At 76.4% G+C, this 45,679-nt stretch carries 42 protein-coding genes; 24 read left to right on the top strand and 18 right to left on the bottom strand.

All coding sequences use genetic code 11. From position 1 onward, the window contains the following. Nucleotides 1-303 precede the first annotated feature (303 nt). Entirely contained in the window at nucleotides 304-1,278 is a 975-nt protein-coding gene (locus ACRYR9_RS09330) for an ABC transporter ATP-binding protein (RefSeq protein ID WP_432490968.1), read from the bottom strand. 131 nt (nucleotides 1,279-1,409) lie between these two features. On the opposite strand from ACRYR9_RS09330, the gene ACRYR9_RS09325 reads away from it, so the two are divergent. Next, nucleotides 1,410-2,204, top strand: a complete 795-nt coding sequence (locus ACRYR9_RS09325) for an SGNH/GDSL hydrolase family protein (RefSeq protein WP_432490970.1) — start codon at nucleotides 1,410-1,412, stop codon at nucleotides 2,202-2,204. A 28-nt stretch (nucleotides 2,205-2,232) separates the two neighbouring features. Here the strand turns inward: ACRYR9_RS09325 and ACRYR9_RS09320 are convergent, their stop codons facing one another. Both ACRYR9_RS09320 and ACRYR9_RS09315 read right to left on the bottom strand, forming a co-directional pair. Beyond that, nucleotides 2,233-3,162 carry a DNA/RNA non-specific endonuclease gene (locus ACRYR9_RS09320; protein WP_432490972.1) on the bottom strand — a complete coding sequence of 310 codons (930 nt, stop codon included), beginning with the start codon at nucleotides 3,160-3,162 and terminating at the stop codon, nucleotides 2,233-2,235. A gap of 127 nt (nucleotides 3,163-3,289) precedes the next feature. Further along, entirely contained in the window at nucleotides 3,290-4,024 is a 735-nt protein-coding gene (locus ACRYR9_RS09315; protein WP_432490973.1) for a MerR family transcriptional regulator, read from the bottom strand. Between the two features lie 208 nt (nucleotides 4,025-4,232). On the opposite strand from ACRYR9_RS09315, the gene ACRYR9_RS09310 reads away from it, so the two are divergent. Continuing rightward, complete coding sequence (locus ACRYR9_RS09310; protein ID WP_432490975.1) at nucleotides 4,233-4,826, top strand: hypothetical protein; 594 nt, start codon at nucleotides 4,233-4,235, stop codon at nucleotides 4,824-4,826. On the opposite strand, the gene ACRYR9_RS09305 is transcribed toward ACRYR9_RS09310, so the two are convergent. From ACRYR9_RS09305 to ACRYR9_RS09285, 5 genes are all read right to left on the bottom strand, one after another. Continuing rightward, entirely contained in the window at nucleotides 4,808-5,491 is a 684-nt protein-coding gene (locus ACRYR9_RS09305; RefSeq protein ID WP_432490977.1) for a PadR family transcriptional regulator, read from the bottom strand. The two genes, ACRYR9_RS09310 and ACRYR9_RS09305, sit on opposite strands and share 19 nt — an antisense overlap. A 46-nt stretch (nucleotides 5,492-5,537) precedes the next feature. Continuing rightward, on the bottom strand, nucleotides 5,538-6,833 hold the full coding sequence (locus ACRYR9_RS09300) for an FAD-dependent oxidoreductase (protein WP_432490979.1): 1,296 nt from the start codon (nucleotides 6,831-6,833) through the stop codon (nucleotides 5,538-5,540). A gap of 88 nt (nucleotides 6,834-6,921) precedes the next feature. Continuing rightward, the gene (locus ACRYR9_RS09295) at nucleotides 6,922-7,881 is read right to left on the bottom strand and encodes a YihY/virulence factor BrkB family protein (protein WP_432490981.1); all 960 of its coding nucleotides are present in this window, start codon (nucleotides 7,879-7,881) and stop codon (nucleotides 6,922-6,924) included. 69 nt (nucleotides 7,882-7,950) lie between these two features. Then, nucleotides 7,951-9,387: a putative bifunctional diguanylate cyclase/phosphodiesterase gene (locus tag ACRYR9_RS09290; RefSeq protein WP_432490983.1), complete on the bottom strand. Its 1,437-nt coding sequence runs from the start codon at nucleotides 9,385-9,387 to the stop codon at nucleotides 7,951-7,953. A gap of 59 nt (nucleotides 9,388-9,446) precedes the next feature. Then, nucleotides 9,447-10,061 carry a histidine phosphatase family protein gene (locus ACRYR9_RS09285; protein WP_432490985.1) on the bottom strand — a complete coding sequence of 205 codons (615 nt, stop codon included), beginning with the start codon at nucleotides 10,059-10,061 and terminating at the stop codon, nucleotides 9,447-9,449. A 59-nt stretch (nucleotides 10,062-10,120) separates the two neighbouring features. Here ACRYR9_RS09285 and ACRYR9_RS09280 point away from each other — a divergent pair, with 59 nt between their 5' ends. From ACRYR9_RS09280 to glpK (ACRYR9_RS09265), 4 genes are all read left to right on the top strand, one after another. Continuing rightward, a complete protein-coding gene (locus ACRYR9_RS09280) occupies nucleotides 10,121-10,690 on the top strand; it encodes a beta-class carbonic anhydrase (protein WP_432490987.1) in 570 nt (189 codons plus the stop codon). Between the two features lie 34 nt (nucleotides 10,691-10,724). Then, nucleotides 10,725-11,477: an IclR family transcriptional regulator gene (locus ACRYR9_RS09275; RefSeq protein ID WP_432490989.1), complete on the top strand. Its 753-nt coding sequence runs from the start codon at nucleotides 10,725-10,727 to the stop codon at nucleotides 11,475-11,477. 84 nt (nucleotides 11,478-11,561) lie between these two features. Continuing rightward, the gene (locus ACRYR9_RS09270; protein WP_432490991.1) at nucleotides 11,562-12,503 is read left to right on the top strand and encodes a DUF808 domain-containing protein; all 942 of its coding nucleotides are present in this window, start codon (nucleotides 11,562-11,564) and stop codon (nucleotides 12,501-12,503) included. 30 nt (nucleotides 12,504-12,533) lie between these two features. Beyond that, complete coding sequence (gene glpK, locus ACRYR9_RS09265) at nucleotides 12,534-14,105, top strand: glycerol kinase GlpK (protein ID WP_432490993.1); 1,572 nt, start codon at nucleotides 12,534-12,536, stop codon at nucleotides 14,103-14,105. Between the two features lie 48 nt (nucleotides 14,106-14,153). Here the strand turns inward: glpK (ACRYR9_RS09265) and ACRYR9_RS09260 are convergent, their stop codons facing one another. Continuing rightward, complete coding sequence (locus tag ACRYR9_RS09260; protein WP_432490995.1) at nucleotides 14,154-15,092, bottom strand: DUF368 domain-containing protein; 939 nt, start codon at nucleotides 15,090-15,092, stop codon at nucleotides 14,154-14,156. Between the two features lie 70 nt (nucleotides 15,093-15,162). Between ACRYR9_RS09260 and ACRYR9_RS09255 the strand changes: the two genes are divergently transcribed. Together ACRYR9_RS09255 and ACRYR9_RS09250 are read left to right on the top strand one after the other, a co-directional pair. Beyond that, on the top strand, nucleotides 15,163-15,930 hold the full coding sequence (locus tag ACRYR9_RS09255; protein ID WP_432490997.1) for a glucose 1-dehydrogenase: 768 nt from the start codon (nucleotides 15,163-15,165) through the stop codon (nucleotides 15,928-15,930). Between the two features lie 16 nt (nucleotides 15,931-15,946). Next, on the top strand, nucleotides 15,947-16,957 hold the full coding sequence (locus ACRYR9_RS09250) for an L-idonate 5-dehydrogenase (protein ID WP_432490999.1): 1,011 nt from the start codon (nucleotides 15,947-15,949) through the stop codon (nucleotides 16,955-16,957). Here the strand turns inward: ACRYR9_RS09250 and ACRYR9_RS09245 are convergent. Together ACRYR9_RS09245 and ACRYR9_RS09240 are read right to left on the bottom strand one after the other, a co-directional pair. Continuing rightward, nucleotides 16,925-17,962 (bottom strand): hypothetical protein, encoded by a 1,038-nt coding sequence (locus ACRYR9_RS09245; protein ID WP_432491001.1) that lies wholly within the window; start codon nucleotides 17,960-17,962, stop codon nucleotides 16,925-16,927. The genes ACRYR9_RS09250 and ACRYR9_RS09245 overlap by 33 nt on opposite strands. Continuing rightward, a complete protein-coding gene (locus tag ACRYR9_RS09240) occupies nucleotides 17,959-18,345 on the bottom strand; it encodes a PadR family transcriptional regulator (RefSeq protein ID WP_432491003.1) in 387 nt (128 codons plus the stop codon). Before ACRYR9_RS09240 ends, ACRYR9_RS09245 begins: the two co-directional genes overlap by 4 nt. A gap of 231 nt (nucleotides 18,346-18,576) precedes the next feature. Between ACRYR9_RS09240 and ACRYR9_RS09235 the strand changes: the two genes are divergently transcribed. Further along, nucleotides 18,577-20,976 carry a glycoside hydrolase family 9 protein gene (locus ACRYR9_RS09235; RefSeq protein ID WP_432491180.1) on the top strand — a complete coding sequence of 800 codons (2,400 nt, stop codon included), beginning with the start codon at nucleotides 18,577-18,579 and terminating at the stop codon, nucleotides 20,974-20,976. Nucleotides 20,977-21,039: 63 nt separating this feature from the next. On the opposite strand, the gene ACRYR9_RS09230 is transcribed toward ACRYR9_RS09235, so the two are convergent. Beyond that, nucleotides 21,040-21,501, bottom strand: coding sequence for a MarR family winged helix-turn-helix transcriptional regulator (locus ACRYR9_RS09230; protein WP_432491005.1), 462 nt, complete (start codon nucleotides 21,499-21,501; stop codon nucleotides 21,040-21,042). A 75-nt stretch (nucleotides 21,502-21,576) separates the two neighbouring features. Between ACRYR9_RS09230 and ACRYR9_RS09225 the strand changes: the two genes are divergently transcribed. Further along, a complete protein-coding gene (locus tag ACRYR9_RS09225; RefSeq protein WP_432491007.1) occupies nucleotides 21,577-21,945 on the top strand; it encodes a VOC family protein in 369 nt (122 codons plus the stop codon). A gap of 30 nt (nucleotides 21,946-21,975) precedes the next feature. Here the strand turns inward: ACRYR9_RS09225 and ACRYR9_RS09220 are convergent, their stop codons facing one another. Continuing rightward, complete coding sequence (locus ACRYR9_RS09220) at nucleotides 21,976-22,512, bottom strand: CGNR zinc finger domain-containing protein (protein ID WP_432491009.1); 537 nt, start codon at nucleotides 22,510-22,512, stop codon at nucleotides 21,976-21,978. Between the two features lie 39 nt (nucleotides 22,513-22,551). Here ACRYR9_RS09220 and ACRYR9_RS09215 point away from each other — a divergent pair, with 39 nt between their 5' ends. The 7 genes from ACRYR9_RS09215 (at nucleotide 22,552) to ACRYR9_RS09185 (ending at nucleotide 28,426) form a co-directional block, all read left to right on the top strand. Next, on the top strand, nucleotides 22,552-23,586 hold the full coding sequence (locus ACRYR9_RS09215; protein WP_432491011.1) for an EamA family transporter: 1,035 nt from the start codon (nucleotides 22,552-22,554) through the stop codon (nucleotides 23,584-23,586). Continuing rightward, nucleotides 23,583-24,215: a dihydrofolate reductase family protein gene (locus tag ACRYR9_RS09210; protein ID WP_432491013.1), complete on the top strand. Its 633-nt coding sequence runs from the start codon at nucleotides 23,583-23,585 to the stop codon at nucleotides 24,213-24,215. The genes ACRYR9_RS09215 and ACRYR9_RS09210 overlap by 4 nt, the downstream gene beginning before the upstream one ends. Nucleotides 24,216-24,377: 162 nt before the next feature. Further along, nucleotides 24,378-25,292 carry an ABC transporter ATP-binding protein gene (locus tag ACRYR9_RS09205; RefSeq protein ID WP_432491015.1) on the top strand — a complete coding sequence of 305 codons (915 nt, stop codon included), beginning with the start codon at nucleotides 24,378-24,380 and terminating at the stop codon, nucleotides 25,290-25,292. Next, the gene (locus tag ACRYR9_RS09200) at nucleotides 25,289-26,026 is read left to right on the top strand and encodes an ABC transporter permease (RefSeq protein ID WP_432491017.1); all 738 of its coding nucleotides are present in this window, start codon (nucleotides 25,289-25,291) and stop codon (nucleotides 26,024-26,026) included. Before ACRYR9_RS09205 ends, ACRYR9_RS09200 begins: the two co-directional genes overlap by 4 nt. Nucleotides 26,027-26,035: 9 nt before the next feature. Further along, the gene (locus ACRYR9_RS09195; RefSeq protein ID WP_432491019.1) at nucleotides 26,036-27,298 is read left to right on the top strand and encodes a sensor histidine kinase; all 1,263 of its coding nucleotides are present in this window, start codon (nucleotides 26,036-26,038) and stop codon (nucleotides 27,296-27,298) included. Then, entirely contained in the window at nucleotides 27,295-27,924 is a 630-nt protein-coding gene (locus ACRYR9_RS09190; protein WP_432491021.1) for a response regulator, read from the top strand. Before ACRYR9_RS09195 ends, ACRYR9_RS09190 begins: the two co-directional genes overlap by 4 nt. A gap of 82 nt (nucleotides 27,925-28,006) precedes the next feature. Next, complete coding sequence (locus tag ACRYR9_RS09185) at nucleotides 28,007-28,426, top strand: hypothetical protein (protein ID WP_432491023.1); 420 nt, start codon at nucleotides 28,007-28,009, stop codon at nucleotides 28,424-28,426. A 6-nt stretch (nucleotides 28,427-28,432) separates the two neighbouring features. Here ACRYR9_RS09185 and ACRYR9_RS09180 read toward each other — a convergent pair whose 3' ends face one another. Beyond that, a complete protein-coding gene (locus ACRYR9_RS09180) occupies nucleotides 28,433-31,291 on the bottom strand; it encodes a family 78 glycoside hydrolase catalytic domain (protein ID WP_432491025.1) in 2,859 nt (952 codons plus the stop codon). Beyond that, nucleotides 31,288-33,048: an ABC transporter ATP-binding protein gene (locus ACRYR9_RS09175; protein WP_432491027.1), complete on the bottom strand. Its 1,761-nt coding sequence runs from the start codon at nucleotides 33,046-33,048 to the stop codon at nucleotides 31,288-31,290. The genes ACRYR9_RS09180 and ACRYR9_RS09175 overlap by 4 nt, the downstream gene beginning before the upstream one ends. A gap of 90 nt (nucleotides 33,049-33,138) precedes the next feature. Here ACRYR9_RS09175 and ACRYR9_RS09170 point away from each other — a divergent pair, with 90 nt between their 5' ends. The 5 genes from ACRYR9_RS09170 (at nucleotide 33,139) to ACRYR9_RS09150 (ending at nucleotide 39,454) form a co-directional block, all read left to right on the top strand. Beyond that, the gene (locus tag ACRYR9_RS09170; RefSeq protein ID WP_432491029.1) at nucleotides 33,139-36,201 is read left to right on the top strand and encodes a DEAD/DEAH box helicase; all 3,063 of its coding nucleotides are present in this window, start codon (nucleotides 33,139-33,141) and stop codon (nucleotides 36,199-36,201) included. A 4-nt stretch (nucleotides 36,202-36,205) separates the two neighbouring features. Further along, a complete protein-coding gene (locus tag ACRYR9_RS09165) occupies nucleotides 36,206-37,072 on the top strand; it encodes an SWIM zinc finger family protein (RefSeq protein ID WP_432491031.1) in 867 nt (288 codons plus the stop codon). An 85-nt stretch (nucleotides 37,073-37,157) separates the two neighbouring features. Continuing rightward, nucleotides 37,158-37,946, top strand: a complete 789-nt coding sequence (locus ACRYR9_RS09160; protein WP_432491033.1) for an amino acid ABC transporter substrate-binding protein — start codon at nucleotides 37,158-37,160, stop codon at nucleotides 37,944-37,946. Between the two features lie 30 nt (nucleotides 37,947-37,976). After that, entirely contained in the window at nucleotides 37,977-38,645 is a 669-nt protein-coding gene (locus tag ACRYR9_RS09155; protein WP_432491035.1) for an amino acid ABC transporter permease, read from the top strand. Nucleotides 38,646-38,650: 5 nt separating this feature from the next. Further along, a complete protein-coding gene (locus ACRYR9_RS09150; RefSeq protein WP_432491037.1) occupies nucleotides 38,651-39,454 on the top strand; it encodes an amino acid ABC transporter ATP-binding protein in 804 nt (267 codons plus the stop codon). A 52-nt stretch (nucleotides 39,455-39,506) separates the two neighbouring features. Here ACRYR9_RS09150 and ACRYR9_RS09145 read toward each other — a convergent pair whose 3' ends face one another. The 3 genes from ACRYR9_RS09145 to ACRYR9_RS09135 form a co-directional block, all read right to left on the bottom strand. After that, nucleotides 39,507-41,213, bottom strand: a complete 1,707-nt coding sequence (locus ACRYR9_RS09145; RefSeq protein ID WP_432491039.1) for a glycerol-3-phosphate dehydrogenase/oxidase — start codon at nucleotides 41,211-41,213, stop codon at nucleotides 39,507-39,509. 103 nt (nucleotides 41,214-41,316) lie between these two features. Beyond that, complete coding sequence (glpK, locus tag ACRYR9_RS09140; RefSeq protein ID WP_432491041.1) at nucleotides 41,317-42,849, bottom strand: glycerol kinase GlpK; 1,533 nt, start codon at nucleotides 42,847-42,849, stop codon at nucleotides 41,317-41,319. A gap of 50 nt (nucleotides 42,850-42,899) precedes the next feature. Continuing rightward, nucleotides 42,900-43,742 carry an MIP/aquaporin family protein gene (locus ACRYR9_RS09135; RefSeq protein ID WP_432491043.1) on the bottom strand — a complete coding sequence of 281 codons (843 nt, stop codon included), beginning with the start codon at nucleotides 43,740-43,742 and terminating at the stop codon, nucleotides 42,900-42,902. Nucleotides 43,743-43,907: 165 nt separating this feature from the next. On the opposite strand from ACRYR9_RS09135, the gene ACRYR9_RS09130 reads away from it, so the two are divergent. Next, nucleotides 43,908-44,405 (top strand): hypothetical protein, encoded by a 498-nt coding sequence (locus ACRYR9_RS09130; protein WP_432491045.1) that lies wholly within the window; start codon nucleotides 43,908-43,910, stop codon nucleotides 44,403-44,405. A 183-nt stretch (nucleotides 44,406-44,588) separates the two neighbouring features. Continuing rightward, on the top strand, nucleotides 44,589-45,679 hold a 1,091-nt coding region (locus ACRYR9_RS09125), incomplete at its 3' end, for an MFS transporter (RefSeq protein WP_432540187.1).

Genomic DNA, 45,679 nt, shown 5'->3' with positions numbered 1-45,679 from the left:
CCCCCCCCCCCCCCCCCCCCCCCCCCCCCCCCCCCCCCCCCCCCCCCCCCCCCCCCCCCCCCCCCCCCCCCCCCCCCCCCCCCCCCCCCCCCCCCCCGGAGAGCCGGTCGCCGCCGACGGAGGCCAGCAGCGCGATCACGCCGACGGGCAGCGCCACGGCGGTGAACAGAGCGGTGCGGTTGCGGCGCAGCAGGAGCAGTTCGACGCGCGCCAGGGACAGGGTGCGCCGCAGCGGCCCGGGGACGCCGGGGCGGGCGGGGGCGGCTGCGGGCAGGGTGGTGGCCGGTGCGGTGGTCGGGGTGCTCATCGGTTCTCCTCCGAGGTCTCGGTGCGGGCCAGGGCGAGGAAGGCGGTCTCCAGGGAGGCGGGCGTGGCGCGCAGCTCGGGCAGCTCCAGGCGCTGCGCGTCCGCCCACGCCAGCACGCCGGCCAGGGTGCGCTGCAGGGAGGCGGTGCGGACGACGACGTGGCGGCCGTCGAGGGCGACGGTGTCGCCGGGGGCCAGGGCGTCGGCGTCGGGGCGGCCGGCGTCGCGGTGCCAGCGCACCTCGGCGCGGTGGGTGGCCACGACGTCTGCGACGGTGCCCTCGGCGACGATCAGCCCGCGGTGCATCACGGCGAGGTGGTCGGCGAGGCGCTCGGCCTCCTCCAGGTGGTGGGTGGTCAGCAGCACGGCGGTGCCGCCGGCGGCGAGGTCGCGCACCAGGTCCCACACGGCCCGGCGGCTCTCGGCGTCCAGGCCGGTGGTGGGCTCGTCCAGCAGCAGCAGGTCCGGATCGCCCAGCAGGGCGACGGCCAGGTCCAGGCGGCGGCGCTCCCCGCCGGACAGGCTCTTGACGAGCGTGCCCGCCTTGCGGGTCAGGTCCAGGGCGGCGAGGACGTCGTCCACGGGGCGGGCGGCGCTCAGGGTGCCGGCCCACGTGGCGGTGGCCTCCGCGACGGTGAGGTCGCCGGGCAGGCCGCCCGACTGCAGGACCACGCCGGTGCGCGGGCGCACGCGGCGGCGTTCGCGGACCGGGTCGTGGCCCAGCACGCGCACGGTGCCGGAGGTGGGCGCGGCGAGGCCCGCGACGACCTCGGTGGTGGAGGTCTTGCCGGCGCCGTTGGTGCCCAGCAGGCCGAACACCTGCCCGGGTCGCACGGTGAAGCTGATGCCGCGCACGGCCTCGGCGCCCGAGGCGTAGGTGCGCCTCAGGTCGCGCACCTCGACGGCGGACGTGCTGTCCGTGGCCCTCGAGGGGGTGCGCCGCAACGGTTCCGCGGGGGTCTGCGTCGTCATGGCACCAGCCTGGCGCCGGGTCCGCGCCCCGGACCGTGCGTGCCGTCACGAGTTCGGCGCCGCGGTGCACGGGGCGGCCATGACGAACGTCACGGGTGCGCCGACGCGGTCCGGGGGGCGAGCATGGGCGGGTGGGCACCTACCGGTACGTGGCCCTCGGGGACTCCTTCACCGAGGGCATGGTCGACGAGCGCCCCGGCGGCGGGTACCGGGGCTGGGCGGACCGCCTGGCCGAGCACCTGGCCGCGGCGGGCGAGGAGGACGGGACGGTCGTGGAGTACGCCAACCTCGCGGTGCGCGGGCGGCTGCTGCCGCGCATCGCGGCCGAGCAGGTGCCGCGGGCGCTGGACCTGCGCCCGGACCTGGTCAGCCTGATCGGCGGCGGCAACGACCTGCTGCGCCCACGGGCGGACCCGGACGCGCTGGCGCAGGTGCTGGAGGACGCGGTGCGGCGGCTGCGGGCCGGCGGCGCCGCCGTCCTGCTCGCCACGGGCACCGACCCCGCGGCCGCTCCGCTGCTGCGGCGCACCCGCGGCGCCGTGGGGGTCCTCAACGCGCACGTGTGGTCGATCGCGCAGCGGCACGGGTGCGCGGTGCTGGACCTGTGGGGCCTGCGGGCGGTGGCGGACCGCCGCTGCTGGGGCGAGGACCGCATCCACATGACCGCCGAGGGGCACCGGCGCGCGGCGCTGGCGGCCCTGGACGCGCTGGGGCGGCCGGTGCCGGCCGGGCTGAGCGCCGCGGAGCGGGACTACCGCACCCCGCTGCCGGTCGCCGTGCCGGTCCCGCGGCGCGAGGCGCTGGCCGCGGACCTGCGCTGGAGCAGGGTGCACCTGCTGCCGTGGGTGCGGCGCCGGCTGCGGCGCACCTCCTCGGGGGCCGAGCGCACCGGCAAGCTGCCCGAGCCGGTGCCCGTGCCCCGCTGAGGCCCGGGCCCGCGCCGCGGCGGCGGGCTCAGAGCAGCAGTTCGCCCGGCGCGGTGACGGGCCGCCACATCGGCACGCCGTCGCCCTCGGCCGCGGCGGCGGGCACCAGGGCGGGCATGCGGTCGGCGGGCACGAGCGGCCCCAGGTCCAGGGCGGTCAGCTCGGCGACGTCGGCCACGGGCACCTGGAAGGTGCGGAACGCGCCCAGCTCCGGGACGTCCTGCGCGCGCGCCTCCGAGCGCAGCACCTCCTCCACCAGGGGCGTCTGGTCCAGGACGAAACCCGCCGAGGCCAGGGCCGGGCCGCCGGGGCCGTCGTCCAGCAGGTAGCCGGCGACCTTGAAGAAGCGCCGCGGCACCTGCACCCCCCGGTACCGCGGGTCGTCGGCGGCGAACACGGGGCCGGTGACGACCACGAGGCGGGCGTCGTGCTCGCGGGCGTGGGCCAGGACGTGGTCCTCCAGCCCCAGCCACAGCTCCAGCGACTGGTTGAACCCGGACGCCTGCGGAGCGGCGTTGGCGTAGCTGAAGGTGTCGGAGTTCGCCCGCCGCGCCTCGTCCGGCCCGCCCCACACGGGATCGCGCCGGCGCACGAGGTGGCCGCGGTCGAAGTCGTTGCGGGAGTAGAGCTCCGCGCCGGCCTGCGCATCGGGGCCGACGCGGGGGTCGAGGAACCAGCCCTGCCCGTCGCGGTCCACGTCGCGCAGCGCCGCCCCGTCGACGGCGACCACGGTGGCCGCCGCCAGGCGCCGGTCCGGGCGCAGCACCACCGAGAAGTGCGTGTACGGCAGCACGACGACCTCGGTGCCGTCCACGGGCAGCGGCACCGGCACGAGGGGACCGGGCACCAGGAAGGCCGGGTCGTAGCCGGCGCGGCCGGTCAGGTCGGCCGCTGCCGCGGTCCCTGCGACGATCCCGGTGGCGGTCCCGGGGACCTGCGCGGTGGGCGTCTCGCTCATGCCACCACCCTGCACCCGCCCCCCGACACGGCGGCCACGCGCAGGGCGACGCGGGGGGACGGGTTCGTGACGGGCGGGTGTCGCCCGGGTGGCACCGGCCGGGCCGGCGGCCACCCGGGCGGTGCGCTCAGGCGAGCTCGCGCCGCGCGAGCACCTCCGCCGCGTCGCGCAGCAGCACCGCGGTCCCCGGCCCGTACGCCTCGTACGTCGCGCGGAACCGCTCGTCGTCGACGTACGTCGCCGTCAGCTGCCGGTACGCCTCGGCCCCGGGCACCCAGAACGCCGACACCCACGCGTGGTGGCGGCGCGCGAGGTCCTGCACCGCCTCCCCGCCCGGCGCGGCGGCGCGCGCGGCCGCCGCGGCGAACCCCCGCCCGATCGCGTCGGCCTCGGCGCCGTGCGCGGCCCGGCCCGCCTCCCCCAGCTCCCGCCAGGTCCGCTGCGCGCGCTCGTGCGCGTCGCGCCCCCAGCGCTGCACCACCTCGTCCTCGTAGCGGCTCGCGTCGAAGCCCTCGAAGCTCGTCGTCACGTCCAGCTCCTCCCCCTGCTCGGTCCTGCGCACCGTCTCGCGCACCGCCCGGGCCAGGCGGGCGGACTCCTCCTCCAGGGAGTCGGCGTGGGCGCGCAGCGCGTCCACCTCGTCGGTGCGCTCATCGAGCACCCCGGCGATCGCGGCCAGGCCGAGCCCCAGCTCCCGCAGCAGCAGGATCCGCTGGTACCGGCGCAGGGCCGCGTCGTCGTAGTGGCGGTACCCGCCGGGCCCGACGCGGCTGGGCGCGAGCAGGCCGATGCGGTCGTAGTGCCGCAGCGTCCTGCTGGTCGTGCCCGTCGCCCTCGCGACCTGGTGGATCGTCCACTCCACGGCGTCCTCCCGAACTCCCGCTCCGACGCTAGGGGTTGACGCAGCGGCAGCGGCAAGAGCGCGACGGGCCCCGGGCCGGGCACCCGCCCCGGGCTCGCGCCACGCCCCGGCTTGCCCCCCGCGCCGGCACGCCGTAGACACGCGAGGAGGGACCGGGGAGCAGGGCACGTGGCGCCGGCCGGGCCCCACCGCCGGGGACGGGAGGCTCGTGCGCATCGAACGCGCGGTCGTGGTGCTGCCCGTGCTCGCCTGCGACCCGCCCCTGCTGGACGCCTGCCTGGAGCAGCTCGTGGCCGCCGCCGACGAGGCGTCGGCGGCGGGTGTGCCCACCGCCCTGGTCCCGGCGTGGGCGGCCGGGGCGGGGCGGGCGCTGGTGGAGCTGGTGGAGTCCTGGCGCCCGCTGGTGGCGCTGGTGGACGGGGTGGTGCTCGAACCCGAGCCCGTCCTCGCCGCGCACGCCGGCGACCCGGAGCGGTTGCTCGCCGCCGCCGCCGTGGCGGTGGCCCGGCGGCTGGAACGCCCGGCCGCGACGGTGCTGCTGACGACGGCGCCGGCGGTGGCCGTGGGCAGCCGGTGGATCACCGAGCACGTGCACCACCACGCCGCGGGTGCGGAGGCGAGCACCGGGCCGGTGCGGGGGGCGCTCGGCCCGCACCCGGTGCGGCTGAACCTGGCGCTGCGCGCGGACCTGCTGCGCCGCTGCGGGCCGGCGGCCCTGCACGGCGCGGGAGACCGCCCGCTGGTGCACGCGCTGACCCCGTCGGTGGGGTTGCTGACGGCGGGTCAGCCGGCGTCCTCCTGAGCCTCGCGCCCCTGGCGCGGGTCCTGGGCCAGCAGCGCCAGCAGCTCCTGGCGGCAGCGCTCCAGCGCGTCGCCGGCGCGGCGCAGGTCACCGGGACGGCCGGTGAACGCCACCTGCTGCAGCAGCCCGGCGACCTGCTGCACCTGCCGGCCGAGGTCGTGGAACTCCCCGCGCGAGGGCCGCTCCGCGACGCTCTCCCACGGCGGCGGGGCGTCGGCCAGCTCCTCGCGCACGAGGGTCCGGCCGGCCTCGGTGAGGGTGAACTGCTTGGGGTCGGCGGGGTCTGCGGTGATCAGCCCCTCGTCCTGCAACTGCTGCAGGGTCGGGTACACCGAGCCGGGGCTGGGCTTCCAGGCGCCGTCGCTGCGGCGCTCGACCTCGCCGATGATGCGGTAGCCGTTGCTGGGCCCCTCGGCCAGCAGCACGAGGACGGCGGCGCGCACGTCGCCCTTGGGGCGGCGGGGCCCGCCGCGCCCGCGGGGGCCGTGACCGCCGAAGGGCCAGCCGGGGCCGCCCGGCCCGCCCGGGCCGCCCGGGCCGAAACCGCCGAACGCGGCGCGGCCGTCGGGACCGGGCCCGAAGGGGCCGCGACCGCGGCCGGGGTGGTGACCCCGGTGCTCGCCGCGGTGCGGACCGTCGGGGAAGGGGAAGGAGAAGGGCTTCACGGGGACACCTCCGTCGCAGGTGCGGCACAGCACCGCACTCGATACGTCAACGATACATCGCTGACGTATCGAGTGCTACCTCTTCCGCGGGCGGGTGCTCGGGCAGCACCCCCAGCCCGATCGCCGCGGCCGGCAGCACCTGCAGCGCCGGCACCCGCTGCAGCAGCCGCAGCGCCAGCGGCGCGCGCACCGGGCGCTCCCCGGCCAGCGACGCCTCCAGCACCCGCCGGTGCGCCACCCGCTGGGCCAGCTGCGTCAGCGCGACCGGCAGCCACCGCCGCCGCTGCACCCGCGCCAGGTCCCGGGACGCGGGCGCCCCGCGCCGCAGCGGCGGCGCCAGCAGGCGGGCCGCGGCCACCGCGTCCTGCACGGCGAGGTTGACCCCCACCCCGCCGACCGGTGACATCGCGTGCGCGGCGTCGCCGATCACCAGCAGTCCGTCGCGGTACCAGCGGCGCAACCGGTCGATGCGCACCCGCAGCACGTGGACGTCGCCGAAACCCGCCAGCTCCCCCACCACCGGCGCCAGCCGCGGCACCAGCCGGGCCAGGTCGGCGCGGAACTCCCCGACCCCCCGCTCGCGCAGCCCGTCCAGCCCGCCGGAGGGCACGACGAACGCGCACTGCAGGTAGTCACCGCGGTCCAGCACCACGAGGAACCTGCCGGCCGACAGCCGCACGCCGGTCGAGGGCCCTGCTCCCCCCGGCGGGTCCGGCAACCGGAACCACAGCACGTCCACCCCCACCCCGAACGACCGCAGCGGCAGCCCGGCTGCCTCGCGCAGCACCGACCCGCGCCCGTCCGCCGCCACCGTCAGCGCCGCCCGCACCTCGCGCTCGGCCCCGTCGGCGCCCGACCGGTACCGCACGCCGGCCACCCGCTCCCCCTCGCGCAGCAGCCCCACGACCTGCGCGCCCGTGCGCAGCTCGAAACCGGGGTACCGGCGCGCGCGGGAGGCGAGCAGGTCCAGGAAGTCCCACTGCGGCACCAGCGCCAGGAACGGGAACCTCCCGGGCAGGCGGGAGAAGTCCGCCACGGCGAACGTGCCGTCGTCGGTGGTGGCCGTCGCGCGCCGCACCCGCGCGTGCGGCAGGTCCAGGAACTCCTCCGCCAGCCCGATCTCGTCGAGCAGCCGCAGCGTCGAGGGGTGCACGGTGTCGCCGCGGAAGTCGCGCAGGAAGTCCTCGTGCTTCTCCAGGACCAGCACCGGCACGCCGGCGCGCGCCAGGAGCAGGCCGAGGACCACGCCCGCCGGGCCGCCCCCGGCGACGACGCACCGCACGTCCTCGACGTCCGGGCCCCCTTCCGCCGCCCGGGCCGTGCCCTCGCCCGACCGCTGCACGGGAACCTCCCTCCCGGGCGGCCCGGCGCCGCGCCCGTGCGGCCATCGTGGCGCGCGGGAGCGGCCGGCGGAACCCCGCGCGGTGCGTTCAGGAACGGCGCGCGGCGTGCCACTCGGCGTTGAACACTCCGCCGAGCAGGACGACGACGCCGGCCAGCCAGCCCAGCAGCGCGGCCGCCAGGGCGGTGCCGAGGAACTGCCCGACGGCCCGCACCGCCGCGTCCCCGCCGTCCACGTCGGGTGCGCCCGGCCCGGCCACCGCGACGTAGGCCCGGAACCCCAGGGCGAGCGCCACCAGCCCGGCGGTGGCCAGGACGGCGCCCGGCAGCGCGTCGCGCCAGCGGGTGTCCGCGTTCTGCCCCACCTGGTACAGCCACGCCAGGAACGCGGCGACGACGACGGCCAGGACCGGCCAGCGCGCCAGCGCCCAGGAGCGCCGGAACGCCTCGCCCGCGCCCACGGCGTCGGCGACCTGCTGCCCGCCGCCCAGCAGCGGGCCCACGACGGCCAGCGCGAGGAACGCGGTCGTGACGACGACCGCCACGAGCGTGAACACCAGGGACAGCGCCCACAGCTGCAGGAAGCCCCGGCGTTCCCGCACCCGGTAGGCGTCGCCGAGGGTGCGCACCGCCGCGCGGAAGACCCTGCTGCCCAGCCACAGCGCGACCGCCACGCTCGTCAGCGCGACGCCCACCTGCTCCTCGCGCAGCAGCTGCCGGACGAAGGGGACCGCCACGTCACCGGCCAGCTCGGGGCTCAGCGTGGCCTCCACGGCACCGGTGACGCGCGCCTCCATCTGCTCCACGACCCGCGCACCCAGGACGTCGCGCAGCAGCCCCAGCCCGGCGCCGAGCATCGTCACCAGCGGCAGCAGGGACACCAGCAGGTAGTAGGCGATCTCGGCCGCCAGCCCCGGCACCCGCACCTCCAGGGCGCGGTGGGCGGCACGCACGACGACCAGGGCGGGGTTGCGCCCCCGCACGCGGGCGCTGCGCGCCGCAGCGCCGTCCTCCAGGCGCCGCCAGACCTCGTCGCCGTCGATCACCACGCGCCCCTCCCCTCGCGGCCGGCCCCCAGGATGGCGGCAGGAGGGCTGCGCGGGCTCCCCGGGGCGGGGTCAGGCCGGTTCGCCGGCGGGGTGCTCCACGGTGCCGGCCGCCTCCCGGCCGGTGCGCGCACCGAACTCCTCGCGCGCCCAGCGCAGCGCCTCCGCCGCCGGCAGCGGCCGGGCGAACAGGTACCCCTGCAGCTCGTCGCAGCCCATGGCGCGCAGGCGCTCGGCGGTCACGGGGTCCTCCACGCCCTCGGCGACGACGACGAGGCCGAGCCGGTGCGCCAGCGCGATGACCGAGGAGACGATGACCTCGTCCTCCGGGTGCGCCATCAGCTCGGTGACGAACTGGCGGTCCACCTTCAGCTCGTGCACCGCCAGGCCGCGCAGGTGCACCAGGCTCGTGGCACCGGCGCCGAAGTCGTCCACGGACACCCGCACGCCGCGATCGCGCAGGCGCTGCACGGCGCGGCGGGCGCCGTCGGGGTCGATCACGATGGCCGTCTCGGTGATCTCCAGGACCAGCTGCGGCGCCGGCCAGCGGGTCAGCGCCAGGGCCTCCTCCACCATGCCCAGCAGGCCCTCGTCGAGGGTCGCGGCGCTGATGTTCACCGAGATCGTCGTGTCCAGGCCCTGCGCGCGCCACGTCGCCGCCTGGCGCACCGCGGTCAGCAGCACCCAGCGGGTCAGGGGGTGGATGAGGCGGGTGCGCTCCACCAGCGGCAGGAACGCCGCCGGCGGCAGCAGCCCGCGGGTGGGGTGCTGCCAGCGCACCAGCGCCTCGAACCCCAGCAGCTGCCCGCCACCGCCGCCGGAGACCTTCGGCTGGTAGTGGACGACGAGCTCGTCCTCCTCCATGGCCCGGCGCAGCTGCCCCAGCACCTCCAGCGCGTTCGTGGAGTGCGGGTCGTGGGCGGGGTCGTAGCGCAGCACGCCCGCGCGGGCGTGCTTGGCCGCGTACATGGCGACGTCCGCGTGCTGCAGGAGCTCCTCGCCGGAGGAGCCGTCGGGACCGGCCAGCGCGATGCCGATGCTGCCCTGCACGTCCAGCGGGACCGGCCCGGAGGTGAACTGGCCCATGGACAGGCCGGCCAGCACCCGCTTGGCGAGCACCTCCAGGTCCTCCCCGCGCACGGGGCCGGGCACCAGGACGGCGAACTCGTCCCCGCCCAGGCGGGTGACCTGCCCGGTCCCGGCGACGGTGCGGTCCAGGACGCCGGCGACCTGGCGCAGCAGGGCGTCGCCGGCGCTGTGCCCGAGGGTGTCGTTGATCTCGCGGAAGCCGTCCAGGTCCAGCAGCAGCAGGCCCGGTTCGCCGCCACCGGCCAGCAGCCGACCGACGCGCTCGGCGAGGGCGTCGCGGTTGCCCAGGCCCGTCAGGGCGTCGGTGCGCGCCGCCCGGGCGCTGCTGCGGTCGCGGCGGCGCACCACGACGGCCAGGGCGATCGCGGCGGCCGCGGTCACCAGGACGACGGTCGTCCACGCGACCCAGGCAGTGTCCACGCGGTTCCATCGGCACGACGGGCACCCGGCCTGAACGGGCCGGTCGGGTGAGTGCGCGCTCAGCCCCCGGCGGGCACGTTCCAGCGGGTCAGCACCGGCCGGCCGTGCTCGTGGCCGAGCTCGCTCCACGTGCCGGCGTCCAGGGAGAACAGCGCACCGGCGGTCGGCGACAGGCCCAGCCAGCAGGCCGCCAGGACCCGCAGGAGGTGGCCGTGCGCGACGAGCACGACGTCGGCGCCGCCGTCACCACCCGCCTCGCGCACCGCGGCGGCGGCGCGGTCCAGCACGGCGCGGGCGCGCGCGGCCACCTGGTGGACCGTCTCGCCCGGGGTCTCGCCGGGCACCACGCCGTCGTGCCACACCGACCAGGGACGGCCCAGGTCCTCGGAGATCTGCGCGGTGGTGCGGCCCTCGTAGCCGCCGTAGTCCCACTCGACGAGGTCGTCGTCGAGCCGCAGGGGCGCGGCGTCCGCCAGGCCGGCGAGCTCGGCGGTGCGGCGGGCGCGGGAGCGGGGGCTGCTCAGGACCAGGCAGGTGCGGCGCGCGGCGAGGACCGGCGCCAGGGCCCGGGCCTGGGCCTCCCCCTCGGCGGTCAGCGGCACGTCGGTGGCACCGGTGTGCTGGCCGGACTGGCTCCAGGCGGTCTGCCCGTGACGGACGACGAGGATGGACACGTGCGGGACGGTACGCCGCCCGGTGCTGCGGCGCCGCCCGCGGTGGTGAGAATGTGCCCGTGACGCAGACTCCCGCTCCCCTGCCCGGTGACCCCTTCGGCGACGTGCTCAGCGCCAACGCCGTGTACGCGCAGACCTTCGTGGACCCCGGCCGCCCCGGCGTGGCCGGCTCCGGCCTGGCGGTCCTGACGTGCATGGACTCGCGCATCTCCCCGCTGGAGATGCTGGGCCTGGTGCCCGGCGACGCGAAGATCCTGCGCAACGCGGGCGCCCGCGTCACCGACGACGTGCTGCGCACCCTGGTGCTGGCGACGTACCTGCTGGGCGTCGAGCGCGTGCTGGTGCTGGCGCACACCGACTGCGGCATGACGAAGAGCACCGACGCCGACGTGCACGCGAAGGTCCTGGCGCAGGGCGTGGACACGCGCAGCATCGACTTCCGCACGATCGCCGACCAGGAGGCCACCCTCGTGCACGACGTGCAGCGCATCCGCTCCTGGCCGTTCCTGCCGCCGCGGATGCCCGTGGCCGGCGGCGTGTACGACGTGCGCTCGGGGCGCGTCCGGATGGTCGTGGACGCCGACGCAACCGCCGAGGAGCCGGCGGTCCCGGCGGCCCGAACCAGCTGAGCGCGGGCGGCCGGCGAGCGGGGCGGGGCCGGGCGTGCCGGGGCCGATCCAGTCCGTCGAGCGGGCCGCGGCGGTGCTGCGGCTGCTGTCGGGCGCCGGGCGGGGGCTGGGCGTGGTCGAGGTCGGCAACGCCCTGGGCCTGGCGAAGACCACCGCGCACGGCATCCTGCGCACCCTCGTGGACGTGGGGTTCGTCGTGCAGGACGAGGACGGCGACTACCGCGCCGCACCGGCCCTGGCGGACCTGGGCCGCCCGCGCACCGGCGCCGACGACCTGCGCGCGCACGCGGTGAACTGGGCGGACTCCCTGGCGGCGCGCACGGGCGAGTCGGTGCGCCTGGCGGTGCTGCACGAGGGGCGCGCGCTGGTGGTGCACCACGTCTTCCGCCCCGACGACAGCGCCCAGGAGCTGACCACCGGGGCCAGCCTGCCCGCGCACGCCTGCGCGCTGGGCAAGGTGCTGCTGGCGTCGGCGCCGGTGCGCCTGCGCGGGCGGCTGCCGGCGATGACCGCGCGCACCGTCACCGACGCGGCAGCGCTGCGGCGGGCGCTGACCGCGGTGCGCGAGCAGGGCTGGGCCCTGGAGGTGGAGGAGCTGACCACCGGGGTGGCGGGGGTGGCCGCCCCGGTGCGCGACCGCGGCGGGCTGGTGGTGGGGGCCATCGGCGTGGACGGTGCCGCCGAGCGACTGGTCGACACCCGCGGGCGGCCTCGTGCGGGCGTGGTGCCGGCGGTGCGGCAGGCCGCGCGGTCCATCTCCCGCGAGCTGGGCGCCCGGGTCGACTAGAGCTGCCCTGCGGATCGCACCCGGGTGTAGTTCACTGCTGACGGCCGGGGGACCCCCGGTGACGACAGGACGGAAGGACCTCCCGTGAGCGGTGGGCTCGTGGCTCTGCTGGACGACGTGGCGGTGCTGGCGCGCGCGGCCGCCGCCTCCGTCGACGACATCGGCGCCGCCGCCGCACGGGCCAGCGCGAAGGCCGCCGGCGTCGTCGTCGACGACACCGCCGTCACCCCGCAGTACGTGCGCGGCCTGGCGGCCGCGCGCGAGCTGCCGATCGTCCGGCGCATCGCGCTGGGCTCGCTGCGCAACAAGCTGCTGATCCTGCTGCCGGCGGTGCTGCTGCTGAGCCAGTTCCTGCCGTTCCTGCTCACCCCGATCCTCATGCTCGGCGGTGCGTACCTCTGCTTCGAGGGCGCGGAGAAGATCTGGCACAAGCTGCGCGGTCAGGGGCACGCCCACGACGGCGCCGGGGACGGTGAGCTGCCGGACGAGGACACCATCGTCTCCGGGGCCGTGCGCACCGACTTCATCCTGTCGGCGGAGATCATGGTCATCTCGCTGAACGAGGTGGCCGACGAGCCGTTCGTGACCCGGGCGGTGGTCCTCGCGGTCGTCGCGGTGGCCATCACCGTCCTGGTGTACGGGGTCGTCGGGCTGATCGTGAAGATGGACGACATCGGGCTGCGCCTGGCCCAGCTGCCCCGCGCGGGCGTGGCCGCCCTGGGCCGCGGGCTGGTCAAGGCGATGCCGCGCCTGCTCACCGTGCTGACCGTGGTGGGGACGGCCGCGATGCTGTGGGTCGGCGGCCACATCCTGCTGGTGGGCGCCGACGAGCTGGGCCTGCACGCCCCGTACGAGGTCGTGCACCACGTGGAGGAGGCGGCCCACGAGGCCGCCGGGGCCCTCGGCGGCGTCGTGGGCTGGCTGGTCAACACGCTGGCCAGCGCCGTGCTCGGGCTCGTCGTCGGCGCGGTGGTCGCGCTCGTGGTGGGTCTCGTCCTGCGCCGGCGCGGGGCCGGGGCGCACTAGCCCGGGGGCCGGTCCCGGGCGTCGGGCAGGATGGCGCGCGTGACGACGCGGGCGGCCACGGCGCTGGGCGGTGCGGACCAGCGCCCCGAGCACCGCGGGTACGTCGTCGCGATCGACCAGGGCACCACCTCCACGCGCTGCATCCTGTTCGACCACGCCGGCCGCCTGGTGGCCGTCGCCCAGCGCGAGCACCGCCCCCACTACCCGCGCCCGGGGTGGGTGGAGCACGACGCCGCGCAGATCTGGCGGGACGTGACCCGGCTGGTGCCGCGGGCGATGGCGCAGGTGGACGCCACGCCCGCCGACGTCGTCGCCGTGGGCATCGCCAACCAGCGCGAGACCGTCGTGGCCTGGGACAGGCGCACCGGCGACCCCGTCGGCCCGGCCGTGGTGTGGCAGGACACCCGCACCGCCGCGATCGTGGAGGAGATGGCCGCCGACGGCGGCGTGGACCGCTTCGCCGGGGTGTGCGGGCTGCCGCTGGCCACCTACTTCGCCGGCCCGCGGATGACGTGGCTGCTGCGCCACGACGAGTCGCTGCGCCGGCGCGCCGAGCGCGGCGACGTGCTGTTCGGCACGGTGGAGTCGTGGCTGGTGTGGAAGCTCACCGGCGGGCCCGACGGCGGCGAGCACGTCACCGACGTCACCAACGCCAGCCGCACCATGCTCATGGACCTGCGCACGCTGGACTGGTCGCCCGAGCTGCTGGCGGAGTTCGGCGTCCCCCGGGCGGCGCTGCCGCGGATCGTGCCCAGCTCGCAGGTGTACGGCACCGCCCGCACCGTGGTGCCCGGCGCGCGCATCGCCGCCGCCCTGGGCGACCAGCAGGCGGCGCTGTTCGGGCAGACGTGCTTCTCCCCCGGCGAGGCCAAGTGCACGTACGGCACCGGCGGGTTCCTGCTGATGAGCACCGGCACCGAGGTGCCGCGCTCCTCGCACGGGCTGCTGACGACGGTGGCGCACCGCATCGGCGACGAGCCCCCGGTGTACGCGCTGGAGGGCTCCATCGCCGTGACCGGTGCCCTGGTGCAGTGGCTGCGCGACAACCTGGGCCTGATCTCCACCGCCCCGGAGGTGGAGTCGCTGGCCCGCACCGTCGACGACAACGGCGGCTGCTACTTCGTGCCCGCCTTCAGCGGGCTGTTCGCCCCGCACTGGCGGGCGGAGGCGCGCGGGCTGCTCATCGGCCTGACCTCGTTCGTCACCAAGGGGCACGTGGCGCGCGCGGTGCTGGAGGCCACCGCCTGGCAGACCCGCGAGGTCGTGGAGGCCGTGGAGGCCGACTCCGGGCTGCGCCTGGCCTCGCTGCGGGTGGACGGCGGCATGACGTCGAACAACCTGCTGATGCAGACGATCGCGGACGTCCTGGACGTTCCAGTGGTGCGGCCCATGGTGTCCGAGACGGTCTCGCTGGGCGCGGCGTACGCGGCGGGCCTGGCGGTGGGTTTCTGGCCGGACACCGGGGCGCTGCGCCGCCGCTGGCACCGCGCCGGGCAGTGGTCGCCGGCGATGGCGCCGCAGCAGCGCGAGCGCGGCTGGGCGGACTGGCAGGAAGCGGTGCGGCGCACCTTCGGGTGGGTGCGGCACGAGGAGGCCCCCTGACCCCCCGGCGGGTTCCGCCAGGGGGTCAGGGGGCCGGGGGGCCGGGTGTCAGCGGACGGGCGTGCTCGCCGCGCCCGCGGCGCGGCGCTGCAGGCGCTCCTCGACGAGCAGCAGCACCACGACCAGCGCGGCGCCGGCCAGGACGAGCAGCACCACGGGCAGCACGTCGCCGGAGGGGCCGGCCAGCTCGCGGTCCTCGCCCTGCCACGGCCACAGCGCCCGCAGCGAACCGGCCATGAGCCCGGTCATCACGGCCAGGGTGACGGCGCGGTGGTTCTCCAGCAGGTGCTGCAGCACGCGCACGAAGGAGGCCAGGCCGATCACCGCACCCAGGGCGAAGGCGCCGACGTAGGCGAGGTCGCGGTCCGCCACCGCGCGCAGCGTCGGCTGGTACAGCCCCACCGTCAGCAGCAGGAACGAGCCGGAGACGCCCGGGAGCACGAGCGCGCAGATCGCGACGGCCGCCGCGACGACCACGACCAGCAGGGACGGCTCCTGCGCGGAGGCCGCCGGCAGGCCGGTGAGCAGGAAGGCCGCGACGGCCGCGACCACCGCCACGAGCACCAGGGGCGCCGACCAGCGCCCCACCATGCGCGCCGGCACGGCGAGCGAGGCGAGCACCAGGCCGAGGAACACCGCGCGCGAGCCCACGGGGTGCTCGGTGACGACGGGCTCGAGCACCGACGAGCCGACGACGACCGCCGCGGCCATGCCCACCAGGACGGGCAGCACCACCGACCAGCGGACCCGGGCCAGCTCCGCGCGCGCCTGCGCGCGGGGGCCGGTCACGGCGTACCGGGCGGCGGTGACGACGTGCCCGGCGCCGCCGATGAGCGTCTCGTACACCCCGGTGACCAGGGCGAGGGTGCCGCCGCTGACGCCGGGGACGACCTCGGCGCTGCCGATGAGGGCGCCGCGCACGACGTCGGCTGGCAGCCGGCGCCTGCTGGACGAGGACGGTGGCGAGGGCGGGGCGGTGGCGGTCACCCGGACACGGTAGGCGACGCGCGGCCGGGCCCCGGGCGCCCGCGACGGCCGGTGTGCCAGTGTTCACCGGGTGAGCTCCCTGTTCGACGTCACCGGCCGGCTGGCGCTGGTCACCGGGTCCTCGCGCGGTCTGGGCCGCGCCATGGCGGGCGGTCTGGCACGGGCCGGCGCCCGCGTCGTCCTGCACGGGCGCGACGCCGCGCAACTGCAGGCGGCCCGCGAGGAGATCGCGGCGGACACCGGCACGGCCCCGGCGGTGGTGAGCTTCGACGTCACCGACGCGCGGGCCGTGGCCGCGGCGGTGGAGGCGCTGGTCGCCGAGCACGGCGCCCCGGACGTCCTGGTGAACAACGCCGGCATCCAGCGGCGCGCGCCGTTCCAGGAGTTCGCCGCGGCCGACTGGGACGACCTGGTGGCCGCGAACCTCTCCAGCGTGTTCCACGTCTCGCGCGCGGTGGTGCCGCACATGGTGGCGCGCGGTTCCGGCAAGGTCGTCAACATCGCCTCGGTGCAGTCGGTGCTGGCACGGCGCACCATCGCCCCCTACACCGCCACCAAGGGCGCGGTCGCCTCGCTCACCAAGGGCATGGCCGCGGACCTCGCCCAGCACGGAATCCAGGTGAACGCCATCTCCCCGGGGTACTTCGCCACCGAGATGAACGCCGCGCTCGTCGCCGACGAGCAGTTCAACGCGTGGGTGGAGCAGCGCACCCCCGCGGGCCGCTGGGGCCGGGTGGAGGAACTGCTGGGGACGCTGCTGTACCTGTGCTCGGACGCCTCCAGCTACGTGTCCGGGCAGAACGTCGTCGTCGACGGCGGCATGACGTCGGTGCTGTGAGAGGGAGGCGGTCGAGGTGAGGACGATCCGGATCCACGGGGCGGGCGACCTGCGCGAGGAGGAGCTCCCGGCTCCCGAGCCGTCGCCGGGGCGGGTGCGGCTGCGGATGGCGTACGCGGGCATCTGCGGCTCGGACCTGCACTACTTCGCGCACGGCGCGAACGGCGAGTACGTGGTGCGCGAACCCCTCGTGCCGGGGCACGAGGTCTCCGGCACCGTCGACGCCGACCCGTCCGGGGAACTGGCGCCGGGCACCCCCGTCACGGTGCACCCGGCCGTGTTCGGCCCGCCCGCGGACGGCCTGGCGGACCTGCCGCACCTGCGCCCGGGCGGTTCCTACCTGGGCAGCGCCTCGACGTGGCCGCACACCCAGGGCGGGATGAGCGAGTTCCTGGTGGTGGACCGCGAGATGGTCCGCGTGCTGCCGCAGGGGTTGTCGCTGCGCGCCGCGGCGCTGGCGGAGCCGCTGGCGGTGGCGCTGCACGCGGTGACGATCGCCGGGGACGTGGCGGGCCGGCGGGTGCTGGTGTCCGGTTCCGGGCCGATCGGGCTGCTGGTGGCGGCCGCCGCGCTGGAGCGCGGCGCCGGCGAGGTCGTCGCCACGGACGTGCTGCCCGGCCCGCTCGAGCGGGCCCGCGCCCTGGGTGTGCACGGCACCGTCCGCATCGGCGAGCAGGAGGTGGAGCGCGAGGGTTTCGACGTGGTGCTGGAGTGCTCCGGTGTTCCCGTGGCGGTGAGCGCGGCGCTGCTGGCGGCGCGGCGCGCGGCGGTCGTCGTGCAGGTCGGCATGGTGCCGAACGAGCCGCGCCCGGTGAACCTGGCACCGCTGGTGTCCAAGGAGCTGCAGCTGCGCGGCACGTTCCGCTTCGCGGGCGAGATCGACGAGGCGGTGCGGGTGCTGGCCGCGAACCCGGCGCTGGAGCGGGTCGTCACCCACGAGTTCCCGCTGGAACGGGCCGCGGAGGCGTTCGCGGTGGCGGCGGACTCGGAGTTCTCAGGCAAGGTCCTGGTCTCGCTGGGGCGCTGAGCGGCGCCACGCCCCCACCGCCAGGCAGGTGACGACCGCCACCACGGCCGCCCGCCACAGCAGTTCACCGCCGAACCCCTCCTCCAGCGCGGTGCGGACGGCCGTGGCGGCGCAGAGCGCGGCCAGGGCGGTGCAGGACCACGCCTGCAGGCGCACTCGCCGGCGGCGGGGTTCGGGCGAGTCCTCCACCAGGTGCAGGGCGTGGACCTCGGGCGTGCCGAACTCGTCGCCCGGGTGGGCGCTGCCGCTGTCGCGCCAGTAGCCGCGGGCCTCCTCGACGCGGGCTCGCGCGTCGGCTCGGCTCAGGTGGTAGCGCCCGCGCAGGAGGCCGGCCAGGCGCGCGAACCACTCGTCCGGGTCACCGGCGGCGCCTGCGTCGAGGGTCGCGGGGCGCTGCGGCAGCTTCGCCCCCGCCACGACCAGCGCGAGGGAGACGAGCAGCACCAGCGGCACGGGCAGCTCCCCCAGCGCCGGGCGGTCCCGCAGCGCGTCGGCGGCGGCGACGCAGGCGACGAGCCCGGCGGCGCCCGCCGCGATCCACGCCCAGCCGCGACCCAGCCGTCCGGCGCGGCGCTCCAGCACGCCCCACGCCGCGCCCGCCAGCCCGACGGCGGTGGCGGCGAGCACGGCGAGCCCCGCGGGGGTGACGGCCGTCGTCCAGCCCTGCGCCACCAGCAGCGAGACGCCGCCGACGAGCCCGCCCGAGCCGGCACCCAGCAGCAGGGTCGCCCAGCGGTCCCGCGGGGAGGTGCCGTCGAGGTCGACGGCGGCGCGCCGCTCGACGGGCACGCGCTCGCGGGCGACCTCGGCGGCGTGCTCGTCCGCGGCGCCGAACAGCTCCTCGGCGGGGCGGCCGGACTCCCAGCAGGCCAGCCGGGCCTCCGCCACGGCCTCTTCGGCCACGGGGGCGGGCACGCCGTGCTCCACGGCGAGCCGCAACCGCAGGCGGTCGCCCCACCGCTCGTCCGCGGGGCGGGGCCAGCGCTGCTGCACCGGTGCGTTCACGAGGTGCTCCCTCCTGCTCGTCCCGCGGCCGCGGTGGCCGGCGGGGAGGTGTCGTGCGGGTCCAGCAGGTCCGCGACGGCCGCGGCGAAGGGCTGCCAGCCGCGGCGCAGCGCCTCCAGGCGGGCGCGCCCGGCCTCGGTGAGGGTGAAGACCTTGCGGCCGGGGCCGCCGGAACCCTCCTGCCACGCGGAGGTCAGGGCCCCGTCCTGCTCCAGGCGGTTCAGCACCGGGTACAGCGCCCCGCCCTTGACGGGGCCGACGCCGGCGGCCTGCAGCTGCTGGGCCACGGCGTACCCGTGGGCGCTGCCGCGCGCCAGCACGGCCAGCGCGCAGGTGCTCAGCACGCCGCGCTGCCAGTCGGGGTTCCCGCCGTCCACGTCCACCCGCTGATCGTGGCACGAACTAGTCGAGATGTCGACTAGTCCTCGGCACGACGACCGCCACCCCCTCCCGCGGTGATCTTGCGCGGTTGAGCGCTCAACAGTGCAAGATCACCGCGGGAGGGGGCGGGATCACCGCGGGAGGGGGCGGGGTCGCATTGACAGACGGGAAGCAGTGGGTGACGCTGTCCGCGCGCTGTGAGAGCGCTCTCAACGAGGAGGAACCCCGTGCCGATGCACCCCCGGCGGAAGCGCCGCGCCCGCGCGCTGACCGCGGCCACCGCACTGCTCGTCCCCGCAGGTCTCCTGCTCACGCCCTCGGCGGCCCACGCCGCCGACCAGATCACCAACGGCGGCTTCGACCAGGGCACCACCGGCTGGACGATCTACCCCGCCGAGTCCGTCCAGGACGGCGCCGGCTGCACCACCGTCCCCGCCGGTACCGGCGCCTACGGTGCGGCGATCCAGCAGGACGTCCCGCTCGTGGCCGGCGAGACCTACCGACTCAGCTTCCGCGCCCGCAGCACCCCGGCCACCGAGGGACCGGTGCGCGTGGTCGTGCAGGGCGGGGCGGACGTCAACTACCAGCAGTTCCTCCCCGCCGTGAAACCTCTCTTCGAGAGCGCGTTCGGCACGTACGAGTACTACTTCACCGCCGACCGCGACTACCCGAACGCCCAGCTGGCCTTCCAGCAGGACATCGTCAACCCCGTGGCGTACACGCTGTGCGTGGACGACGTGGTGCTCGAGGGCGGCGCCGAGCGCCCGCCGTACGTGCCCGAGACCGGCCCGCGCGTGCGGGTCAACCAGGAGGCGTACCTGCCCGAGGGCCCCAAGGGCGCCACCGTGGTCACCGAGGCCACCGGCGCCCTGCCGTGGGAGCTGAAGAACTCCGCCGGCGCCACCGTCGCGAAGGGCAGGACCACCCCGCGCGGCGTCGACCCCAGCGCCGGCCTGAACGTCCACACGATCGACTTCAGCCGCTACGCGAAGGCCGGCGAGGAGTACGTGCTGGTCGCCGACGGCGAGACGAGCCACCCGTTCGACATCGGCGAGGCCGCCTACGAGCGCCTGCGCGACGACGCGATGACGTTCTTCTACACCAACCGCAGCGGCACCCCGATCTCCGACGAGCTCGCCCCCGGTTACGGCCGCGAGGCCGGCCACGTGGGCGTCGCCCCGAACCAGGGCGACACCGCGGTGCCGTGCCAGAGCCTGGACGACGACTCGCAGAAGATCCTCGTGAAGCAGGGTGACGAGCCCTGGACGTGCGACTACACCACCGACGTCACCGGGGGCTGGTACGACGCCGGCGACCACGGCAAGTACGTCGTCAACGGCGGCATCGCGGTGGCGCAGCTCCTGCAGCAGTACGAGCGCAGCCTGCACGCACCCACCGCGGACCGCGGCGCGCTGGCCGACGGCACCCTGTCCATCCCCGAGTCCGGCAACGGCGTGCCGGACGTCCTGGACGAGGTGCGCTGGGAGCTGGAGTGGTTCCTGAAGATGCAGGTCCAGCCCGGCCGCCCGCTCGAGGGGATGGTGTTCCACAAGGTCGCCGACGTCGACTGGACCGGACTGCCGCAGGACCCGGCCACCGACCCGCAGCCGCGCGTGCTGTACCGGCCCTCGACCGCCGCGACGCTGAACGTGGCCGCGACCGCCGCGCAGGGCGCGCGCCTGTTCGCGAAGCACGACCCGGCGTTCGCGGAGCAGCTGCTCGCCGCGGCCCGCACCGCCTACGCGGCGGCGCAGGCCAACCCGAAGCTGTACGCCCCGGCACCCGACGCGGCGCTGGACCCGAACCCGGGCAGCGGGCCGTACGACGACGACGACGTGTCCGACGAGTTCTACTGGGCCGCCGCGGAGCTGTACCTGACCACCGGTGAACCTCAGTTCCGCAAGGACGTCCTGCGCTCGCCCGTCCACACCGCCGACGTCTTCCCCGCCGGCGGCTTCGACTGGGGCAACGTGGGCGCCCTGGCCCGCATGGACCTGGCCACCGTGCCCAGCCGGCTGAACAAGGCCGAACTGCGGCAGGTGCGGCGCTCGGTGACCGAGGCCGCCGACCGCCTCCTCGCCGCCCAGGCGAGCCAGCCGTTCGGGCAGGCCTACGCCCCCGAGGACGGGCAGTACGCCTGGGGCTCCAACAGCGCCATCCTCAACAACCAGCAGGTGCTGGGCACCGCGTTCGACCTGACGGGGAAGGACGCCTACCGCGACGGGGTGGTCCGCAGCATGGACTACCTGCTGGGCCGCAACGCGCTGAACAACTCCTACATCACCGGCTACGGCGACGTGTACTCGCAGAACCAGCACTCGCGGATGTACGCGAACCAGCTGGACCCGGCACTGCCGAACCCGCCCGCGGGCACGGTGGCCGGTGGGCCGTACTCGCCGACCGCCACCAGCGGTGACCCGATCACCGCGGCCCTGTTCCCCGAGGGCTGCGTGGCGCAGTTCTGCTACGTCGACGACATCGGCTCGTGGTCGACCAACGAGATCACGATCAACTGGAACGCGCCGATGGCGTGGGTGGCGTCCTTCGTGGCCGACCAGGACCGCGGCGGCGACTCCGGGCGCGGCCACGGCCACGGCCACGGCCACGGCCACGGGGGCGGACCCCGCGGCTGACGGGCCCCACTCCGCGACGCGCCCCGTCGTCCGGCACCGTGCCGGGCGGCGGGGCGCCGCGCGTCACGGACCTTCGAGACGCCGCTCGCCGAGGGCTGCGGTGCAGGCGGCGAGGTCCTCGCGGAACCGCTCCTGCCGGCCCACCTCGAGGGGTTCCAGCATCCGCCGCTCCACCGCGCGCACGGCGGTGCTCGCCGAGCGCAGCAGTTCGCGCCCGGCCGCGGTCAGCTCCGCGGGCAGCGCCCGGCCGTGCGGGGCGGTGCCGGGGCGGGTGACCAGCCCTCGCTCCTCCAGGCCGCGCAGCACGCCGTTCGTGGCCTGGCGGGTGACGAACGCCCCGCGCGCCAGTTCGGCGTTGGACAGCCCCGGGCGCTGCCCGAGCAGCTCCAGGCACGCGTACTGCGGCACGGTCAGCTCCAGCGGTCGCAGCGCCGCCTCCATCGCGCCGCGCAGCGCGGCGGCGGCCCGCTTGAGCGCGTAGCCGACCGAATCCCCCAGCGGCCCCACGGTCTCGTCCCCACTCACGTCAAGAGCTTGACACACCTCGACGGTTCGGCGCACACTCCGCATGTCAAGTCCCTGACACCAGAGGAGCCCGACGTGACCGTGACCGGACCCGACTTCCTGGCGCTGCAGGTGCGCGACCTGGAGCGCGCCGCCGCCTTCTACGAGGAGCGCCTGGGCCTGCGCCGCGCACCCTCCGGCCCGCCGCACGCGGTCGTCTTCGACACCGCGCCGATCCCCTTCGCCGTGCGCGAGCCGCTGCCCGGCGTCGACCTGGACGCCGCCGCGCGCCCCGGCCTGGGCGTCGCGCTGTGGCTGCGCGCCGACGACGCCCAGGGGCTGCACGACGACCTGACCGCCACCGGCACGCCGATCCTCAGCGCCCCGGCCGACGGGCCGTTCGGGCGCACCTTCACCTTCGCCGACCCCGACGGCTACGCCGTCACCGTCCACGACGGCGCGTGAGCGCGCACGTCGCTGCGCCCGGGCGGGGCCCTACCGCGAGCGCCGGCGCGCGCGGTAGGCGGCCACGGCGTTGCGGTTGGCGCACGCGGTGCTGCAGAAGCGCCGGGACCGGTTGCGGCTGAGGTCCAGCACGAGCCCGTCGCAGCCGTCGTCGGCGCACACGGACAGGCGCGAGCTCTCCCCCGTGCGCACGACGTCGACGACCGCCATGGCCGTCTCCACCGCGACGCGGCGCGTCAGCGGGGCGTCGTCGGCGACGGCGTGCAGGTGCCAGTCCTGGTCCCCGTGGCGCACGAGCCGCGGCAGGGCCCGCGCGTCGGCGAGCAGGTCGTTGACCAGGACGGCGGCGCGGTCGCGGTCGGCGACCAGCAGTTCGCGCAGCGCGGGGCGCAGCGCCCGCACCTCGGCCAGCTCGGCCGCGTCGCCGTCGCGGCGGCCGGTGTAGCCGTGCCCGTCGTACCAGGCGTCGAGGTCCTCGACGCCGGTGAGGGTGTCCGGCTCCACTGCGGTGTTGACGAGGGCGACGGCGGACCGGAGCGCAGCCTCGGTGTCATGGGCGAAAACCACGTTGACACCTTACGTGAACCGTCCCTACTGTCATCTGCCATGACCGCGATGACCGGTGACACCCGGCACGCCCTCCCCGCCGGCACCGGCGGTGTCGCCCTCGCCGTCGCCTCGGCGGCCTCCTTCGGCCTCTCCGGCGCCCTCGCGCGCGGACTGCTGGACACCGGGTGGACCCCCGGCGCCGTGGTCCTCGTGCGGATCGGCCTGGCCGCCCTCGCGCTGGCCCCCGCCGCGGCGCTGAGCCTGCGCGGGCGGTGGGGCGCGCTGCGGCGCTCCTGGCGCACGGTGGTCCTCTACGGCGTCCTCGCCGTGGCCGGGGCGCAGTTCTGCTACTTCTCCGCGGTGGCGACGATGGACGTCGGCCCGGCCCTGCTCATCGAGTACACCGCCCCGGTCGCCGTGGTCGCCTGGACCTGGCTGCGCACCGGCAGCCGCCCGGCCCCGGCCACCCTGGTCGGCGCCGCGCTGGCCGCCGGCGGCCTCGTGCTCGTGCTGGACCTGTTCTCCAGGGCGGACCTGGCGCTGACCGGCGTCGCGTGGGCGTTCGGCGCGATGGTCGGCGCCACCGCCTACTTCCTCATCTCCGCCGACACCGGCACCGGGCTGCCGCCGCTCGCCCTGGCCGGCGGCGGGCTCGCCGTCGGCGCGACGGCCCTGGGCGCCCTGGCCCTGGTCGGGCTGCTGCCGGTGCGGTTCGCCACCGCGACGGTCGCCTACGCGCCGGGGAGCGTGGCGTGGTGGGTCCCGCTGCTGCCGCTGGGGCTGGTGACCGCCGCCCTCGCCTACGCCACCGGCGTCGCGGCCGGGCGCCGCCTCGGCTCGCGGGTCGCCTCGTTCCTGGCGCTGCTGGAGGTCCTCGCCGCGGTCGTCTTCGCCGCGCTCCTGCTGGACCAGCGCCCCGGCGCGGTGCAGCTCGCCGGCGGCGCCCTCGTGCTCGCCGGGGTCGTCGTCGTCAAGACCGCCGAGCGGCGCACCCCCTCGGCACCCGCCGGCCCCGGGCCCGACGATGAGTTCCCGCACCCGCGCCGGTCCCAGGGGCACGTGGTGGCGCAGGAGACGGAGGAGCAGCGATGAGGATCGTCGTCAGCGAGTTCACGAGCCTGGACGGCGTCGTGCAGGCACCGGGCGGGCCGGAGGAGGACACCGACGGCGGTTTCGCCCACGGCGGCTGGTCGATGCCGCACTTCGACCCCGAGGTGCTGGGCGGGGCGGTCGACGCCCTCATGGGCGAGACGGAGGCGCTGCTGTTCGGCGCCCGCACCTGGCGGACCATGGCCGCCGCCTGGCCCGAGCGCGGCGGCGACGGCGACGAGTTCACCGACCGGATGAACTCCATCCCCAAGCACGTCGCCTCGCGCACCTTGACCCCCGCCGACCTGACGTGGCAGGGCTCCCACCTGCTGCCGGCCGACGACGCGATCGGCGCCGTGCGCGCGCTGCGCGAGCGCGGCGGAGCGGGCGACGGCGGGGTCCTGCAGGTGATGGGCAGCGCCTCCCTCGCCACGCAGCTGGCCGGGCACGACCTCGTCGACGAGTACCAGCTGGCGCTGAACCCCGTCCTGCTCGGCGGCGGCAAGCGCGTCTTCCCCGCGGACGGGCGGGCGCGGCCGCTGGAGCTGGTGTCCGCGACGACGAGCCCGACCGGCGTGCTGGTGTGCCGGTACCGGGTGCTGCGCGACGGGGCTGCGCCCGGCCGGGCGTGACGCCGTCGCCGCCACCCGCTCGCCCCGGGGGTCCACCGGACGGTTGACCCCCGGCTCATCCCCGGCGGCCGGCGCCCCCACCCGTCGAGCGATTCGCGGCGCACCGCCGATCGCCAGCCTGGAGGCGTCAGCGGGTCCGCGACGACGACAGGGGTGGGGACGGTGCCGGTCATCGAGGTGCAGGGGCTGCACAAGGAGTACGGGTCGGCGGTGGCGGTCGACGAGGTCGACCTGTCCGTGGAGGAGGGGGAGGTGTTCGGGGTCCTCGGCCCCAACGGGGCGGGCAAGAGCACGACGGTGGAGTGCCTGCTGGGCATGCGCAGGCCCGACCGCGGCAGCGTGCGCGTCCTGGGCCTGGACCCGGTGCACGATCGAGCCGCGGTGGTGCAGCGGGTCGGCGCCCAGCTGCAGGCGTGCCGGGTGCAGCCGCGGCTGCGGGTCGCCGAGGTGCTGGCGCTGTACGCCTCCTTCTACCCGCGCGCCGCCGACTGGCGGGAGGTGCTGGAGCGGGTGGGTCTGGCGGGCACGGAGCGGACCGCGTTCGGCAGGCTCTCCGGGGGCCAGCAGCAGCGCGTCTCCGTCGCGCTCGCCCTGCTGGGCAAGCCGGAGCTGGTGGTCTTCGACGAGCTGACCACCGGGCTGGACCCCGCCGCCCGGCGCGGGCTGTGGCAGCTGGTGCGCGACGTCCGCCGCGAGGGGAGCACCGTGGTGCTGGTCAGCCACCAGATGGACGAGGTGGCGGACCTGTGCGACCGCGTCGCCGTCCTCACCCGAGGGCGGGTGCGCGCCACGGGCACCCCCGCCGAGCTCACCGCCGCCGCCGGCGACGGCGTGGAGCACAGCCTCACCTTCCGTCCCCTGCCACCGGTGGACGACGGCGTCCTGGAGGCGCTGCCCGCGGTCCGCTCGGTGCGCCGCGAGGGCGAGCGCTGGACCGTGCGCGGGACGGCCACCGTGGTGCAGGCGGTGCTGGCGGCCCTCGCCGAGCACGGCAGCACCGCCGCCGAGCTGCAGGTCGGCCGGGTCGGCTTCGAGGACGCCTACCTGCGCCTGACGGACCAGGAGGTGGCCCGGTGAGCGAGGTGTCCGCCCTGACCCGCACCGAGGCGGTGCTGATGGTGCGCGAGCCCGCCGCGCTCGCCTTCGTGGTCGTGCTGCCCCTCGGCCTGCTGCTGGCGCTGGGCCTGCTGCTCGACCCGGCGGACCCGGCCTCGACCACGAGCCGGGACTCCGCGGCCTTCGCCCCGGCCCTGGCGGTGGCGCTGCTGCTGGGCGTGGTCGGCTTCTTCAGCCTGCCCAGCACCCTGGTGCTGCACCGGGAGACGGGGGTGCTGCGGAGGCTGTCCACCACCCCCGCCTCACCCGGCGCCCTGTTGCTCGCCCAGCTCGTGGTGCACCTGGCGGCGGTGCTCGTCACCACCACCGCGCTGGCCGTCGCGACCCTGACCGTCGTCGGGCTGCCCGTGCCGGCGTCCCCGGGCACCGCACTGCTGGTGACCGCCCTGGGGGTGCTCGCGCTGCTCGCCGTGGGCCTGCTCATCGCGGCGATCTCCCCCTCGGTCAGGGCCAACGCCGTCCTGGGGCCCGCGCTGCTGATGCCGGTCCTCTTCCTCGCCGGCGTCTGGGTCCCGCTGGAGGCGCTCCCCGGATGGCTGGAGGTGGTGGGACTGCACTCGCCGCTGGGCGCGCTCGTCGACGGGTTGCTGCACGCGTGGGCGGGGGTGCCCGTGCCGGCCTCCCAGCTGCTCGCGCCGGCCGGCACGGCGCTGGTCGCGGGCGCGGTGGCCGTGCGAGCCTTCAGCTGGGAGTGAGGGGGCGACGTGGCGGGTCGTGCGCTGGGCCGGGTCGGTGTCCTGGACGCTCGCGTCCAGCGCGCCCTCGCCGCGCTGCCGCTGGCGCTGCTCGGCACGTCGGTCCTCCTGCACGTCGCGCTGGACCCCGGCGGGGTGCGGTGGGCCGTGCTCGCGCCGCTGGCCCTGGTCACCGGGGCGTGGGGCCACCTCGGGTGGCGGTGGCTGACCCGGCGCGGTGGACCCGGCTGGCCGGTGGCCGGCTACCTGGCGGGGTCGTGGGTCCTGCACGCCGGGCTGGTCCTGCTGGACCCGGTGTTCGTGCTCGCGGCGATCGCCGGCCTCGTCGCCGCCCCGGTGCTGACCATGGACCGGCGCGGGGTGCCGGGCGTCCTCGCCTTCGCGCTGCTGGTCAACCTGCTGCCCGGTGGGCTGCCCGACGACGGCACCGGGTGGGCCGTCGTGTCGGTCGTCGTCCTGGTGGAGACCGTGGTGATCGGCGGCACCGGCAGCGTGAGCCGGTGGGCGCTGGAGCAGAGCGAGACGCGCCGCCGGGCGGTGCTCGCGCTGGAGGCGGCCGCCGCCGAGAACGCGACGCTGCACGAGCGGCTCGTCGCCCGGGCGCGGGACGCCGGCGCCTCCGCCGAGCGGGCTCGGCTGGCGCGGGAGATCCACGACACCCTCGCCCAGGGCCTGGTGGGCGTGCTGACCCAGGTGCAGGCCGCGCAGCGCTGCGGCAGCGACCCCGCCGCCGCGGACGCCCACCTGGACCGGGCGGCCGCGCTGGCCCGGTCCACGATCGCCGAGGCGCGCCGCTCCCTGCACGACCTGCGCCCGGCACCGCTGGAGGAGCACGGCCTGGTCCCGGCCCTGCGGGGGGTCGTGGAGCGGTGGGCCGGCGACACCGGGACCCCCGCCGAACTGGTCGTGGACCGGGAACCGGCCGGCCTGCCCACCGCCGTGGAGGTGGCGCTGCTGCGCGCGGCGCAGGAGGCGCTGGCCAACGTGGCCAGGCACGCCCGCGCCCGCCGGGTCGTGGTCACCCTGGCCCCCATGGACGACGTCGTCGCGCTGGACGTGCGCGACGACGGCCGCGGCTTCGAGCCGTCCTCGACACCCCCCGGCAGCCTCGGGCTGGTCGGCATGCGCGAGCGCGTCGGCGCCCTCGGCGGGGCCGTCGACGTCGAGTCCTCCCCCGGGCGGGGGACGGCGCTGTCGGTGCGGGTGCCGCTGACGCACGCCGACCGACCGGGCCTGCCCGGCCCCGCCCGCCCGGACGGGGTCCCGGTGTGATCCGCGTGCTGGTCGTCGACGACCACCCCGTCGTCCGCGACGGGCTGCGCGGCGTCATCGACGCCTCGAGCGACCTGGAGGTGGTCGGCGAGGCGTCCGACGGCCCCTCCGCCGTGGCGCGGAGCCTGGCCCTGACCCCGGACGTCGTCCTGATGGACCTGCGCATGCCCGGCGGGGACGGGGTCGCGGCGATCGAGGAGCTGGCCCGGCGCGCCAGCCCGGCGCGGGTCCTGGTGCTCACCACGTACGACTCCGACGACGACGTCCTGCGAGCCGTGCAGGCCGGCGCCACCGGTTACCTCCTCAAGGACGCCCCGGTCGACGAGCTCCTGCACGGCATCAGGACCGCGGCCCGCGGGGGCTCGGTGCTCGCCCCCGCGGTGGCCTCGCGCCTGCTCGCCAGGATGCGCGCGCCCGCGGCGGCCGAACCCCTGCTGTCCCCCCGCGAGCTCGAGGTCCTCCGGATGGTCGCCCGGGGGACCGGCAACCGCGAGTGCGCCCGCCTGCTGTTCATCAGCGAGGCGACCGTGAAGACCCACCTCCAGCACGTCTACGACAAGCTCGGCGTCGGTGACCGCGCCGCCGCCGTCGCCGTCGGCTACGAACGGGGGCTGCTCGGACCCTGACGGCGCGGCCACGCTCGGCAGGGGGTGCGGGGCCCTTGACGCCGGGCACCGCCCGGGGTTCTCCTCGCAGGAGGGAGGCGTCGTGGACGGGTCCGGCGGTGCGGTGCGCGGCACGGCACTGCTGCCCGCCGCCTGGGGCGCCGCCTACGCGGCCACGGCCGTCGCCGGCGCGGTGCGCGCGCCCGGCACGCTCCTCGCCACCGCGGCCGTGCTGGGCGCCGCCCTGCTGGTGCTGCCGGCACTGGCCCCGCCCGCGCTCACCGCGCACCCCCGTTCGCGCCGCGTCCTGCTGGGAGCGCTCGCCGCGGTGGCGGCCGTGGTGCCGTTCGTGGCCGGCGTCGAGGCGCTCGGGACCGCCGGGCAGGTGGTCGCCGCGGTCCTCACCGCCGCGGGCGGCGCGCTGGCGCTGCGCGCGGCCGAGGGGGTGCAGCAGGCCCTGGACGAGACCGCGCCGCACCACGCCCCCCGACCCGGCCCCGGCTCCCCGCGCCAGGAGGCGTGAGGCACCTCAAGCGCCTGCGGCGGCACGGCCGAACACGCTCGTCCCGCTGCCCACGAGGTAGGTCACGCGGCCCGCGCCCTCCTCGAGCAGGCGCGGGCGGCCCTCGCCGCGCGCACCGCGCGAGTCGGCCGGGACGCTGACGCGGGCGCTGACCCCCACCGGCACCCGCACCTCCAGCTCGGTGCCGGCGCCCTCCTCGCGCGACCAGCGCACCCCGACCGGCCCGCGCTGCGTCCAGCGGGTGCCCGCCGCCCGCCGCAGCGCGCACACCGGGGGCCGCACCTCCACCACCGCCGCCCCCGGCGCGGCGACGCGCACCCCGAGCAGCACCTCCAGCACGTCCACGACGGCCTGCGCGCCCCAGCCGTGGGAGAGGCTCTGGTCCTCCACGGGGTTCCACTGCTCCCAGCAGCAGGTGCCGCCGCGGGCCAGGACGTTCGCCCAGCCGTCCGCGTCCGGATCGGTGAGCAGGCGCAGCACGGCGTCGGTGCGCCCGGCGGCGGCGAGGCCCTGCAGCAGCCGGTGCGCCGTCATCGGCCCCTGGTTCATCCCCAGCGACTGCACGTGGTCGGCGACCGCGGCGACGTCCGCCTCCGGCACGAACCCGAACGCCAGCGGCAGGGAGCTGGAGATCTGCCCGGCGTGGGCGCAGGGGGTGCCGTCGGGGGCCAGGCCGTCGACGTAGGCGCCGTCGGGGCGGCGCAGCCGGGAGTTCACCGCGCGCACCAGCGCCGCGGCACGCTCCTCGTGGCGGGCGACCTCGTCCGCCGGTCGCCCCAGCGCCCGCGCCAGCCGCGCCAGCGACGCGTGCGCGTCGACCGCCCAGGCGTTCACGGGGGTGCGCACCCCGTCGAGGGTCCCGTCCCAGTCGTAGCCGTAGCGCACGGCGGCGGGCCAGTCCACGATCCCCTGCCGGTACACGGCGTTCTCCCGACCCCGCGAGCCGCCCCCGGGCAGCGCCGTGACCAGCCCCGTGGCCGGGTCGGTGGCGCGCTGGACGTACTCGCCGATCTCCACCAGCGCCGGGTACACCTGCCCGGGCAGGTCCAGGTCCCCGGTCTCGACGTGGTGCTGCCACACCCAGCCCGGGACCATCTCGGTGAAGTCGGGGATGTCGCGCGGGCCGTCGCCGTTGGGGTAGACGGCGTTGACCCGCCCGCGGAACTCCCCCTCGTCCCAGTACCGCGCCTGGGAGGCGCAGATCTCGCGGATCGCCTGCCGGGTCAGGGCGCGTTCCCCGCACGCCGCCGTGGTGGCGGCGGAGATGTTGATCGCGTCGGCGGTGAACTGCCCCTTCTCCCGGGTGGGGGTGTCCAGGAACTGCTCCTGGGCGCACACCAGCGCCGAGTGCCGCATCAGCTCGAACACCTCGTCCAGCACCGGGTCGGAACTGGAGAAGGTCGCCGGGTGCGGGGCCTCGGTGTGCTGGAGGACCGCGCGCACGTCGGCGCGGGTCAGCTCCTCACCCACCACGGCGTCCGCGGGCAGCTGCACGTAGCGGAAACCCCAGTACGTGAACGGCCGCACCTCCTGCTCGCCGTCGCGCTGCACCAGGTCGAACCAGGTGCGGCTGCCCTGCGTGGAGGTTCGGTCGGTGGCCACGCCCCCGCCGGCGTCCAGCGCGTACCCGGTGAGGACCCGGACCCGCCGGCCGGCGACGCCGCGGCGGAACCGCAGCACGGGGACGGCCGAGACCACCTGCCCGAGGTCCGCGACGAGGGAGCCGTCCGGCAGCCGGGTCAGCGACACCGCCTCGCGCGCGGTGCGCTCCAGCCGGGCCTCCTGGGCGTGCAGCCGGGTGAACTCCGGCGAGCCGTCGGCGGGCGGCGGCAGCGGGTGCTCCCCCACGACGACGGGTTCCTCCCAGCGCGCGCCCCGGCCGTCGTAGCCGGGCCGGTCCCAGCCCTGCGGTTCGGCGCGGGCGTCGTACTCCTCCCAGTAGTCGCCGGCGTCGTCGTTGCGGTACCGCTCGGTGTACCGGCGGGGGCTGCCGGGCACGTCGTCGACCTCGGGGGCGCACCACTGCGGCGCGCGCGCCACGCGCCAGGTCCCGTCGCTGACGACGGTGGTGCGGGAACCGTCGGCGTGGTCGGCGACGAGCTTCAGCAGGAACCCCGACGGGTGGGCGTCCGGGCCCGGGGGGTTCCCCTGGCAGGTGCCCACCCAGCAGTGGTAGACCAGCCCGATCGCCAGGCGGGTCCCCGCGCGCACGTGCGCGGTGACGTCGGTGCTCTGGAAGAACCCCTCCGAGGGGTAGCCGAACGCGTGGCCGCGGGCGACGACCGCACCGTCCAGGTGCAGCTCGTACTGCTTGCTCGCCGCGACGTGCACCCGGGCCCGCACCACGGGCGAGGCGGGGACGTCCACCTCGGCGCGGGCCAGCGTGTAGTCGTCGTAGGCGTCCAGGGACGTGGTGGCCGACCCCGTCGCCGGCGGCGCGGGCACGCGCCGGACCCACTGCGCCCCGGACCAGTCGCGGTCGGTCGGCGCGGTGTCGAAACCCTCCTCGGGCGCGTACGGGGAGACGACGCCGTCGCGGTCCCAGGTGCGCACCGTCCAGGTGAACGCCTGCTCCGCCGGCAGGTCCGGGACGGGGCAGCGCACCCCCTGGAACTCCGGCGAGCTCACCCGGCCGGTGTCGGCCACCAGCCGCCCGGTCACCGCGTCCAGCAGGCGCAGCTGGTACGCGGTCTGCACCTGGTCACCGCCGGGGTGCTGCGGCAGCCACCCGAAGCGCGGCGCCGGGCCCGCGCTCAGCGGGCGGACCAGGTCGTCGACGGTCAGGTGGACCGGGGCGAGCGGTCCGGCGTCCTGCACGAGGTGCTCCACGGGTCGGTCCTCCAGGGGTGCGGTCGGTGCGGTCACAGCCGCTGCGCCTGCTGCAGCTCGGCGTAGCGGCCGCTGGTGGCGAGCAGTTCCTCGTGGGTGCCGCTCTCGGCGACGCGGCCCCGGTCCAGCACGACGATCCGGGCCGCGGCACGGACCGTGGACAGCCGGTGGGCGACGATGAGCGTGGTGCGCCCGCGCATGAGACGGGCCAGCGCCTGCTGCACCGCCGCCTCGGACTCCGCGTCCAGCGCGGAGGTGGCCTCGTCCAGCAGCAGCACCTGCGGGTCGCGCACCAGGGCGCGGGCGATGGCCAGGCGCTGGCGCTGCCCGCCGGACAGGCGGGCACCGCGCTCGCCCACGACGGTGTGCCAGCCGTGCGGCAGGGCGTCCACGAAACCCGCGGCGTTGGCGTCGGAGAGGGCCCGGCGGACCCTCTCGTCGTCGACGCCGGGCAGGCCGTAGGTGACGTTCTCGCGCACCGAGCCCTCGAAGAGCACCGACTCCTGCGGGACCACCGACACGTGCCGGCGCACGGTGCGCAGGTCCAGGGTGGCCGCGTCGGTGCCGTCGACGAGGAGCTGCCCGCCGGTGGGGCGCACGAAACCCAGCACGAGGTTCAGCAGCGTCGACTTGCCCGAGCCGGAGGAACCCACGAACGCCACCGTCTCGCCCGGCCGGACGTCGAGGGTCACGCCGGCGAGCGCGTCGTCGGCGGCGCCCGGGTAGCGGTAGCGCACGTCCCGCAGCGCCAGCGCGCCGTGCACGGCGTCGACGGCGTCCTTGCCCTCGTTCTCCTCCAGGTCCGGTTCGGCCAGGACCTCGGCGATCGAGCGGATCGACTCCATCCCCCGGGCACCGACCGGCAGCAGCATGAGCAGGTTCGTCACCGCGCCGGTCAGCAGGGTGAAGTACGAGGACAGCTGCACCACCTGCCCCGGCGTGATCTCCAGCGCGCCGGTGAGCGAGGCGAACGCGGCGAGGACCAGGCACAGCACACCGAGCAGCTGCAGGCTCACCCACGACAGCGCGCTGAAGCGCCCGTTGAGCACGTCCAGCCGGAAACCCGCCTCGCGCACCTCGCGGGCACCGGCCGCGACCCGCTCGGCGGCGGTGCGCTCCAGCGCGTGGGCGCGGGTGATCGGCATGAGGGTGGCCATCTCCCCGACCCGGGCGGAGAACCGCTCGACCTCGCGGCGCACCTCCTCGTTGCGCTGCCGCGAGCGCTTGGCCAGGACGTAGCGCAGCAGGACCGCCAGGGGGATCGTCAGCGCGTAGAACGGCAGGAACTGCGGGATGGCGAGGGCGGTCACCACCACGGCGCCGAGCACCACCATCGTCGCCGACAGCAGCGGGTGGGCGATCTGCTGGAACATCAGCTCGACGTTCTCCACGTCGCGCACGACCTTGGTCTGCACGATTGCGCTGCTCACGCGCGTGTGGAAACCGATGGACAGGTTCTGCAGCCGCTCGGCGAGCGCGTTGCGCAGGTCGGCGCCGATCGTGCGCACGGCCCCCATGTAGCGCTTGGTGTACTGCACCATGCAGGGGTAGTTCTGCAGGAGGGCCAGCACGGCAACGGCCGTCCACAGCCACAGCCGCTGCACCGGGCCGCCGGCCACCAGCACGTCGATGACCCTGCCGGTGATGACCGGCATCAGCCACAGCGGCGTCTCCTTGACCGCCATGAACGCGACGGCCCCGGCGACCCGCCGGCGGTGGGTGCCCAGCAGGCGCAGGGCCGAGCGCAGCGGACGGTCCCCGTCGAGGAGCCGGTCCGGCGGTGGAGCGGTCACCGAACCATCGTGACAGCGGGAAGCCTGGATGGAAAGCGGTTGCCCGTGCCGTGCCGGCGACGTGTCGGCGCCACCCACTAGCCTCCCCGCGTGCCCGCCGCCCCCGCGCCCCGCTCCCCGGCCCCGCGCGTGAACGCGCTGTGGACCCGCGCGGGCACCCTGGCGCTGTGGGTCGAGGCGCCCCGCCGCCCGCCCGGCGCGGCCCGCCCGGCGGACCTGGGCGCGCTCGCCTCGGCCGCCCCGCGGGCGGTGCACCTGGCCGCCGCGCTGGCCCGGCCGGTCGCCCGCCGGCTCGTCCTGGACCTGCCGTGCACCCCCGCCGGCCGCCCCGTCGCCGCGGGCGCCCGGCCGCGCGCCGGCCTGCTGCTGCGCCCGGTGCCGGTCCCCGTGGTCGAGCTGCGCGGGGACGCGGCGCTGGACGTCCTCACCGAGGTGCTCGGCGAGGGACCGGGTGGGGAGCCGGGCCCGGCGCACGCGGCCGCCGGGGACGGCCTGCGCTGGCTGGCGCACGTGGCGCGCGGCGCGCGGGCCGCCGTGGACGCCGGCTCGGTCGTGCCGGCCCTGCACGAGGCCGACGGCGAGGCGCACGCCCGCTGGGTGCCGCTGCCCGACAAGCGCTTCGGCCGCTGGCGCACCGCCCTGGCCGAGCTCGCGCCGGCCCTGGTGCGCGCCGAGGCGCGCCCGCCGCGCACCGCGCCGCCCAGCGCCGCCGCCCTGGCCGACGAGGTGTGCGCGGCGCTGACCGACCTGCTCGTCAGCGCCCGCACCGCGCACGTGCGCCCGGGCACCGCCGCGCTGGGGCCCGGCCCGGCCGCCTGGGTGCGCTCGCTGGCCACGGGGGCACCCGTGCCCGAGGACGTGCAGCCGCGGTCCCTGGCGCACCGGGTGCGCGACTGGCACCGCAGCGGCGACGACAGCGGCTACGACCTCGTGCTGCGCGTGCTGGAACCGCCGCCGGGCCCCGACGGGGACGAGGGGCGCTGGCGGCTGCAGGCTCGGCTGCGGCCGCTCGACGACCCCAGCCTGACGCTGACGCTGCGGGAGGTGCGCGCGGAGTCCGGGGGCGGGACCGGTGGTGGGTCGGGCGGCGAGGACCCGCTGCTGCTGCTCCTGGCCGGCACCGCGCGGGCCGCCGCCGCGCACCCGCCGCTGAAGCGGCTGCTCGCCGGTGCCGGCGACGCCGACGTCGAGATCGGCGCCGCCGAGCTGCTGGACCTGGTGGAGGTGGGCGGCCCGAAGCTGACCGCCGCGGGCGTCGCCCTGCAGCTGCCGCGGCACTGGACCCGCCGCACCGTGGGCCTGGCCCTGCACGCCGGGGCCGCCCAGCCCGGCGTCGTGACGAACCCCCGGCTGCGCCGGGCGGACCTCGTCGCCTTCGAGTGGCGCGCCGCGCTGGGCGACGAGCCCGTCACCGAGGCCGAGCTGCGCGCGCTGGCCGCCTCCCGCGAGCCCCTGGTGCGCTTCCGCGGCGAGTGGGTGCAGGTGGACCGCGAGGCGCTGCGGCGCAGCGCGGAGTTCCTGCGCCGGCGCGGCAGCGGGCGCGCCACCGTCCTGGACCTGCTCACCGGCCTGGGCTCGGCGCGCGACCTGCCGGCGCCCGTCACCGGCGTCCACGCCCGCGGCGCGCTGGGCGAGGTGCTCGCCGGCCGCGCCGGGCCGCCGGACACCGAGCTGCCCGACCCGCCGGGGCTGAGCGCGCAGCTGCGGCCGTACCAGCGCCGCGGCGTCGCCTGGCTGGCCGCGATGGCGGAGCTGGGGCTGGGGGCCGTGCTCGCCGACGACATGGGCCTGGGCAAGACGCTGCAGCTGCTCGCGCTGGAGCTGCACGAGCGCGGCGGGACCGGCGCGGGAACCGGCGCGGGCGCTCCCACCCTGCTGGTGTGCCCGACGAGCCTGGTCGGCAACTGGTGGGCGGAGGCCGCGCGGTTCGCCCCCGCGCTGCGCGTGCACCTGCACCACGGCCCCGGCCGCCCCCGCGGCGAGCACCTGGCCCGCACCGCCGCCGCGCACGACCTCGTCGTCACCACCTACGGGCTGCTCGTGCGCGACGCCCCCGACCTGGCCGCCGTGCGCTGGCGGCGCCTGGCGCTGGACGAGGCGCAGCACGTCAAGAACGCCGCCACCCGCGCCGCGCGCGCCGTGCGGGCCGTGCCCGCCGAGCACCGCGTCGCGCTGACGGGCACCCCGGTGGAGAACCGGCTGGAGGACCTGCGCGCCGTGCTGGACGCCGTGAACCCCGGGCTGCTGGGCAGCGCGGCGAGCTTCCGCGACACCTTCGCCGTGCCCGTGGAGAAGCTCGGCCACAGCGCGCCCGCGCAGCGGCTGGCCCTGGTGACCCGCCCGTTCGTCCTGCGCCGCGTCAAGACCGACCCCGAGGTCGCCCCCGACCTGCCCGCGCGCGTCGAGATGACGGTCCGCGCGAACCTCACCGCCGAGCAGGCCGCGCTGTACCGGGCGGTGCTGGACCGGCTGCTCGCCCGCCTCGCCGACGCCGAGGACCAGGGCCGGCGCGGGCTGGTGCTGGGGGCCCTGACCCGCCTGGCGCAGGTGTGCAACCACCCCGCGCACTACCTCGGCGACGGCTCCGGCGTGCTGCACCGCGGCCGGCACCGCTCCGGCAAGCTGGAGGTCCTCGACGACGTGGTGGGCACCGCGCTCGCCGAGGGCGAGAAGGTGCTGTGCTTCACCCGGTTCGCGGAGTTCGGGCACCTGCTGGCCCCGCACCTGTCCGAGCTCACCGGCCGGCGCGTGCCGTTCCTGCACGGCGGGCTGACCCGCACCCGCCGCGACGAGATCGTGGCGGGCTTCGCCCGCGAGGACGGCCCGCCGGTGCTGCTGCTGTCGCTGCGCGCGGCCGGCACGGGGCTGAACCTCACCGCCGCGAACCACGTCGTGCACCTGGACCGCTGGTGGAACCCCGCGGTGGAGGACCAGGCCACCGACCGGGCGCACCGCATCGGGCAGCGTCGCGCGGTGCAGGTGCGCACGCTCGTCAGCACCGGGACCGTGGAGGAGAAGGTGGACGAGGTCATCGCCCGCAAGCGCGAGCTCGCCGGCTCGGTCGTCGGCAGCGGCGAGCGGTGGATCACCGAGCTGGACGACGAGGCGCTGCACGAGCTGCTGCGCCTGGGCGCCGACGCGGTAGGGGACTGAGGGCGTGGCCCGGTACCGCCGCACCGCACCCGGCGACGCGCGCCCCGGCGCCGGGCACCTCGGCGGGTCGCGCCGCAGCGCACCGCGCCCCGCCTCGACCCGCTGGTCGCGCCGCCTGCTCACCGCCCTGCCCCCCGCCCTGGACGGCGGCCACGACCCCGCCACCTGGCGCCGCGGCGCCGAGCTCGCCGTCGCGGGGACGGTGGGCGAGCTGCGCGTGCGTGCCGGGGCGGTCACCGCCCGCGTGCAGGGCGAGCGCCCGAGGCCGTGGCTGGTGGAGGTGGGCGTGCGCCGGTGGGGCGCGGCCGAGCTGGACGCGCTCACGGCGGTCCTGGTGGACAACCCGCTGCTCATCGCCCCGCTGGCCGGCGGCGACGTGCCGCCGGTGCTCGCCGGCCTGCTCGACGAGGTCGGCCTGGACCTGCTGCCCTCCCCCGGCGACCTCACCCACGACTGCAGCTGCCCGCACGACGGCCAGGGCGCGTGCGAGCACGTGGCGGCCCTGCTGCACGCCCTCGCCGAGCACGCCGACGCCGAACCCGCCGTGGTCCTGCTGCTGCGGGGAGCCGCCCCGGCGGCGCTGCTGCGCCGGGTGGAGGACGCCGCCTCCGGCCCCTCCCCCGCCGCCGAGGCGCTCCCCGTGGACCCCGTCGCGTTCCACCGGCTGAGCGCGGAACCGCCGGAGCTGAGCGTGGTGCGGCGCGCACCGGGACGCACCGCCGCGGACGACCTGGACGCGGCGGTCCTCGGTCCGGGCGCCGGCGGGGTCGCCGACGCGCTGCGCCCCTTCTACGCAGCGCTCCACGGGACGGCCGGGCCCGGTCCGCGGCGGGCGGGCGCCGGGCCCGCGGCGCGCGGCGGGAATGGATGACCCCTAGGTTGCTGCTGCACCCGCACGCGTGCCCGACGTGGGCGCGCTGCCCCGCGTCGGGCGCACAGCAGCAGGAGGACACCCCATGCGTCGCAGGACCCTCGGCACCCTCAGCGCTCTGGCCCTCACCGGGCTCCTCGCCGCGTGCGGCGGTGGTGACAGCGGCAGCGGCTCCGCCGCCGAGGAGGCCCTGACGTTCGGCACCGAGGGCACCTACGCCCCGTTCAGCTACCACGACGAGCAGACCAACGAGCTCGTCGGCTACGACATCGACGTGGCGAAGGCGGTCGGCGAGGAACTGGGCCGCGAGGTCGAGTTCTCGGAGAACACGTGGGACGCGCTGATCGCGGGGATGGAGGCCGGCCGCTACGAGGCGGTGGCCAACCAGGTCTCCATCACGCCCGAGCGGCAGGAGCGGTACGCCTTCTCCACCCCTTACACGGTCTCCACCGGGGTCGTCGTCACGCGCGCCGACGACACCTCGGTCACCTCGCTGGCCGACGTGGCCGGCAAGACGTCGGCGCAGTCCGCGACGAGCAACTGGGCGCAGACCGCCACCGAGGCCGGCGCGCAGGTGGAGGCCGTCGAGGGCGTCGCCCAGGCCGTCACCCTGCTCAAGCAGGGCCGGGTGGACGTCACGATCAACGACAAGCTCGCTGTCCTGCGCTACGTGAACACCACCGGCGACGACGCCATCAAGATCGCCGCCGAGACGTCGGACACCACCGAGCAGGCGTTCCTCTTCCCGGCCGACGACACCGAACTGGCCCAGCAGGTCAGCGACGCGCTGGAGGCCCTGCGCGCGGACGGCACGCTGGCGGAGATCTCGCAGAAGTGGTTCGGCGAGGACGTCTCCGGCCCGGCCGCCGGCTGATCCGGCGCGGGGGACGGCGGAGGGGGGCGCGTGGACGCGGGCACGTGGCAGCTGGTGCTGGAGTCGCTGGGCCCGCTGCTGAGCGGCCTCGTGCGGGGCACCATCCCGCTGACGGCGATCAGCTTCGTGCTCGGCCTCGTGCTGGCGCTGGTGGTGGCGCTGATGCGCCTGTCCGGCAACCGGCTGCTCTCCGGGCCGGCGCGCGCCTACGTCTCCGTCATCCGCGGCACGCCGCTGCTGCTGCAGCTGTTCATCATCTACTACGGCCTGCCCTCGCTGGGGGTGACGATCCCCGCCTTCCCCGCCGCGGTCATCGCCTTCACCCTCAACGTCGGCGGCTACGCCTCGGAGGTCATCCGCTCCGCGATCCTCTCGGTGCCCCGGGGCCAGACCGAGGCGGCGCTGACGATCGGGATGGACTACCCCACGACGATGCGCCGCATCGTGCTGCCGCAGGCGTCGCGGGTCGCCGTGCCGCCGCTGTCCAACACCCTCATCTCGCTGGTGAAGGACACCTCGCTGGCCTCCACGATCCAGGTGACCGAACTGCTGCGCCAGGCCCAGCAGATCGCGGGGGCCACGTTCGAGTTCTTCACGCTGTACGGGGTGGCGGCCGTCTACTACTGGGTGGTGTGCCTGGTGCTCTCGTTCGCCCAGTCCCGCGCGGAGACGCGCCTGAACAGGTACGTGGTGAGGTGAGCGCGGTGCGGGGAGCGGCGGGCGCGCCGAGGGCCGCCGGGGGCCGGGCGCCGCTGCTGGAGGCGCGCGGGCTGCACAAGGCGTTCGGGGACCACGAGGTCCTGCGGGGCATCGACGTGACCGCACCGGCGGGCACCGTCACCGTGCTCATCGGCCCGTCCGGGTCGGGCAAGACGACGGTGCTGCGCTCGCTCAACGCGCTGGAGCTGCCGGACGCGGGCAGCGTGCGCATCGGCGAGGTCGAGGTGGCGTTCCCGCAGCAGGAGCGCGGCGGTGCGGCGAAGCGGGCGGTGCGCCGGCTGCGCGCCCAGAGCGGCATGGTCTTCCAGAGCCACAACCTGTTCCCGCACCTGAGCGTCCTGGCGAACGTCATGGAGGGCCCGGTCGTCGTGCAGCGACGCCCGCGCGAGGAGGTGCGCGCCGAGGCGGTGACGCTGCTGGAGCGCGTCGGCCTGGCCGACAAGGCCGAGCAGTTCCCCTTCCAGCTCTCCGGCGGCCAGCAGCAGCGCGTCGGCATCGCCCGGGCGCTGGCGATCCGCCCGGAGCTGATGCTGTTCGACGAGCCGACCTCCGCGCTGGACCCCGAGCTCGTCGGCGAGGTGCTCGCCGCCGTGCGCGACCTGGCCGCCGAGGGCTGGACGATGGTCGTGGTGACCCACGAGATGCGCTTCGCGCGGCAGGTGGCCGACCGGGTGCTGTTCATGGACGGCGGGGTCGTCGTCGAGCAGGGCGCGCCGGCGGCCGTGCTGGAGGACCCGCGCGAGGAACGCACGCAGCGGTTCCTGAAGCGCCTGACCGGCACGTTCTGAGGGTCCCGCCCGCCGCGGTGCGGTGGGCGGGACCCTCAGGGGCCGGGAGGTGTCAGACCGGCACGATCTCCGGGGCGCGCAGGCGCACCGCGTCCGCGGCCGCGTCGTCGGGCTCCTCCTGGGAGGCCCGCTCGGCGGCGACCCGCTCCAGGTACGTGCGCACCTCGGTGGCGCGACGCTCCTCGTCCCAGCCCAGGGCGTCGCCGACCAGCTGCGCGACGAGCTCGGCGCTCTCGGTGCCGCGGTCGTACGTCTCGATGGAGATGCGGGTGCGCCGGGCGAGGACGTCGTCCAGGTGGCGGGCGCCCTCGTGGGTGGCGGCGTAGACGACCTCCGCCTTCAGGTAGTCGTCGGCGTGCGGCAGCACCTCGCCCAGGGACGGGTCCTGCTCGATCAGGGCGAGGACCTCGTCGATCGCCGAGCCGTAGCGGTTCAGCAGGTGCTCGACGTGGTCGACGTGGATGCCGGCCCGCGCGGCGAGCTGGTGCCGCTGGTTCCACAGCGCGTGGTACCCCTCGGCGCCCACGAGCGGCACGTTCTCGGTGGTCGAGGGCGGCACCTTGCCGTCCAGGCCGTCGACGGCGACGTCCACCGCGTCCTTGGCCATCACCCGGTACGTCGTGTACTTGCCGCCGGCGACGACGACGAGGCCGGGAACCGGGTGGCCCACGACGTGCTCGCGCGAGAGCTTGCTGGTGGACTCCGACTCCCCGCTCAGCAGCGGGCGCAGCCCGGCGTAGACGCCTTCGACGTCCGCACGCGTCAGCGGGGACTTCAGGACCCCGTTGGCGTGCTGGAGGACGTAGTCGATGTCGGCGCTGGTGGCCGCCGGGTGCGCCTTGTCCAGGTCCCAGTCGGTGTCGGTGGTGCCGATGATCCAGTGCCGGCCCCACGGGATGATGAACAGCACGCTCTTCTCGGTGCGCAGGATCATCCCGGTCTTCGACTGGATGCGGTCGCGCGGGACCACCAGGTGGATGCCCTTGGAGGCGCGCACCTTGAACTGCCTGCGGGCCCCCACGAGCTGCTGGGTCTCGTCGGTCCACACGCCGGTGGCGTTGATGACCTGCTTGGCGCGCACCCGGATCTCCGCACCGGACTCCAGGTCCACCAGCACCGCGCCGACGACCCGCTCGCCCTCACGCAGGAACTCCTTCACGCGGGTGCGGTTCGCCGCCAGCGCGCCGTAGGTGGCGGCGGTGCGGGCGATCGTCATGGTGTGCCGGGCGTCGTCGACCTGCCCGTCGTAGTACTGGATGGCGCCGACCATGGCGTCGCGGCGGATGCCGGGGGCCTCCCTCTGCACGCCCTTGCGGGTCAGGTGCCGGTGCAGGGGGAAACCCTGGTTGTTGCCGCTGGACAGCGCCATGCCGTCGTACAGGGCGACACCGGAACCCACGTAGGGCCGCTCGGCGAACCGCTTGGTCAGCGGGTACAGGAACGGCACCGGCTTCACCAGGTGCGGGGCCAGCTTGTTGCGCAGCAGCCCGCGCTCGCGCAGGGCCTCGTGCACGAGCGCGAAGTCGAGCATCTCCAGGTAGCGCAGGCCGCCGTGCACCAGCTTGCTGGACCGGCTCGAGGTGCCGCTGGCCCAGTCGCGGGCCTCCACCAGCCCGGTGCGCAGGCCCCGGGTCACCGCGTCCAGCGCCGCACCGGTGCCGACGACCCCCCCGCCGACGACGAGCACGTCCAGCTCGCCCTCGGCCATCTCGCGCAGCGCGTCCTGCCGCGCCTGCGGCGACAGCGGTTTGGTGTCCACGTCGTGTCCTCCAGATAGAGCGTCTCGTCCATCGTGCGGCCTGCTGCCGCGGAGCGCGCGGGCGGGGTGCCCCCGCCCGCGCGCGGTCACGCCCTCGGGGGCGTCAGTCGACGTCCACCCAGTCCAGCGTGCGCTGGACGGCCTTCTTCCAGCCCTTGTACCCGTCCGTGCGCTGCTCGTCGGTCCAGGTGGGTTCCCAGCGGGCGCCCTCGTTCCAGTTCTCGCGCAGCTCGTCGATGTTCTTCCAGAACCCGACGGCCAGGCCGGCCGCGTAGGCGGCGCCAAGGGCGGTCGTCTCGGCGACGACGGGCTTGGAGACCGGCACGCCGAGGACGTCCGCCTGCAGCTGCATGCACAGCGTGTTGGCGGTGATGCCGCCGTCGACCTTGAGGACCTCCACGTCCACGCCGGAGTCCTCGGCCATCGCCTCGGTGACGTCGCGGCTCTGGTAGCAGATCGACTCCAGCGTGGCGCGGGCGATGTGCGCGTTCGTGTTGTACCGGGACAGGCCGACGATCGCGCCGCGCGCGTCCGAGCGCCAGTACGGCGCGAACAGGCCGGAGAACGCCGGGACGAAGTAGCAGCCGCCGGAGTCCTTCACCTGACGGGCCAGCGACTCGGACTCGGAGGCGCCGGAGATGATGCCGAGCTGGTCGCGCAGCCACTGCACGGCCGAGCCGGTCACGGCGATCGAGCCCTCCAGGGCGTACACCGGCTTCTCGTCGTTGAACTGGTAGCAGACCGTCGTCAGCAGGCCCGCCTTGGAGCGCACCAGTTCGGTGCCGGTGTTCAGCAGCATGAAGTTGCCGGTGCCGTAGGTGTTCTTGGCCATGCCCGGGTCGAAGCAGACCTGGCCGACCATGGCGGACTGCTGGTCGCCGAGGATGCCGGTGAGCTTCACCTCCCCGCCCAGCGGGCCCGTCTCCAGGGTGGTGCCGTAACCCTCGGTGTACGAGGAGGGCTTGATCTCCGGGAGCATCGAGCGGGGGATGCCGAATATCCCCAGCAGCTCGTCGTCCCAGTCGAGGGTCTCCAGGTCCATGAGCATGGTGCGGCTGGCGTTGGTGACGTCGGTGACGTGGACGCCACCGCGGGGACCGCCGGTGAGGTTCCAGATGAGCCACGAGTCGGTGTTGCCGAAGACGGCGTCGCCCTTCTCCGCGGCCTCGCGCACGCCCTCGACGTTCTCCAGGATCCACTGCACCTTGCCGCCGGAGAAGTACGGCGCCGGCGGCAGGCCGGTCTTCTGCCGGATCTTCTGGCCGCGCTCGTCGCGGTCCAGGGCCGAGGCGATCCGGTCGGTGCGGGTGTCCTGCCAGACGATCGCGTTGTAGTAGGGGCGCCCGGTGTTCTTGTTCCAGACCACCGCCGTCTCGCGCTGGTTGGTGATGCCGAGCGCGACGAGGTCGCTCGCGGTCAGCTTCGCCTGGCGCAGGCCCGACTGGATGACCGAGCTGGTGCGCTCCCAGATCTCGATGGGGTCGTGCTCCACCCAGCCCGGCTCGGGCATGATCTGGGTGTGCTCGAGCTGGTACTTGGCCACCTCGTTGCCGCCGTGGTCGAAGACCATGAAACGGGTGGAGGTGGTGCCCTGGTCGACCGCTCCGACGTACCGGGCTGCGCTGTCGTTGGCCATGTTCGTGCTGCCTCTCTGCAGGTGTCGGGAAGGTGTGCCGCCGCCGGCGGTCAGTCGTCCTCGGCCGGGACGCGCCCGGCGGGCTGCTGCTCGTCCTCCGCCGCGGGCAGGTGCCGCTCGATGAGGACCCGGTAGAGGGCGCCGCCGATCAGGCCGCCGATGAGCGGGGCGACGATCGGCACCCAGAAGTAGAACTGCCCGCCGGGTTCGCGCATCGCGCTGGAGTAGCCCGTGAGGAACGACGCGAGGCGCGGGCCGAGGTCGCGGGCCGGGTTGATGGCGTAGCCGGCGTTGCTGCCCCACGCGAAGCCGATGGCGACCACGATCAGGCCGATGATGAGCGGTGCCAGGTTCGCCGCGGGCGGGGTGGCCCGCACCTCGGTGACCGCGAAGATCAGGAAGACCAGGATCGCCGTGCCGACGACCTGGTCGAGGAACGCGGTGCCGATGCTGACGCCGGCCCCGGGCAGGGTGGAGAAGATGCCCTGGGTGTCGAAGGTGGTGCCGGGGTCGACGGTGGCGATGGCGTCGGCGTACACCCAGCGCACCAGCAGGGCCGCGGCGAACGCGCCGAGGAGCTGGGCCGCGCTGTAGGGGACGACCTTGCGCCAGGCGAACCCCTTGAACACCGCCAGGGCCAGGGTGACGGCGGGGTTGAGGTGGGCGCCGGTCGTGCGCCCGGCGACGTAGATGCCGAAGGTGACCCCCAGGCCCCAGGCCCAGTGGATCGAGTCGTTGTCGCCGTTCTGACCGGCGACGACCTGGGCGACGACGCCCACGCCGAAGAGGATGAGGACGGCGGTGCCGGCGAACTCGGCCAGCAGCTCGCCGGCCAGGGTCGGCTGCCGGCGCACCGCGGGAGGTGCCGCGGTCGCCGATCGTGTTTCGGCCATGGAGGAACTCCTCGTTGAGTCGACGGGCGGCTCGCGGGCCGCGCTCGGGGACGTTAGGAGCCGCACCGGGGCGCGTCAACGACAGGCGTTCGACCATGTCGAACGTTCTGGCCGTGCCGGGTCCCGGCGCTCAAGGCGGCCCGGCGCCCGGCCGATGCAGGCGCGGTGACCCTCACCAGCACCCTGCCCGCCCCGCCCGTCCGCGTCCTCGCGCACCCGGCGCCGCAGCGGTCGCTGGAGCACGCCCTGGAACTCGCCCTGGACGACGACCAGCGCCTGGGCACCGGCACCGCGCTGCTGCTGGTGGAGGTCACCGCCCACGCCGGTGCGCCGTGCCGCACGGTCCTGGAGCGCCGGATGCGCTCGGCCGTGCGCGCCGCGGACCGCTGGCTGGCGATGGCGCCGGGACTGCACGCCGTGCTGCTGACGGGTCTGCGCCCGGCCGTCGCGGAGGTGACGGTCGAGCGGGCCGCCGACGCGCTGCTGCACGCCGTGGAGCGCTGGGCGCCCACCGACCCGGGCACCGGCGTGGTCGCCAGCGTGGGCGCGAGCCTGGCGCCCGTGCGCGCGGCCACCGCCGCCGAGGCCGTCCGGCAGGCCGGTGCCGCGCTGAGCGCCGCGCGCGCGGCCGGCGGCGGGTGCGCCCGCATCGGCACCGCCTGACGCGCCGCCCGGCACCCCACCGGGAGCGGGCCCGCAGCGCCGCCTGAACCGGTCCAGCTCGCGAGGTCCGGCTGTGGCAGGCTGCGAGGGCCGGCGGAGCCGCCGGCGACGGGGCGCGGACCCCTCTCGAGCGACTGGAACGGTGATATGGCGGGGTACGTCGCGCTGCTGCGCGATCCGCGGGTGGCAGCTCCCTTCTCGGCGTCCGTCGTGGCCCGGGTGCCCATCGCGACGGCCCCCCTGGGGCTGGTGCTCCTGGTGCGGGACCTGCGCGACGCCTGGGACCTGGCGGGCCTGGTGACGGGGGTCTTCGCCGTGGGGCTGACCCTGGGCACACCCTTCTGGGGGCGCGGGCTGGACCGGCACGGGCAGCCGCGCGTGCTGGTGCCCACGGCCACCGCGAGCGCGGCGCTGCTGGTGGTGCTGACCGCGGCCGTCGCCACGCCCGCCGTGCCCGCGGCCGTCCTGGTCCTGCTCGCCCTCGGCGCCGGGTTGACGTTCCCACCCCTGAGCCCGGCGATGCGCACCACCTGGCGGGCCGTGGTCGCCGACGAGGGGGTGCGACGCCGCGGGTACGCGCTGGACGCGGTGGCCGTGGAGACGCTCTTCGTCGCCGGGCCGCTGCTGCTGACGCTGCTGCTCGCCGTCGGGCCGGCGGTGGTGCCCCTGCTGGTGACCGCCCTGATGCTCGCCGGCGGCACGCTGGCCTACTGCCGCTGCGCGGGCCCGCGCCAGCGCCTCTCCCCCGCCGCCCGCTCGGAGACCGCCGTGGGGGCGGGTGCCGGGCTGGGCGTGCTGCGCGCGGTGGGCATCCCCGCGGTGCTGACCGCGATGGCGGCGATGAGCATCGGCTTCGGGCTGCTGGACGTGTCGATGGCGGGCATGGCCGAGCAGCGCTTCGGCTCGGCCGACGACCTCGGCGTGCTGTTCGCCGCGATCGCCTCCGGCAGCGCGGTGGGCGGGCTGCTGTACGGCAGCCGGTCCTGGCGCAGCGCGGACCGGCTGCGCCTGGTGGTGACCCTGGCCGGGTTCGGCACGCTCCTGGTGGCGCTGTCGGCCAGCGCCGGCAGCGGCGCTCCCCTGCCGCTGCTGCTGGCGGCGCTGTTCGTGACCGGGCTGTTCATCTCGCCGAACCTCATCGCCGCCCAGCACCTCGTCGACGACCTCGTGCCCGTGCACCGCATGGGGGAGGCGCAGGCGTGGCTGTCCACGGCGATCACGGCGGGTGCGGCGATCGGCAACGCGGTGGCCGGTGCGGTGCTGGAGCACCGCAC

The sequence above is a fragment of the Kineococcus auxinigenes genome (genome assembly GCF_050871525.1).
Classification (GTDB): Bacteria; Actinomycetota; Actinomycetes; order Actinomycetales; family Kineococcaceae; genus Kineococcus.
The sequence above is the reverse complement of the archived record's forward strand: the minus strand, read 5'-3'. Positions and strand labels throughout refer to the sequence as shown.

What these genes read in the sequence shown, in the direction of transcription:
- ACRYR9_RS09330 (WP_432490968.1), bottom strand. Translation starts at nt 1,278, where the DNA reads ATGACGACGCAGACCCCCGCGGAACCGTTGCGGCGCACCCCCTCGAGG.
- ACRYR9_RS09215 (WP_432491011.1), top strand. Translation starts at nt 22,552, where the DNA reads ATGACCGCGATGACCGGTGACACCCGGCACGCCCTCCCCGCCGGCACC.
- ACRYR9_RS09210 (WP_432491013.1), top strand. Translation starts at nt 23,583, where the DNA reads ATGAGGATCGTCGTCAGCGAGTTCACGAGCCTGGACGGCGTCGTGCAG.
- ACRYR9_RS09235 (WP_432491180.1), top strand. Translation starts at nt 18,577, where the DNA reads ATGCACCCCCGGCGGAAGCGCCGCGCCCGCGCGCTGACCGCGGCCACC.
- ACRYR9_RS09160 (WP_432491033.1), top strand. Translation starts at nt 37,158, where the DNA reads ATGCGTCGCAGGACCCTCGGCACCCTCAGCGCTCTGGCCCTCACCGGG.
- glpK (WP_432490993.1), top strand. Translation starts at nt 12,534, where the DNA reads ATGGCGCGCGTGACGACGCGGGCGGCCACGGCGCTGGGCGGTGCGGAC.
- ACRYR9_RS09320 (WP_432490972.1), bottom strand. Translation starts at nt 3,162, where the DNA reads ATGAGCGAGACGCCCACCGCGCAGGTCCCCGGGACCGCCACCGGGATC.
- glpK (WP_432491041.1), bottom strand. Translation starts at nt 42,849, where the DNA reads ATGGCCAACGACAGCGCAGCCCGGTACGTCGGAGCGGTCGACCAGGGC.
- ACRYR9_RS09135 (WP_432491043.1), bottom strand. Translation starts at nt 43,742, where the DNA reads ATGGCCGAAACACGATCGGCGACCGCGGCACCTCCCGCGGTGCGCCGG.